General features: G+C 70.0%; 40 protein-coding genes. 21 read left to right on the top strand and 19 right to left on the bottom strand.

The window, feature by feature from the left end:
* The 16 genes from ACYVD1_RS24965 to ACYVD1_RS24890 form a co-directional block, all read left to right on the top strand.
* Nucleotides 1-224 (top strand): hypothetical protein (locus ACYVD1_RS24965; protein WP_460776931.1); only part of this gene is annotated, 224 nt, incomplete at its 5' end.
* Complete coding sequence (locus ACYVD1_RS24960) at nucleotides 224-769, top strand: NuoB/complex I 20 kDa subunit family protein (RefSeq protein WP_460757868.1); 546 nt, start codon at nucleotides 224-226, stop codon at nucleotides 767-769. The genes ACYVD1_RS24965 and ACYVD1_RS24960, both read left to right, overlap by 1 nt.
* 1 nt (nucleotide 770) lies before the next feature.
* Nucleotides 771-1517 (top strand): NADH-quinone oxidoreductase subunit C, encoded by a 747-nt coding sequence (locus ACYVD1_RS24955; protein ID WP_460776930.1) that lies wholly within the window; start codon nucleotides 771-773, stop codon nucleotides 1515-1517.
* Nucleotides 1518-1566: 49 nt separating this feature from the next.
* Nucleotides 1567-2862: an NADH-quinone oxidoreductase subunit D gene (locus tag ACYVD1_RS24950; protein ID WP_460776929.1), complete on the top strand. Its 1296-nt coding sequence runs from the start codon at nucleotides 1567-1569 to the stop codon at nucleotides 2860-2862.
* Nucleotides 2859-3623: an NADH-quinone oxidoreductase subunit NuoE gene (gene nuoE / locus ACYVD1_RS24945; protein ID WP_460776928.1), complete on the top strand. Its 765-nt coding sequence runs from the start codon at nucleotides 2859-2861 to the stop codon at nucleotides 3621-3623. The genes ACYVD1_RS24950 and nuoE overlap by 4 nt, the downstream gene beginning before the upstream one ends.
* Nucleotides 3620-4945: an NADH-quinone oxidoreductase subunit NuoF gene (nuoF, locus tag ACYVD1_RS24940; protein ID WP_460776927.1), complete on the top strand. Its 1326-nt coding sequence runs from the start codon at nucleotides 3620-3622 to the stop codon at nucleotides 4943-4945. The genes nuoE and nuoF overlap by 4 nt, the downstream gene beginning before the upstream one ends.
* Nucleotides 4942-7401, top strand: coding sequence for an NADH-quinone oxidoreductase subunit G (locus ACYVD1_RS24935; protein WP_460776926.1), 2460 nt, complete (start codon nucleotides 4942-4944; stop codon nucleotides 7399-7401). Before nuoF ends, ACYVD1_RS24935 begins: the two co-directional genes overlap by 4 nt.
* Nucleotides 7398-8771: an NADH-quinone oxidoreductase subunit NuoH gene (nuoH, locus tag ACYVD1_RS24930; protein ID WP_460776925.1), complete on the top strand. Its 1374-nt coding sequence runs from the start codon at nucleotides 7398-7400 to the stop codon at nucleotides 8769-8771. Before ACYVD1_RS24935 ends, nuoH begins: the two co-directional genes overlap by 4 nt.
* Complete coding sequence (nuoI, locus tag ACYVD1_RS24925; RefSeq protein WP_460757887.1) at nucleotides 8764-9312, top strand: NADH-quinone oxidoreductase subunit NuoI; 549 nt, start codon at nucleotides 8764-8766, stop codon at nucleotides 9310-9312. Before nuoH ends, nuoI begins: the two co-directional genes overlap by 8 nt.
* On the top strand, nucleotides 9309-10265 hold the full coding sequence (locus ACYVD1_RS24920) for an NADH-quinone oxidoreductase subunit J (RefSeq protein WP_460776924.1): 957 nt from the start codon (nucleotides 9309-9311) through the stop codon (nucleotides 10263-10265). Before nuoI ends, ACYVD1_RS24920 begins: the two co-directional genes overlap by 4 nt.
* The gene (nuoK, locus tag ACYVD1_RS24915; protein ID WP_017543069.1) at nucleotides 10265-10564 is read left to right on the top strand and encodes an NADH-quinone oxidoreductase subunit NuoK; all 300 of its coding nucleotides are present in this window, start codon (nucleotides 10265-10267) and stop codon (nucleotides 10562-10564) included. Before ACYVD1_RS24920 ends, nuoK begins: the two co-directional genes overlap by 1 nt.
* Nucleotides 10565-10578: 14 nt before the next feature.
* Complete coding sequence (gene nuoL / locus ACYVD1_RS24910) at nucleotides 10579-12525, top strand: NADH-quinone oxidoreductase subunit L (protein ID WP_460776933.1); 1947 nt, start codon at nucleotides 10579-10581, stop codon at nucleotides 12523-12525.
* A 3-nt stretch (nucleotides 12526-12528) separates the two neighbouring features.
* Entirely contained in the window at nucleotides 12529-14190 is a 1662-nt protein-coding gene (locus ACYVD1_RS24905) for an NADH-quinone oxidoreductase subunit M (protein WP_460776923.1), read from the top strand.
* A complete protein-coding gene (gene nuoN / locus ACYVD1_RS24900) occupies nucleotides 14187-15845 on the top strand; it encodes an NADH-quinone oxidoreductase subunit NuoN (protein ID WP_460776921.1) in 1659 nt (552 codons plus the stop codon). Before ACYVD1_RS24905 ends, nuoN begins: the two co-directional genes overlap by 4 nt.
* A 140-nt stretch (nucleotides 15846-15985) precedes the next feature.
* Complete coding sequence (locus ACYVD1_RS24895) at nucleotides 15986-16990, top strand: polyprenyl synthetase family protein (RefSeq protein ID WP_460776920.1); 1005 nt, start codon at nucleotides 15986-15988, stop codon at nucleotides 16988-16990.
* Between the two features lie 156 nt (nucleotides 16991-17146).
* Nucleotides 17147-18331, top strand: a complete 1185-nt coding sequence (locus tag ACYVD1_RS24890) for an FAD-dependent monooxygenase (protein ID WP_460776919.1) — start codon at nucleotides 17147-17149, stop codon at nucleotides 18329-18331.
* Between the two features lie 60 nt (nucleotides 18332-18391).
* Here ACYVD1_RS24890 and ACYVD1_RS24885 read toward each other — a convergent pair whose 3' ends face one another.
* The 3 genes from ACYVD1_RS24885 to rarD all read right to left on the bottom strand — a co-directional run bounded on the left by ACYVD1_RS24885 (nucleotide 18392) and on the right by rarD (nucleotide 21848).
* Nucleotides 18392-19609: a hypothetical protein gene (locus ACYVD1_RS24885; RefSeq protein ID WP_460776918.1), complete on the bottom strand. Its 1218-nt coding sequence runs from the start codon at nucleotides 19607-19609 to the stop codon at nucleotides 18392-18394.
* Between the two features lie 192 nt (nucleotides 19610-19801).
* On the bottom strand, nucleotides 19802-20698 hold the full coding sequence (locus tag ACYVD1_RS24880) for a hypothetical protein (RefSeq protein ID WP_460776917.1): 897 nt from the start codon (nucleotides 20696-20698) through the stop codon (nucleotides 19802-19804).
* Nucleotides 20699-20819: 121 nt separating this feature from the next.
* Nucleotides 20820-21848, bottom strand: a complete 1029-nt coding sequence (gene rarD / locus ACYVD1_RS24875; RefSeq protein WP_460776916.1) for an EamA family transporter RarD — start codon at nucleotides 21846-21848, stop codon at nucleotides 20820-20822.
* 165 nt (nucleotides 21849-22013) lie between these two features.
* Between rarD and msrA the strand changes: the two genes are divergently transcribed.
* The gene (msrA, locus tag ACYVD1_RS24870) at nucleotides 22014-22679 is read left to right on the top strand and encodes a peptide-methionine (S)-S-oxide reductase MsrA (RefSeq protein ID WP_460776915.1); all 666 of its coding nucleotides are present in this window, start codon (nucleotides 22014-22016) and stop codon (nucleotides 22677-22679) included.
* Between the two features lie 75 nt (nucleotides 22680-22754).
* On the opposite strand, the gene ACYVD1_RS24865 is transcribed toward msrA, so the two are convergent.
* The 6 genes from ACYVD1_RS24865 to ACYVD1_RS24840 all read right to left on the bottom strand — a co-directional run bounded on the left by ACYVD1_RS24865 (nucleotide 22755) and on the right by ACYVD1_RS24840 (nucleotide 30960).
* The gene (locus ACYVD1_RS24865; RefSeq protein WP_460776914.1) at nucleotides 22755-23759 is read right to left on the bottom strand and encodes a hypothetical protein; all 1005 of its coding nucleotides are present in this window, start codon (nucleotides 23757-23759) and stop codon (nucleotides 22755-22757) included.
* Nucleotides 23760-23810: 51 nt separating this feature from the next.
* A complete protein-coding gene (locus ACYVD1_RS24860; protein WP_460776913.1) occupies nucleotides 23811-25682 on the bottom strand; it encodes an ABC transporter ATP-binding protein in 1872 nt (623 codons plus the stop codon).
* Entirely contained in the window at nucleotides 25679-27526 is a 1848-nt protein-coding gene (locus tag ACYVD1_RS24855) for an ABC transporter ATP-binding protein (protein ID WP_460776912.1), read from the bottom strand. The genes ACYVD1_RS24860 and ACYVD1_RS24855 overlap by 4 nt, the downstream gene beginning before the upstream one ends.
* A 241-nt stretch (nucleotides 27527-27767) precedes the next feature.
* Nucleotides 27768-29315, bottom strand: a complete 1548-nt coding sequence (locus ACYVD1_RS24850) for a tripartite tricarboxylate transporter permease (protein WP_460776911.1) — start codon at nucleotides 29313-29315, stop codon at nucleotides 27768-27770.
* On the bottom strand, nucleotides 29315-29971 hold the full coding sequence (locus ACYVD1_RS24845) for a tripartite tricarboxylate transporter TctB family protein (RefSeq protein WP_460776910.1): 657 nt from the start codon (nucleotides 29969-29971) through the stop codon (nucleotides 29315-29317). The genes ACYVD1_RS24850 and ACYVD1_RS24845 overlap by 1 nt, the downstream gene beginning before the upstream one ends.
* Complete coding sequence (locus tag ACYVD1_RS24840; RefSeq protein ID WP_460776909.1) at nucleotides 29968-30960, bottom strand: Bug family tripartite tricarboxylate transporter substrate binding protein; 993 nt, start codon at nucleotides 30958-30960, stop codon at nucleotides 29968-29970. The genes ACYVD1_RS24845 and ACYVD1_RS24840 overlap by 4 nt, the downstream gene beginning before the upstream one ends.
* Before the next feature lie 214 nt (nucleotides 30961-31174).
* Between ACYVD1_RS24840 and ACYVD1_RS24835 the strand changes: the two genes are divergently transcribed.
* Both ACYVD1_RS24835 and ACYVD1_RS24830 read left to right on the top strand, forming a co-directional pair.
* Nucleotides 31175-32839, top strand: a complete 1665-nt coding sequence (locus ACYVD1_RS24835; RefSeq protein ID WP_460776908.1) for an ATP-binding protein — start codon at nucleotides 31175-31177, stop codon at nucleotides 32837-32839.
* Nucleotides 32836-33519, top strand: a complete 684-nt coding sequence (locus tag ACYVD1_RS24830) for a response regulator (protein ID WP_460776907.1) — start codon at nucleotides 32836-32838, stop codon at nucleotides 33517-33519. Before ACYVD1_RS24835 ends, ACYVD1_RS24830 begins: the two co-directional genes overlap by 4 nt.
* Before the next feature lie 337 nt (nucleotides 33520-33856).
* Here ACYVD1_RS24830 and ACYVD1_RS24825 read toward each other — a convergent pair whose 3' ends face one another.
* The 4 genes from ACYVD1_RS24825 to ACYVD1_RS24810 all read right to left on the bottom strand — a co-directional run bounded on the left by ACYVD1_RS24825 (nucleotide 33857) and on the right by ACYVD1_RS24810 (nucleotide 36580).
* Nucleotides 33857-35005 carry a phytoene desaturase family protein gene (locus ACYVD1_RS24825; RefSeq protein WP_460776905.1) on the bottom strand — a complete coding sequence of 383 codons (1149 nt, stop codon included), beginning with the start codon at nucleotides 35003-35005 and terminating at the stop codon, nucleotides 33857-33859.
* 5 nt (nucleotides 35006-35010) lie between these two features.
* Nucleotides 35011-35916 (bottom strand): RNA polymerase sigma factor SigJ, encoded by a 906-nt coding sequence (gene sigJ / locus ACYVD1_RS24820; protein WP_460776904.1) that lies wholly within the window; start codon nucleotides 35914-35916, stop codon nucleotides 35011-35013.
* Between the two features lie 58 nt (nucleotides 35917-35974).
* On the bottom strand, nucleotides 35975-36319 hold the full coding sequence (locus tag ACYVD1_RS24815; protein ID WP_460776903.1) for a Uma2 family endonuclease: 345 nt from the start codon (nucleotides 36317-36319) through the stop codon (nucleotides 35975-35977).
* Between the two features lie 81 nt (nucleotides 36320-36400).
* Nucleotides 36401-36580 carry a hypothetical protein gene (locus ACYVD1_RS24810; protein WP_460776902.1) on the bottom strand — a complete coding sequence of 60 codons (180 nt, stop codon included), beginning with the start codon at nucleotides 36578-36580 and terminating at the stop codon, nucleotides 36401-36403.
* A 146-nt stretch (nucleotides 36581-36726) separates the two neighbouring features.
* Between ACYVD1_RS24810 and ACYVD1_RS24805 the strand changes: the two genes are divergently transcribed.
* Entirely contained in the window at nucleotides 36727-37263 is a 537-nt protein-coding gene (locus ACYVD1_RS24805; RefSeq protein ID WP_460776901.1) for a GNAT family N-acetyltransferase, read from the top strand.
* A 150-nt stretch (nucleotides 37264-37413) separates the two neighbouring features.
* Here the strand turns inward: ACYVD1_RS24805 and ACYVD1_RS24800 are convergent, their stop codons facing one another.
* From ACYVD1_RS24800 to ACYVD1_RS24775, 6 genes are all read right to left on the bottom strand, one after another.
* A complete protein-coding gene (locus tag ACYVD1_RS24800) occupies nucleotides 37414-37629 on the bottom strand; it encodes a hypothetical protein (RefSeq protein WP_460776900.1) in 216 nt (71 codons plus the stop codon).
* A 72-nt stretch (nucleotides 37630-37701) separates the two neighbouring features.
* Nucleotides 37702-37914, bottom strand: a complete 213-nt coding sequence (locus ACYVD1_RS24795; RefSeq protein WP_460776899.1) for a hypothetical protein — start codon at nucleotides 37912-37914, stop codon at nucleotides 37702-37704.
* A gap of 352 nt (nucleotides 37915-38266) precedes the next feature.
* Nucleotides 38267-38812, bottom strand: a complete 546-nt coding sequence (locus ACYVD1_RS24790) for a hypothetical protein (protein WP_460776898.1) — start codon at nucleotides 38810-38812, stop codon at nucleotides 38267-38269.
* A 162-nt stretch (nucleotides 38813-38974) separates the two neighbouring features.
* Complete coding sequence (locus ACYVD1_RS24785) at nucleotides 38975-39637, bottom strand: NAD(P)H-binding protein (RefSeq protein WP_460776897.1); 663 nt, start codon at nucleotides 39635-39637, stop codon at nucleotides 38975-38977.
* A 119-nt stretch (nucleotides 39638-39756) separates the two neighbouring features.
* Nucleotides 39757-40743 carry a 2-oxoacid:ferredoxin oxidoreductase subunit beta gene (locus ACYVD1_RS24780; RefSeq protein WP_460776932.1) on the bottom strand — a complete coding sequence of 329 codons (987 nt, stop codon included), beginning with the start codon at nucleotides 40741-40743 and terminating at the stop codon, nucleotides 39757-39759.
* Between the two features lie 67 nt (nucleotides 40744-40810).
* Nucleotides 40811-42661, bottom strand: coding sequence for a 2-oxoacid:acceptor oxidoreductase subunit alpha (locus tag ACYVD1_RS24775; protein WP_460776896.1), 1851 nt, complete (start codon nucleotides 42659-42661; stop codon nucleotides 40811-40813).
* A gap of 470 nt (nucleotides 42662-43131) precedes the next feature.
* On the opposite strand from ACYVD1_RS24775, the gene ACYVD1_RS24770 reads away from it, so the two are divergent.
* On the top strand, nucleotides 43132-43992 hold the full coding sequence (locus ACYVD1_RS24770; protein ID WP_460776895.1) for a M48 family metalloprotease: 861 nt from the start codon (nucleotides 43132-43134) through the stop codon (nucleotides 43990-43992).
* Nucleotides 43993-44200 lie beyond the last annotated feature (208 nt).

Below are 44200 nucleotides of genomic sequence, written 5' to 3'. Positions count from 1 at the left end.
CGGACGCCTACGGCGCAGCACCCCCGTTCGTCGCCCGCCACCAACCCTCAACGGACGCCTACGGCGCAGCACCCCCGTTCGTCGCCCGCCACCAACCCTCAACGGACGCCTACGGCGCAGCACCCCCTTCCCGACGGGCAGCATCCACCGAACGCGTTCTGACCCCGACCCCCACCCCCTGCCCCAAGACCCAGCCGCCCAGCCCGGAGGAGGTCCGCAGCTGATGGGACTCGAAGAGAAACTGCCCGCCGGAGTCGCGCTCACCTCGGTCGAACAGGTCGTCGGCCTGGCCCGCAAGAGCTCGATGTGGCCCGCGACGTTCGGTCTGGCCTGCTGCGCCATCGAGATGATGTCCGTCGGCGGCCCGGACTACGACCTCGCCCGGTTCGGCATGGAGAAGTTCGGAGCGACCCCGCGCCAGGCCGACCTGATGGTGGTCGCCGGCCGGGTCAGCCAGAAGATGGCCCCGGTCCTGCGCCAGATCTACGACCAGATGCCCGAGCCCAAGTGGGTGATCGCGATGGGTGTCTGCGCCTCCAGCGGCGGCATGTTCAACAACTACGCGATCGTCCAGGGCGTGGACCACATCGTCCCCGTCGACATGTACCTGCCGGGCTGTCCGCCGCGGCCGGAGATGTTCTTGGACGCCGTGCTCAAGCTCCACGACAAGGTGCAGAACACCAAGCTCGGCGCCCACCGGGAGCAGGAGATCACCGAGACCGAGGAGCGGATGCTCCGCCGTTCGCTGCCCGTGGTGACCAAGGACTGACATGAGTAACGAGTACGAGCGCGATCGCGACGAGCCCGCGGAGAACCTCCCCGACCAGCGGGGGCGCGAGCGCTTGGCCGCACCGGTCAAGCGCACCGGCATGTTCGGGGCGAACACTACCGGCGACACCTCCGGGTTCGGCGGTCTGCAAGTGCGGGGGAGCGCTCCCGCCCACAGCCAGCGCCCCTTCACCGACCCCGAGGACCCGCGCACCGCGGACTTCGACCGGGTCGCGGACGACCTGGAAGCGGCACTCACCGAGATCGACAAGGAGGCCGACGTGGAGCGGGTGGAGGTCGCCTACGGCGAACTCACCTTCCACGTGCGCCGCGAAGGGCTCCTGGACCTGGTCCGCGTCCTGCGCGACGACCCGGCGCTGCGCTACGAGCTCTGCACGGGAGTGGCCGGGGTGCACTTCCCCGATGACGCCGGACGCGAGCTGCACGCCGTCTACCACTTCCGTTCGATCACCCACAACAGCGAGATCCGCGTCCAGACCACCTGTCCCGACGCCGATCCGCACATCCCCTCGATCGTGTCGGTCTACCCGACCAACGACTGGCACGAGCGCGAGGCCTGGGACTTCTTCGGGATGGTCTTCGACGGCCACCCGGCGCTGACCCGTATCCAGATGCCAGACGACTGGCACGGCCACCCCCAGCGCAAGGACTACCCGCTGGGCGGCATCCCGGTCGAGTACCGGGGCGCCACGGTGCCCCCGCCGGACGAACGGCGGTCCTACCAGTGAACCGCCAGACCAGGACCACGACACCGTTCATCCAGAAGGGAGGCACGGCATGACCGTCACCGAGGACTACATCGACGCCTCCGGTGGGGATTGGGACGACGTCATCGCGAAGGCCCAGGGCACCAGCGCCGAACGCCTCGTCGTCAACATGGGACCCCAGCACCCGTCCACGCACGGGGTGCTCCGGCTGATCCTCACACTGGACGGCGAAACGTGCACCGAGGCCCGTGTCGGTATCGGCTACCTGCACACCGGTATCGAGAAGAACCTCGAGTACCGGACCTGGACGCAGGGCACCACGTTCGTGACCCGCATGGACTACCTGACGCCCCTCTTCAACGAGACGGCGTACTGCCTCGCGACCGAGAAGCTGCTCGGCATCACCGACCGGGTCCCAGAGCGCGCCAACGTCATCCGGGTGATGCTCATGGAGCTCAACCGGATGGCCTCGCACTTCGTGGCCATGGCGACGTTCGGCATGGAGCTGGGCGCCACCACGATCATGACCAGCGGCTTCCGTGAGCGCGAGATGATCCTGGACATCTTCGAGCTCGTCACGGGCCTGCGGATGAACCACGCCTACGTCCGCCCCGGCGGCGTGGCGCAGGACCTGCCGCCCGGCACGGTCGGCAAGGTCCGGGAGCTTCTCAAGGAGATGCCGAAACGCATCAAGAGCATGCGCAAGCTCCTGGACGAGAACCCCGTATACCTGGCCCGGACCAAGGACGTGGCCTACCTCAACCTGCCCGGCTGCATGGCGCTCGGCGTGACCGGCCCGCTGGTGCGCGCTTCCGGCCTGGCCTGGGACCTGCGCAAGGCCAAGCCGTACTGCGGATACGAGGACTACGAATTCGACGTCCCGGTCTCCGACGGCGGCGACGTGTACGCCCGTTACCGGGTGCGCATGGCCGAGATGGAGGAGAGCCTCAAGATCGTCGAGCAGTGCCTCGACAAGCTCGAGCCCGGCCCCGTGATGATCGAGGACGCCAAGATCGGGTGGCCCGCCAAGCTGGCGCTCGGACCTGACGGCCTGGGTAACTCCCCGGACCACATCGCGCACATCATGAGCGGCTCGATGGAGGCGCTCATCCACCACTTCAAGCTGGTCACCGAGGGCTTCCGGGTCCCCGCGGGCCAGGTCTACACGGCCGTGGAGAGCGCGAAGGGCGAGCTGGGCTGCTACGCCGCCAGTGACGGGGGCACCCGCCCCTACCGCGTCCACTTCCGCGACCCCTCCTTCACCCACCTCCAGGCCGTCGCCGCCATGTGCGAGGGCGGGACGGTGGCGGACGTGATCGCGGCCGTGGCCAGTATCGACCCGGTGATGGGAGGCGTGGACAGGTGAGCGAGCACACCGTTCCGGAGAACAAGGACACCGAGGACACCGGTGCGGGCCACGGGGTCTTCACCGACACCGTAGTGGCGCGCCTGGAACAGGACGCCAAGGAGATCATCGCCCGCTACCCGAAACACCGGTCGGCGCTGCTCCCGCTCCTCCATCTGGTGCAGGCGGAGGAGGGACACGTCAGCAAGGCGGGGATGGAGTTCTGCGCCAACCAGCTGGACATCACCCTCGCAGAGGTCAACGCGGTCGCCACGTTCTACACCATGTACCGCCGCCGTCCGGGCGGGGACTACCAGGTGGGGGTGTGCACGAACACCCTGTGCGCGGTGATGGGCGGAGACGAGATCTTCTCCGCCCTCAAGGAGCACCTGGACGTCGCCAACGCGGAGACCACCGGGGACGGCAAGGTCACGCTGGAGCACGTGGAGTGCAACGCGGCCTGCGACTTCGCCCCGGTCGTGATGGTCAACTGGGAGTTCTTCGACAACCAGACCCCCGCCACCGCCATGCAGCTGGTGGACGACCTGCGCCTGGGCAAGGACGTCGCGCCCACGCGCGGACCCGACAGCCTCTGCACCTGGAAGCAGGCCTCGCGCGTGCTGGCCGGGTTCGACGACGGCCGCGCGGGCGAGGGCGTCCAAGCGGCGGCCCCGTCCCTGGCCGGACTCAAGCTGGCCCAGGAGCGCGGCTGGGAAGCGCCTGACCCGAACAACCTCCCTCGGCCCGCGGCCGACGACCAGGACGAGGAGGGCTCGAAGTGACTACCCTGACCCCGATCCTGTCCCAGAACTGGGACCGCCCCGACTCCTTCACGCTCGACGGCTACCGGGCGACCGGGGGCTACGAGGCCCTCCGCAAGACCGTCACGATGGACCCTGACGCCATCGTGGACCTGGTCAAGCAGTCCGGCCTGCGCGGCCGCGGCGGCGCGGGTTTCCCCACGGGGATGAAGTGGGGCTTCCTTCCCGCGGACAATCCCAATCCGCGCTACCTCGTGGTCAACGCGGACGAGTCCGAGCCGGGAACCTGCAAGGACATCCCGCTCATGCTCGCCAACCCGCACGTGCTGCTGGAAGGCGTGGCGATCGCCTCCTACGCGATCAAGTCCAGCCAGGCCTTCATCTACGTGCGCGGCGAGGTCGTGCACGTCATCCGCCGCCTGCGCCGAGCGGTCGACGAGGCCTACGAGGCCGGGCTCCTCGGCAAGGACATACTCGGCACCGGCTTCGACCTCGACGTGGTCGTCCACGCCGGGGCCGGTGCCTACATCTGCGGTGAGGAGACCGCCCTCCTGGACTCCCTGGAGGGCTACCGCGGCCAGCCCCGCCTCAAGCCGCCGTTCCCCGCCGTGGCCGGGCTCTACGCCTCGCCCACCGTGGTGAACAACGTCGAGTCCATCGCCAGCGTCCCCGGCATCGTCGCCAACGGCGCCGAGTGGTTCACGGCCATGGGCACCGAGAAGTCCGCCGGGTTCGGCTTCTTCTCCCTGTCCGGACACGTCGCCAACCCCGGCCAGTACGAGGCGCCGCTCGGGATCACGCTGCGCGAACTCCTCGACATGGCTGGCGGTATGCGCCCCGGGCACCAGCTCAAGTTCTGGACCCCCGGGGGATCGTCCACGCCGATCTTCACCGACGCACACCTGGACACCCCGCTCGACTTCGAGTCGGTGGGCGCCGCCGGGTCCATGCTCGGCACCCGCGCGCTCCAGCTCTTCGACGAGACCACCTGCGTGGTCCGCGCCGTCGGCCGCTGGATCGCCTTCTACGCGCACGAGTCCTGCGGCAAGTGCACGCCCTGCCGCGAGGGCAACTTCTGGATGGTCCAGGTCCTGGACCGGCTGGAGCGCGGTGAGGGCACCGAGGCCGACATCGACAAGCTCCTGCAGATCTGCGACAACCTGCTCGGCCGCTCGTTCTGCGCCCTGGGCGACGGTGCCGCGAGCCCCGTCATGTCGTCGATCCAGTACTTCCGCCAGGAGTACGTCGACCACTACGAGAAGGGCGGCTGCCCCTTCGACCACTCCAGGTCCACCCTCTGGGCGGACAAGCCGACCACTACGGAAGGGGGAGGGAACCAGTGACCGTCACCTCCAACTCCTCCGGCGGGTCCTCCCCGGCCCCGCCCCCGGAGGACCTGATCACCGTCACCATCGACGGCTTCCAGATCCGGGTGCCGAAGGGAACGCTGCTGATCCGGGCCGCCGAACTGCTCGGCATCCAGATCCCCCGGTTCTGCGACCACCCGCTCCTCGACCCGGTCGGTGCCTGCCGCCAGTGCTTGGTGGAGATCCCCGACATGGGCAACGGGCGCGGGATGCCCAAGCCGCAGGCCTCCTGCACCATCACCGTGATGGAGGGGATGGTGGTCAACACCCACCTCACCTCCGAAGTGGCGGAGAAGGCCCAGCGCGGGATCATGGAGTTCCTGCTCATCAACCACCCGCTGGACTGCCCGGTCTGCGACAAGGGCGGCGAGTGCCCCCTGCAGAACCAGGCCATGTCCACGGGGCAGGGTGAGACGGAGTTCCTCGAGGTCAAGCGGACCTTCCCCAAGCCGATCGCCCTCTCCAGCCAGGTGCTGCTCGACCGCGAGCGCTGCATCCAGTGCGCGCGCTGCACGCGGTTCGCGGCACAGATCGCGGGCGACCCGCTCATCGAGCTGATGGAGCGCGGTGCCGAGGAGCAGGTCGGTATCGCCGAAGGCGAGCCGTTCAACTCCTACTTCTCCGGCAACACGGTGCAGATCTGCCCGGTGGGGGCGCTCACCGGTTCCGCCTACCGGTTCCGTTCGCGCCCCTTCGACCTGGTCTCCACCCCCAGCGTGTGCGAGCACTGCGCGGCCGGCTGCGCCCAGCGCACCGACCACCGCAGGGGCAAGGTCACCCGCCGCCTGGCCGGGGACGACCCGCAGGTGAACGAGGAGTGGAACTGCGACAAGGGCCGGTGGGCGTTCACCTACGCCACCCAGTCCGACCGCCTCTCCCGTCCCCTGGTCCGCGACGAGGACTCCCGGGCCCTCGAGTTCGCTTCTTGGCCCGAAGCGGTCGGTATGGCCGCCGAAGGGCTCAGCGCGGCCCGCGGCAACGTGGGTGTCCTGGTGGGCGGCCGACTCACCTACGAGGACGCCTACGCCTACGCCAAGTTCGCCCGCGTGGCGCTGGCCACCAACGACGTGGACGCCCGAGCCCGGCAGCACTCCGCGGAGGAGGCCGACTTCCTGGCCGCCCGGGTCGCCGGAACCCCGGTGGACACGGACTACACAGCACTGGAGAAGGCGCCCGCGGTCATGCTCGCCGGGTTCGAGCCCGAGGACGAGTCGCCCCTGGTGTTCCTGCGCCTGCGCAAGGGCACGCGCAAGCGCGACCTGAAGGTGTACTCGGTCGCCTCCCACGCCAGCCTCGGCCTCACCAAGACCAAGGGCACCCTGGTCCAGGCGGTCCCCGGCGACGAGGCCCGCGTCCTCAACGCCCTGGACGTGAACAACCCCGAGGTCGTCGAGGCGCTGGGGGAGGAGGGGGCGGTCATCCTCGCGGGTGAACGGCTCGCCGCCGTCCCCGGAGCCCTGACCGCCGCGTCGGCACTTGCCGAGCGGACTGGCGCCAAACTGGCCTGGGTCCCCCGCCGGGCGGGTGAGCGGGGCGCGATCGACGCGGGTGCGCTGCCGGGCCTGCTTCCCGGGGGCCGGCCGGTCGCCGACGCCTCGGCCCGCGCGGAGGTCGCCCGGGCCTGGAACGTGGGCTCCCTGCCGGAGACCCCCGGACGCGACACCGACGCGATCATCGCCGCGGCCGCCTCCGGCGAACTCGACGCGCTGATCATCGCCGGGGTCGAGCTCGACGACCTGCCCGACCCCGAGGCCGCCCGCGCGGCCCTGGCCAAGGTGCCGTTCATCGTCAGCTTCGAACTGCGCGCCAGCGACGTCACCGACCGCGCCGACGTGGTGTTCCCGGTAGCCGCCGTGGCCGAGAAGTCCGGCACGTTCCTCGACTGGGAGGGCCGCCACCGGCCGTTCGGCGACGCGCTCAAGGTGCCCGGGGCCCTGTCGGACCTGCGGGTCCTGTCCGCCGTCGCCGACGCGATGGACGTCCACCTGGGCCTGCCCGACTCCGACACCGCCTACGCCGAGCTGGCCGAGCTGGGGCCCTGGTCCGGGGAGCGGGCCGCCGGGCCCGCGGTCCGGCCGGCCGCGGTCCCCGAACCCGCCGCTGGACAGGCTGTGCTGTCCACCTGGCGGCAGCTGCTCGGCACCGGCCGGATGGAGGACGGCGAGCCGTACCTCGCCGGTACCGCCCGCCAGCCGCGCGCCTACCTGTCCAAGGCCACGGCCGACGAGGTCGGCGTGCCCGACGGCGGATCGCTCCGCGTCACCGGTGACCTCGGCTCGGTGACCGTCCCGGTGGTCGTCACCGAGATCGCCGACCGGGTCGTCTGGCTCCCGGCCAACGCCCACGGCTGCGACATCCGCCTTGACCTGGGCGGTACCGCCGGCCAGACGGTCGCCCTGGCCGCGCCCACCACCAACGGGAGGCAGCAGTGACCCCCGCCGCTCTCGACCCGAGCGTGCTCCACCTGGCCTCGGAGCGCACCCTGGACGCCTTCGGGAACGATCCCTGGTGGATCATCACGATCAAGGCCGTGGGGATCTTCGTCTTCCTCATGATCTGCGTGCTCATGATGATCATGGCCGACCGCAAGGTCATGGGGCGGATGCAGCAGCGCCACGGTCCGAACCGGATGGGTCCCTTCGGCCTCCTCCAGTCCCTGTTCGACGGCATCAAGCTCTCCCTCAAGGAGGACCTGATCCCGCGCGGGGTGGACCGGTTCGTCTACATCGCGGCACCCATGATCGCCGCCATCCCCGCCTTCATCGCCTTCGCCGTCATCCCGATCGGCGGCGAGGTGAACATGTTCGGGGTGACCACCCAGCTGCAGCTCACCGACCTGCCCATCGCCGCGCTGCTGGTCCTGGCCACCGCGGCACTCGGCGTCTACGGGTTCGTGCTCGGCGGCTGGGCCTCACAGTCCCCGTACGCCCTGCTCGGCGGCCTGCGCGCCTCCGCGCAGGTGATCAGCTACGAGATCGCCATGGGCCTGTCCTTCGTCGCGGTCTTCATCATGGCGGGGACGCTGACGATGTCCGGCATCGTCGAGGCCCAGGCGAACCTCTGGTTCGCGGTCCTGCTCCTGCCCTCCTTCCTCATCTACATCGTCACGATGATCGGCGAGACCAACCGGCTCCCGTTCGACCTGGCGGAGGGCGAGGGGGAGATCGTCGGCGGCTTCATGACCGAGTACGGCTCCATGAAGTTCACGATGTTCTTCCTCGCGGAGTACGTGAACATGTGCACCGTCGCCGCGGTGTCCGTGACGCTCTTCCTCGGCGGCTGGTACGCACCGCCCGGCGTCACCGCGATCTTCCCCGGCGCCAACGAGGGCTGGTGGACGGCCCTGTGGTGGCTGCTCAAGTTCATCGCGGTGATGTTCCTGTTCATCTGGGCCCGGGGCAGCCTCCCGCGCGTCCGGTACGACCAGCTGATGAAGCTCGGTTGGAAGGTCCTCATCCCGATCCAGCTCGTGTGGATCACCGGCGTCGCCGTCGTTCGCATGCTCGTCATCGACGGCGCCTCGCCGGTGGTCATCGCCGCGGTCGTCGCGGGCTTCACCGTCGCCACCGTCGCCGCGATCGCCGTCTGGGTCCGCTTCGTGCGCCGCGAGCGCGCGGAGGAGGCCCACCAGCGCGCCGACAACGCGCGCCGTGCCCACAAGGAACCCTCCTTCGGCGGGTTCCCGGTGCCCCCGAGCACCGCACCGCACTACGGCACCAGCGTGCCCGCGGAACCGTCGCGGACGGCCCCGGCCGCCACCGCCGAACGCAACCAGAAGAAGGGGGAGGTTACCGGTGCTTGATTGGCTCAACCCCGTCAAGGGTTTCGGTGTCACCTTCCACACGATGTTCAAGAAGGTGCCGACCGTCGAATACCCGGAGGTCAAGCGCCCCACGGCGCCGCGCTTCCACGGACGGCACCAGCTGAACCGGTGGGCCGACGGCCTGGAGAAGTGCATCGGGTGCGAACTGTGCGCCTGGGCCTGCCCGGCCGACGCCATCTACGTGGAGGCCGGTGACAACACCGAGGACGACCGGTACTCGCCCGGCGAACGGTACGGGCGCGTCTACCAGATCAACTACCTGCGCTGCATCCTGTGCGGCCTGTGTGTGGAGGCCTGCCCGACACGGGCCCTCACCATGACCAACGAGTACGAGATCTCCGACGACAGCAGGCAGAGCCTGATCTGGACGAAGGAGCAGCTGCTCGCCCCGCTCAGGGAGGGCATGGAGGAGCCGCCCCACCCGATGCGGCTCGGTGAGACCGAGCAGGACTACTACGCCACCGGGCGGGGTCAGCACGGGACGCAGGACCGGCCGGGGAGCACGGAGGCAACCAGTTGAACCCGCTGACCCCCGACTCCCCCATGCTGTACCTCGCTGACGCCGAGGCCGGAACACCCATCGGTTCGGGTGAGACCGCGGTCTTCTGGGTCCTGGGCACGATCATCGTGTTCGGCGCCCTGGGCGTGGTCTTCTCCCGCAAGGCCGTCCACTCGGCCATGTCGATGGCGCTGGCCATGGTCGGCCTGGCGATCTTCTACGGCATCAACGAGGCGCCGTTCCTGATGGTCGTCCAGATCGTCGTCTACACCGGCGCCGTGCTCATGCTGTTCCTGTTCGTGCTGATGCTCGTCGGCGTCAGCTCCGCGGACTCCCTGGTGGAGACCCTGCGCGGACAGCGGCTCATGACCGCGATCGTCGCGATCAGCTTCATCGGCGCCCTGGCCACCGGGATCACCCGAATCGCCGTGGGCGACCCGGTCGGGATGGAGGCCGGGGCCGCCCAGGCCGGCGGCACCATCCCCTGGATCGGAGCCGAGCTGATCCTGCGCTACGTGGTGGCCTTCGAGGCCACCGCCGCGCTGCTCGTCACCTCGGTGCTGGGGGCCATGGTCCTCGCGCACACAGCCCGCATCGGCAAGCGCCGCACCCAGCGGGAGATGTCCGAGGAGCGGATCCGCGGCGACCACCCGACGCCGATGCCCGGACCCGGGACCTACGCCCGGCACAACGCGATCGACATGCCCGCGCTGCTGCCCGACGGCACGGTCTCCCAGCTGTCCCTCAACCCGGTCCTCACCGCCCGCGACCCCGAGTACCAGTCGGAGGTCCCGAGCGAAGTCCAGGCCGGCCGGACCGCGCTCCCCGGCGGGGCGTCCGACTCGGCCAGCTCCAAGGAGGGCGTGCCGATCGCCGAAGACGCCGACGGCGGTGACCGGGACGGCGGTGCCGACGGCGGTGACCGCGAGGAGAACGGCAACGGCAACGACAAGGGACAGGAGGGCGGTTCCTAGTGGACCCGATGAACTACATCGTCCTCGCGGCGCTTCTGTTCACCATCGGCGCGGTCGGCGTGCTCGTCCGACGCAACGCGATCATCGTCTTCATGTGCGTGGAGCTCATGCTCAACGCCTGCAACCTGGCGTTCGTCGCGTTCGCCCGGATGCACGGGGACATCGAGGGGCAGGTCGTCGCCTTCTTCGTGATGGTCGTGGCCGCCGCCGAGGTGGTCGTCGGCCTCGCGATCATCATGCAGATCTTCCGAACCCGCAGGTCGGCGTCGCTCGATGACGCGAACCTGCTCAAGCACTAGAAGGCGACGTGGCAGTGACACAACATCACGCATACCTCGCCGCCGAACCCGTGGTGGCGACCGCGGCCGACAGCGCCGTGCTGTCGAACGCCTGGCTACTGATCGCCCTGCCACTCGTGGGCGCGGCGATCCTGTTGCTGGGCGGGCGGCGCACCGACGGGTGGGGGCCCTTCCTGGCCACCGCCCTGCCGATCGGCTCCTTCGTCTGGGCCCTGCTGGCCCTGTTCGAACTCCTCGGCCGGGGCGCGGCGGACCGCAGCGTCTCCGTCCCCGTCTACGAGTGGTTCGCGGCCGGTGACTTCTCCGCCCAGGTCAACCTCCTGGTGGACCCGCTCTCGATCAGCTTCGTCCTGCTGATCACCTTCGTCGGCTCGCTCATCCACATCTACTCGCTCGGCTACATGTCCGACGACCCCGAGCGCCGACGGTTCTTCGCCTACCTCAACCTGTTCGTCGCGGCCATGCTCGTGCTGGTCCTCGCGGACAACTTCGTCCTGCTGTTCCTCGGCTGGGAGGGTGTGGGCCTGGCCTCCTACCTGCTCATCGGGTTCTGGCAGTACAAGCCCGCGGCCGCCACCGCGGCGAAGAAGGCGTTCCTGATCAACCGCGTGGGCGACATCGGACTGCTCGTGGCGATCATGATCATGTTCACCGTGCTCGGCGCGGTGAGCTTCAGCGACGTCTTCGCCGCGGTTCCCGGCGCCAGCGACGGCATCCTCCTCGCGATCGGGCTCCTCCTGCTCCTGGGCGCCTGCGGCAAGTCCGCGCAGCTCCCGCTCCAGGCGTGGCTGCTCGACGCGATGGAGGGCCCCACCCCGGTGTCGGCGCTCATCCACGCCGCCACCATGGTCACCGCCGGTGTGTACCTCATCGTGCGCGCCGGTCCGATCTTCGAGGGCGCCCCCGTCGCCCAGACCGTCGTGATGGCTGTCGGCGCCGCCACCATGCTGGCCGGCGGGATCATCGCCTCGGCCAAGGACGACATCAAGAAGTCCCTGGCCGGATCCACGATGAGCCAGATCGGCATGATGGTGCTGGCCGCCGGGCTCGGCCCGATCGGCTACGTCGCCGCCATCGCGCACCTGATCACGCACGGCTTCTTCAAGGCCGGACTGTTCCTCGGCGCCGGTTCGGTCATGCACGGCATGAACAACGACGTCGACATGCGCAAGTACGGCGGGTTGGCGTCGAAGATGCCGATCACCTTCGCCACCTTCGGCCTCGGCTACCTGGCCATCATCGGTGTCCCGTTCCTGTCCGGCTGGTGGACCAAGGAGAGCATCATCTCCGCCACCTTCGGCCTCGGCGGCACGGAAGGGATGGTCTTCGGTACCGCCGTCATCGTCGGGGCCGCGCTCACCGCCTTCTACATGTCGCGGATGGTCTTCATGACCTTCCTCGGCAAGAAGCGCTGGGACGAGGACGCGCACCCGCACGAGTCGCCCGTGAGCATGACCGCGCCCATGGTGGTGCTGTCCATCGGCTCGCTGGTCCTCGGTGCCTTCCTCGTGTTCGGCGACCGCTTCGCGGGGTTCCTCGCCCCGGCCGTCGGCGCCGAGCCGCACAGCTTCGACGTGGCGCACGCCTTCACCGCCCCCTACGGCATCGCCGCCCTGGCGGTACTGGTCCTCGGTGTGGCGCTCGCGTGGTTCATGTACCTGCGCCGACCCGTGGCCCGCACCGCCCCCAAGGGCAACCTCGTCACCAACGCGGCCCGCAACGAGCTGTACGGCAACGAGATCAACGAGGGCCTGTTCATGCGGCCCGGCCAGGTGGCCACCAAGGCCATGGTCGTGATCGAGGACAAGGTCATCGACGGCGCGGTCAACGGGATCGGTACCGGGGTCAGCGACTCCTCCACCGGGCTCGGCAGGACACAGACCGGGTTCGCCCGCACCTACGCGCTCACCATGCTCCTCGGCGCCGTCATCGTCGCCGCGACGCTGGTTGTGAGGTTCTAGACAATGATCCCCTGGCTCACTCTCGCGATCGCGCTTCCCGCGATCGGCGCGGCCGTCCTCTGGGCACTGCCGCGCGTCCAATCCGCGTCGGCAGGCGCCCCAGCGGCCGCGACCACCGGCGCGGCCCATGCGGGTTCGGGCACCGGCACCGATGCGGGTACCGGTACCGCCACCAAGGTCCGCCCCGCCACCGGCGGCGGACACGACCCCGCCCTGACCACCAAGCGCCTGGCGCTGGGCTTCTCGGTCGCGACCCTGCTCCTGGTCGTGGCCATGGCCCTGAACTTCGACACCGCCGGGGCGGGCGGCCTCCAGTTCGAGGAGGTGCACCCGTGGATCCCCTACTTCGGCATCCACTACGCCGTCGGGGTCGACGGCATCGCCCTGGTGCTGATCCTGATGTCCGCGGTCCTGGTGCCGCTGGTCATCCTGGCCGCCTGGAACGAGCACGCGGACCGGGCGGACGGCGGGCGCGGCTACTTCGCCCTCATCCTCGTCCTCGAGGCGATGATGATCGGTGTCTTCGCCGCCACCGACGTCTTCCTGTTCTACGTGTTCTTCGAGGTCATGCTGATCCCGGTCTACTTCATGATCGGGCGCTACGGACGCGGTGCCGACCGCGCCAAGGCCGCGATGAAGTTCCTGCTGTACAGCCTCGCCGGCGGCCTCATCATGCTGGTCGCGGTGATCGGCGTGTACGTCATCGGCGGTACGTTCCTGTGGACCGAGCTGACCGACCCGGGCGGCGCCCTCGCGGCGATCGACCCGGCCACGGCGCGCTGGCTCTTCCTCGGGTTCTTCATCGCCTTCGCCATCAAGGCGCCGATGTGGCCGGTGCACACCTGGCTGCCCACCTCGGCCGGGTCCTCGAGCCCTGGCACGGCGGTGCTGCTGGTCGGTGTCCTGGACAAGGTCGGCACCTACGGCATGCTCCGGTACTGCCTGGAGCTGTTCCCGTCCGCCGTGTCCTGGTTCGTGTGGCCCGTGGTGGCGCTGAGCCTGGTGAGCATCGTGTACGGGGCGGTCCTCGCGATCGGCCAGAGCGACATGATGCGCCTGATCGCCTATACCTCGGTGTCCCACTTCGGGTTCATCACGCTGGGCATCTTCGCCCTGACGGAGCAGGCCCAGGCCGGCGCGGCGCTCTACATGGTCAACCACGGCTTCGCCACCGGCGCCCTCTTCCTGGTAGTGGGCTTCCTGATCGCCCGCCGGGGGAGCGCGCGGATCGAGGACTACGGGGGCGTGCAGAAGGTCGCGCCCAGGCTCGCCGGGGTCTTCCTGATCGCGGGGCTCGCCGGTCTGGCACTGCCGGGCCTGGCACCCTTCGTCAGCGAGTTCCTGGTGTTCGTCGGCGTGTACGCCTTCAACCCGGTCCCGGCGATCATCGCGGCGTCCGGTGTGGTCCTCGCGGCGCTCTACATCCTGTGGATGTACCAGCGCACGATGACCGGCCCCACCCCGGAGAAACTCTCCAAGGTGTCGGACCTGTCCGGGCGCGAGATGTGGGCGGTCGGCCCGCTGGTCGCCCTGATCATCGCGTTCGGCGTCTACCCGCAGCCCCTGCTCAACGTGATCAACCCCGCCGTCGAACGCACCGTGGAGGCCGAGGCCGACACTGAGGTGGCGGTCGCGGAGGGCGACGAGGAAGGAGATGAGGAGTGATCCCCCTCAACCTCGCGGACGGGGCACCCGAGCTCCACGGCATCACCACCGAGGCACCGAGCCTGGACTGGTGGCTGCTGGCCCCCTTCCTCCTGCTTCTCGGCGCCGGTGTGCTGGCCGTGCTGTTCGAGGCCTTCCTGCCCAAGCGCAGCCTCCGCGCCGTGCAAGTCACCCTCGCGGCGGTCTCCCTGCTGGTCACCTTCGTCCTGCTGGTCTTCCAGGTGGAGGCCGTGGGTGACGGCGTGACGGTCGCCAACGGCGTGCTGGCGGTGGACCGCACAGTGCTCTTCTTCCAGGGCACCATCACCGTGCTGGCCCTGATCAGCCTCATGCTGATCGCTGAACGGCGGGACGGCCTGGACGCCTTCTCCGCACAGGCGGCCACGGTCCCGGGCAGCGAGGAGGAGCGCAGGCACATCCTCGCGGGTTCCCAGCACACCGAGGTCTACCCGCTGGTGCTGTTCGCGGTGCTGGGCATGCTCATGTTCCCGGCCTCGAACGACTTCCTCATCATGTTCATCGCCCTCGAGGTGATGAGCCTGCCGCTGTACCTGCTGTGCGGGCTGGCCCGCCGCCGTCGCCTCTTCTCGCAGGAGGCCGCGGTCAAGTACTTCCTCCTGGGCGCGTTCTCCTCGGCGTTCTTCCTGTTCGGTATCGCCATGGTGTACGGCTATGCCGGCTCGGTGAACTTCGGGGTGATCCGCCAGGCCGTCGAGGCGGGCGGCGCCGAGATCTTCCAGGACGGCAACGGCGAGCCGCTGCTGCTCATGGGTATCGGCCTGGTCGCCATCGGCCTGCTGTTCAAGGTGGGCTCCGTGCCCTTCCACAGCTGGAAGCCGGACGTCTACCAGGGGGCGCCGACCCCGATCACCGCGCTGATGGCCTCCTGCACCCTGGTGGCCGCGTTCGGTGCGCTGCTGCGGGTGTTCTTCGTGCCGTTCGGCACCTCGGTCGCGATCTGGGAGCCGATGCTGTGGACGGTGGCCATCCTGACGATGGTCGTCGCCGCGGTCGTGGCCGTCACCCAGCGGGACGTCAAGCGGCTGCTGGCCTACTCGTCGGTGGTGCACGCCGGGTTCATCCTCACCGCCGTGGTGGCGGGCAGCGTCGAGGGGCTCGCGGGCGCCATGTTCTACCTGGCCGCCTACGGTTTCACGACGCTGGGCGCGTTCGCCGTCGTCACCCTGGTCCGTACCAGGGACGGCGGTCAGGAACTGGGCGACATCGACCGGTGGGCGGGCCTGGGGCGCCGTTCCCCCGGTCTGGCGCTGGCCCTGTCGCTGTTCCTGCTGGCGTTCGCGGGCATCCCGCTCACGAGCGGGTTCATCGGCAAGTTCGCGGTGTTCGAGGCCGCCGTCGCGGCCGGTGCGACCCCGCTGGTCGTCATCGGTGTCCTCAGCAGCGCCGTCACCGCGTACTTCTACGTCCGGATCATCGTTGTGATGTTCTTCCGGGATGCTGAGGACGACGGTCCCACGGTCGCTCGGGCGGGCGTTCTCACCGGCGGTGTGATCACCGTGGGTGTGGCCGCGACGCTCGGGCTCGGGATCTTTCCGGGCCCCGTTCTGGACCACCTTCTGCCGTCCTCTGAGACCGGTCAGGAGCCCGCTGCGGTCATGGTTGACCAGGTCATGGCGGACAGGGGCGAGCCGTGACCATCGACCCGGGTGTGGCTTTGGACGATCATTCCGGGTCGGATACCGTGGCAAGTCGGATCATGTTCATGTGCTGAGCGTGTGGCGGCCCCCTTTCGAGGGGGCCGTCCGCACGCCCGTTCAACAGGTGGAGCTTTACGGTGAGCGGTGCTGTCCCGAGCGGGTTTCTCGCTCTGCCGAGAGTCGACCCGGCCCTCGCCCGCCAGGTCCAGGACGATCTCGACAAGGTCGAGGACCTCCTGCGTGAGGTGGTGCGGTCCAGCGACCCGATGCTGACCGAGGCCGCCTCCCACCTGCTGGAGGCAGGGGGTAAGCGCTTCCGGGCCATGCTGGTGCTGCTCGCGGCCCACTTCGGAGACCCCCGGGTCCCCGACCTCATCCCGGCGGCGGCCGTGGTCGAGCTGACCCACGTCGCCACGCTCTACCACGACGACGTCATGGACGAGGCGGACCTGCGCCGCGGAAAGCCCAGCGCCAACCAGCGCTGGGGCAACAACGTCGCCATCCTCACCGGCGACTTCGTGTTCGCCAAGGCCTCCATCCTGCTGGCCGATCTCGGTACCGAGGCGGTCCGTCTCCAGGCGGTGACCTTCGCCCGCCTGGTCCAGGGCCAGATCCTGGAGACCTCCGGTCCGCGCGACGGGATGGACGCGCTGGACCACTACCTCAACGTCATCGACGACAAGACCGCGTCGCTGATCGCCGCCTCCGCGGAGTTCGGCGGCATGTTCGGCAAGGTCGACCCGGAGACGGTGAGCACCCTGACCCGCGCCTGCGACGCGCTGGGCATGGCCTTCCAGCTCGCCGACGACATCCTGGACGTGGCCAGCGAGAGCGCCGATTCCGGCAAGGTCCCCGGCACCGACCTGCGCGAGGGCGTGCTCACCCTGCCGATGTTCTACGCGATGCGTTCGCGGGATCCGGCCGACGAGCACCTGAAGTCGCTGCTGGGCCGCCCCCTGGACGACACCGAGGCCGAAGAGGCGCTGGCGCTGCTGCGCCCGCACCCGGCCATGGCCGAGGCCGACGCCACGCTGCGGCGTTGGGCAGCCAAGTCCCGCCAGGAGCTGGAGACCCTGCCGGACGTCCCGGCCCGGACCGCCTTCCTGTCCCTGTGCGACTACGTGGTGGAACGCACCGGCTGACCCGGCCCGAGCCGGGGTTGCCCCAGAACCTCCGAAGGCCCTCGCCACCCTCTCCTCAGGGCGGCGAGGGCCTTCGCGCTCTCCGGGTGTGTCTTTGACATGGATATGAACGTACGTACAATAATTATGTACGTGCGTTCAATTTCTGGGGGAGTCATGTCCGGCAAGCGAGTCCTGATCTCGGGCGGAGGGGTAGGTGGTCCGGCCCTGGCGTACTGGCTGCACCGGTACGGCTTCCGGCCGACCATCGTGGAGAAGGCCTCAGAAGTGCGCACCGGCGGCTACCGCCTCCAGATCGAGGGCGCCGGGATCGACGCCCTGCGCCGGATGGGGATGCTGGCAGAGCTCCGGCCACGCGGCGGCTCCCCTCCGGGGGAGCTCCGCTTCGACTACGGCGGGCGCCGGGAGGTCGTGGTTCCGGGGGCTTCACTGGTCTCCGCGGAAGACGGTTTGGCGATTCGGCGGGGCGAACTCTGCGACGTGCTGTACCGGAACGTCCGCGGCCGCGTCGAGTACCTGTTCGACGACTCCGTGATCGGTCTCCAGCAGTCGGACGACGGAGTCGCCGTGCGGTTCCAGAACCGGGAACCGCGCGACTTCGACCTGGTCATCGGGGCAGACGGCATCCACTCCAACACCCGGTCCCTGGTCTTCGGCCCAAAGGAGCGGTTCCGCCGGTACCTGGGGACCAATATCGCGCTCTTCGACCTGGACAACGACCTCGGTCCGCTGAACCGCGTGATCGGCAGGATCCGGCCCGGACGCGGGTCCCTGGTCGTCCCGTTCCCCGGCGGCGACCGACTGGAGTGCACCCTCATCACCCGGGACCGGGAACCCCTGGACGACGTGGAACGCTACAAGGACTCACTCCTCGAGCGCTTCGCCGAAGACGGCCCGGAAGCGGCACGCCTGCTGGCCGCGATGGACGACAGCCGCGTCACCCATGTCTCACCCACCGTCCAGATCCACATGGACTCCTGGACCAGCGGCAGAGTGGCCCTACTCGGAGACGCCGGCTACTGCCCGGATCCGATGACGGGCCAGGGGAGCACCCTCGCCCTCGTTGGCGCGTGCGTCCTGGCCGGTGCACTCGCTCGGGCCGACGGTGACCAGAGGATCGCCTTCCCCGCCTATGAGGCCGCCATGAGGGACTTCGTCGACGCCAACCTCGCTTGGGGCGGCCAGAACACCGCGATGGTGGCACCGGACACGGGGCCCGTGGGTCTGCGCCTGCGGTCCTGGTTCTACGGCGCTCTCACCCGGGTGGCCTCCCGACTGGGAACGCCTGAGAGCACGCGGCGGGCCTACAACTTCCCGCTCGCCCAACACGTCCTCGTCTGACACGGCGACGGCGCCGCCCCGGTGCGTGGGGCGGCGCCGTGCGGAGTTGCGGGCCGGGGATCAGCTCACGACGGGCAGGGCCTCGGAGCCGGGCAGGTCCATGAAGGTCGGGTGCTCGGTCATGCCCTCGGGGGTCTCGGGCTCGGGGCCGCCGCCCTCGATGGACACGAGGTCGCTGGTGTCCACCTGGTCCAGCAGGTCGCCCTCGGTCAGCCCGGCCACCAGGTCCTCGGCGGTCTCGGTGTTCACGCCCTCGGCCACCTGGGGCAGCTGGGCCTCCGACAGCGGACCGTTCAGGGACACCGGGTCGGTGCCTTCGTCGTCGCTCACACCGGTCACCAGGGCGTCGGTCAGGTCGCCGACCCCCGGGGCCTCGGGCGCAGCGCTCTGGTGGACGGTCTCTTCGCCGTCCTCCCAGTTGCGGTTGCCGACCATGTCCAGAACCTCCTCCTCGCCGAGGTTCACGTAGTTGTCGGCGGTCAGCTCGGTGGACTCCACAACCTCCTGGAGCTGGTTGGGCGTCTCCAGGCCGAAGCCGGCGGCCAGGTCCCACATGTTGGGTGCGGTGGGCACGGCCTGGCTCATGGGCTCGGTCAGGTCCTGGCCGCCGTCCGCGTCCAGGACGTTGAGCTCTTCGAGTGCCAGTGCGTTGTCACCGGTCAGTTCGGTGACGTCGGTGAGTGAGGGCGCTTCGCTCAGCTCGGGCAGGCGCTGGCCCTCGAGGCCGGGTGCCTGAGCGGAGTCCAGCTCGGGCAGCGTGACCATCTCGTCCCGCAGCTCAGCCACGGACTCCACCGTGTGCGGCAGCAGCTCGTTGGCCGTGTCCTCCAGCGAGCCGCCCGTCTCGCGTGCGGTGTCCTCCAGCGCCACGCTGGTGTCCTCGGCCGTGGCCTCCAGTGCCTCGCCCGCGGACTGGCCGACGGTCTGGTTCGGGTTGCCGTCCAGGCCGGTGCGGCTCTGGGTCTCGGCGACGGTGTCGGCCAGCGGAGACCCGGGCAGCGGCGCGGCCAGGTCGGGCGCGGACTTCTCGGGGTCGTGCGCCGTCTCCTGGAGCTCGCTCAGGGCGTCCCCGGCCACGGGGGTGACCCCCTCAGGGGCCAGCTCGTTCATGGTCGGGGCCACGCCCTCGACGAGTGCGCGCTCGACGGTGGGGGCGACCTCGTGCACGGGGGTCTCCATGCCCTCCGCACCGGCGACACCCGCGCCGAGTGCGACGAAGCTCGCGGCGCCCGCGGCGAGGAGTACGGCTCGGGCGGAGTAACGCTTGGTCTGCGTCATGGGGTTCCTTCAGCTCTGGTTGACGGGTCGGCCGCGACGTCGTGGGCAGCGGCCGGGCGAAGCCGGGGGCGGACCACCGGCTGACGTGAATCACGTGAACGCGGGCACGGGACTCAGGTCAGCTCCCAGGCAGGCTGCGGGCTGGGAACGGTCCGGGCGCGCAAGAGGGGCGCCTGGCGGTGGGACCGTTCGCTAGTCGGGCGAGACCGTAGGGTCGTCGGCCGCGTCGGCGGGCACAGGGTGCAGGCGGTGGGCGGCCAGGGGTACCGCGTCAGAGACCGGTGCGGGCAGGAGCGCCGAGCTGAGGTAGCCGGCGACGGCGGGCGCGGGTGCCGGGCCGTTGGCGGTGGGCGCTGCGGTGCCGGAGGCCGACAGGGTGTGGTGGTGCTCGGAGGCGCGGTCCGCGGGGTTCACCGACTCGACCGGGGCTGCGGTGGCGGCGGGCATCGACCTGTGGTGCTGGGTGAGCGCGGAGGCGTGTTCGGAACCGGTCGGGCCGGTATCGGCCTCGGGCGCCTCGGTGCCCTGAGCGTCTTCGGTGTCCTCGGCGGACTCTTCCTGCTCGGGCTCGGCCTCCTCAACGGACGAGGGGGCCGGTTGGCTGGAACCGGTGACCGGTAGTGCGGGGACGAGACCCCCTTCGGCCGCGTCCTCGCGGGTACGGTCGATCTCCTGGACGACGTCGCGGACCTCGCCGCGCACCTCACCGCCGACCTCGGACAGGCTTGCCGGTGCGGGCCGGCTGGTTGCGGCCGCCGCGGTGTCCTCCAGGCCCTGGTGCACGGTGCCGAGGGTGTCGGTCACCGGTTCGGTGACCTCCTCCGGCACGATCCGTTCCAGGTCGGGCGCCTCGCCGAGGCCGGTTTCCCGGTCCTGTTCCGCGTCCCGTTCCCCGTTCTGGGGGAGGATCCCGGTGACGGCGGTCCCGTCGCCGCCGGCGTCCGTTTCGGCCTGGGCCGGAGCGGCCAGGAACAGCCACAGTACGGCGAGGAAGGCGCCGACCAGGAGTGGCAGGCCGATGAAGGCGGGGGTCACCGCGCGCGCAACCGAGACGGCACGGAGCGCGCCGGTTCGGCTGGTGCGAGGCATCAAGGGGGACCCTCCGGGACGTAAGGCCAGGTCGGGGCGGGACAGAGTCGACGCCCACAACTCGACGTTAGCACAACGTCACTAAGGGTAGCTTGGAGTGGCCGAAACTAGGTCACCCGGCTCACCCTCGTGGACCGGGGGAAGGAGAGGGGGCGGGAGCGGATTCGGGGTGCGGGGGATCCGGTGGCCGCTCGGCCTCCTCGGTTCCCTGGAGGCCTCCGGCGTCCGCGGCCTTCCGGGCGTTCGCGGCCGCAGCAGCTCTCGCAGCGGACTGGTTCCGGGAGTGCCGGATCTGGTCGAAGGCGAACACGCACACGGCCAGCCAGACGAGCACGAAACCCACCCAGCGGCTCAGCGGCATCTCCTCTCCTTGGAGCAGCCAGCCGATCAGGAACATCATGGTCGGCGCGATGAACTGGAGCATGCCGATCACGCTCAGCGGGACCTTGCGCGCGGCCAGGCCGAACAGGAGCAGGGGGAGTGCGGTGACGAAGCCGCCGCCCACCAGCAGGGCCGTGTGTCCGGGGGAGACCGAGAAGGTGGTGCCCGCGCCGGCGGCCTCGAGGTAGACCACGAACCCCAGGGCCGGCAGGAACATCACCAGGGTCTCGACGGTGAGGCTCTGCATCCCGTCCAGGTCCACGTACTTCTTCACCGCGCCGTAGGCGGCGAAGGACGCGGCCATGAGCAGGGACAGCCAGGGGGTGGAGCCGTAGGCGACCGTCATCACCCCGACCGCCGCGACCCCGAAACCGACCGCCACCCACTGGGCGGCGCGCAGCCGTTCGGCGAAGAAGACCACGCCGAGGCAGACCGTCATCAGCGGGTTGATGAAGTAGGCCAGTGAGGCCTGGAGGGTCTGGATGGTGGAGACCGAGTAGATGAACCCCCACCAGTTCACCGAGATGAGCACCGCGGCGGCGGCGACCGGGAGCAGGCGCCTGGGGCTGCGCAGCACCTGGGGCAGCCAGGACCAGCCGCGCCGGGCCACGAGCAGGACGACGCACATCGCGAGGAGTGCCCACACCATGCGGTGGGCGAGGACCTCGGTGGGTTCGGAGGCGGAGAGGAAGGGCCAGTAGAGGGCCGCGAAGCCCCACAGGAGGAAGGCGCTGGCCCCGAGGGCGACGCCGCGGTTGGAGTCCGACACAACCGTAATCGTAGGACGAATCTCTGCCCCTGTCTCCCCATATCTCCCGACCTGTGGACAACTCCACGAGGCAGGGGTGTGTACCGGGCCCGTTCCGGAGGCACGGTTGCCCACAGGCTGGGCACCTTTCCGGGAAGCCCTGGACCCGCCGGATAACCTGGAGGCATGTTCGGTAGAAAGACCACGATGGTCGACCCCGCCCGCGCACTGCCCGGCCGCGACACCGAGATGCCCGTGCCCTTCGGGCACACCGTGCTGGGGACCCAGCTCACCCCGCCCTACCCGGAGGGCAGCGAGATCGCCGACGTGGCGATGGGCTGCTTCTGGGGCGCCGAGCGCGTCTTCTGGCAGCTGGGCACGGAGCGCGGGATCATCACCACCGCCGTGGGCTATGCGGGCGGTTACACGCCCAACCCCACCTACGAAGAGGTGTGCTCCGGCCTGACCGGCCACACCGAGATGGCCCGGGTGGTCTTCGACCCGGCCAAGATCTCCTACCCCGAGATCCTCAAGGTGTTCTGGGAGGGCCACGACCCGACCCAGGGGATGCGCCAGGGCAACGACATGGGTACCCAGTACCGGTCGGCGATCTACTACCACTCCGAGGCCCAGCGGGAGGCCGCCGAGGCCACCCGCGACGCCTTCCAGCCGGTCCTGACCCGTTCGGGCCACGGCCCCATCACCACCGAGATCGCACCGCTCAAAGCCTTCTACTTCGCCGAGGACTACCACCAGCAGTACCTGTCCGACGCCAAGAACCCCAACGGCTACTGCGGCATCGGCGGAACCGGCGCCAGCTGCCCGATCGGTGTCGCCACGGCCGATGACTGAACACGGGCGCGGCCCGGCAGTCGAAGTGCGCCCCGCTCCGACAGCCCGGTTCCGCGCCCGGCCCGGGGCGGCGGGCTACTCGGGTTTTCCGGGCCGTCCGGACCGGAAACGTCGGACCAGCCAGGTCACCGCGGCGGCGAGAACGACCGATCCGGCGACCCCGGCGGCGAACGGAAGAGGTGCTCCGCCCCGGGGTTTCGGCCCTTCGTGCTCCGGCGCCCGCTCGCCACCCTCCGTGTCCGCCCGGCCGGGTACCACGGTGAGCATGGTCGCCAGGACGAGCAGCAGCAGTGACAGGCCCTGCGCGGCGATCAGCCCCGTGGCGACCTGGCCCACCGGCGTGAGCGGCCCGGGTTCGCCGCCGCCGATGAACACCATGAGCGTGTGGTAGTACACGTCCAGCCCTCTGCCGAGAGCCTGCTCGATACCTGCGACCGGGCCCGATATGTGCTGATATCCGCCGAATCGGACGCTGATCAGGTACATCGCCGTCGCGCTCGCCAGGTGAGCGAATACGGCCGCGCCGACGAAGACCCTGAACTCCTGGATCATCACTTGGGCTCGGCTCTGGCGCACCGGCAGAGCGGAGTGGAAGGACACGCCGTAGGATCCGAGCACGGCGTAGGCGACCACGGCCTCGGCAGCGAGCAGCATCGTGGTCGCCACCAGTAGAAAGCACAACCCCAGGGCGAGGGAATCGTTCCACGCCCGCAGAGCCGACTCGGGCTGTTGCGGTGCGGAAGCTATCGCCGCGACGTAGACCGCCGCGACCACCACCTGCACAGGCAGGGAGAAGAACAGGGCGCGAACGCCGGACAGTGCTCCAGCGGCCAGACGGTGGCCCCGGCGCGCGAGACGGTCCGCCCACCTTCGCAGCCGGTAGTCCTTGACCCCGAACGGAAGGAACGCGCCCCCGTTGCGGTCATAGGACCGGTGGAGCTCGGCCGTGCTGTGTGGCGGGGAGGCGACAAGATCCGCGACATATCCGGAACCGCGCGTGTACATCCACCGGATGGCACCGATAACGGCGATCAGTTTCAGCAGGGCGAAGGTCGTCAGCACCACGGTGACGACGATCATCCGCATCCCCCTCGATCGGGGCCGCCTTCCGACGCACTCTCTATACCACGGTTACTGCGCCACGTTCGGCCCGATGGAACGGCATTCCCGGGTACTCCCAAGCGGGTACCCCGGCGGGCTCAGGCAGGACTCGGTCGGTGCGTACGCGCGGGCCTGGATCCCGTACAGCTCGGCGTACCTTCCGCCCTCGGCCAGCAGCTCCCGGTGCCCCCCGGACTCCACGATCCGGCCCCGGTCCATGACCAGGATCAGGTCGGCCCCGGCCACCGTGGAGAAGCGGTGCGACACCACCAGGGTCACCGCGCCGGTACGCGCCCCGTACACGCGGGCGCGCTCCATGTACCTGCGGAAAATCGCCTCCTCGCTGTGCGCGTCCAACGAGGCGGTCGGCTCGTCCAGCACGAAGAACAGCGGATCGGTGCGCATCGAACCCCGGGCCAGCGCGGTGCGCTGCCACTGGCCCTCGGACAGGTCGGTCCCGCCCAGGTCCCGCCCCAGCTGCGTGTCCATCCCCTCTGGAAGCCGCCGGAGCACGTTCTCGCCATCGGCCGCGTGCAGCGCCCCGCGCACGGCATCGGTGTCGTCGATCCTCGGCAGGTCGCCGATCCCCACGGTCTCCCCGAACCGGATGTGGAAGCGGCCGAAGTCCTGGAAGACCGCGGCGCACCGCTGCCGCCAGGTCGGGACCGAGATCCCCGCCAGGTCGGCGCCGTCCAGCCGGATGCTTCCGGAATCCGGGTCGTACAGCGACAGCAGGAGCTTGACCAGCGTGGTCTTGCCCGAACCGTACTCGCCGACCACCGCTACCACGGAAGCTGCGGGCAGCTCCGCGGTGACACCGTCCAGGGCCTTCGCACCGGCGCCCGGATAGGTGAAGTCCACCCCGTCCAGGACGATGCCCCGCTCCAGCCGGACGGGCGGGGGATCGGCCGCGACGGCGCGCTCCTCCTGGGCCCGCACGTACGCCCGCAGCCACAGGTACGGCTCCACGACCCGGCGGGAACCGGCCGCCTCCACGGTGGCGGCCACGGTCCCCTGCACGGTCTGGCGCAGGCTGACCGCCATCATCACGGTCAGCACCAGGTCGCCGACTCCGCTGGTACCGGCGGCGGTCTGGTAGACCACCAGTGCGATCGCCCCGGCGAACGCCGCCACGAACACCGTCCAACCCCCGGCGTTCCACAGGGCGGCGCCGACCCGGGCCCGGAACCGCGTGCTGACCGCCGCATCCCATGCCTCTTCCTGGAGTTCGATGAGCCGGTCGGCGGCGCCCGCGACCCGGACCTCCTTGCCGCCGTCGGCAGAGGCCACCGTCTCGAAGAGGTGCTGTTGCAGCCGGTAGGGCTCGGCTCCGGCCACCTCGGCGCGCTGCACCAGGCGCTGGCCCCGGTGGTTGCACCAGACGGGGATCGCCGCCAGCGGGATGAGCACCAGGAGCAGCGGGTTCACGCTGCCCAGCAGAACCACGGTGATGAGGAGCTTCAGCATGTTGGACAGGCTCAACAGCGCGTTCCAGGCGCTGCGGGCGATCAGGCCGGTCGACCTGCGCACGATGCTGACCCGGTCCAGGAAATCGCTCCGTTCCAGGTGCTCCAGCCCTTCGACGGAGTTGATGTCCCGGTGCACCACCGGACTCAGGCCGAGGCGGCCGGTGCGGTCGGCGGTGGTGGTGACACAGTCGTTGGTGAGGTCCTGGATCACCAAGGTGAGCGCGTAGGCCAGGGCGACGCCGGCCGCGCCGATCAGGGCGGTGCCCAAGGAACCCTGAGAAGTGGCGTCGAGGGTGGCCCGCATGGTGAGGGCCACGGCGGCGACCGCCGCCACCGATGCCGCGATGATCCCGAGCGTGCCCGCGGTGTACCCGGGGGCGCTCCGCCAGGACAGCCGCAGGACCTCCCACCACAGGGACAGGTAACGCCTCATGCCCGGTCCTCCCTCGTGTCCGTGTCCCCGGAGTCCCTGCTCCCCGCTTCCCCGTCCGGTTCGGTACGGAAGCGCCGGGCCTGCACGGCGAACATCTCCGCGTAGACCCCGCCCCGGGCCACGAGTTCTTCGTGGGTGCCCGACTCGGTGATCCGGCCGCCGTCCAGCAGCACGATCCGGTCGGCACGGCGGACGGTCGAGAGCCGGTGCGAGATCAGCACGATCCCGTTCTCCCGGCGCCGTTCGGCGAGCCGGTTGAACAGCTCGAACTCGGTCCGCACGTCCAGGTGGGCGGTGGGTTCGTCGGCGACGATCAGGTTGGCGCCGCGCCGGACCGCGTAGAGGGCCCGGGTGAGGGTCAGTTGCTGCCACTGGCCGCCGGACAGGTCCACACCCCCGGTGCGGGAGCGGGCCAGCGGGGTACCCCAGCCGTCGGGCAGGCGCTCGAGGACGGGGACGAACCCGGCCGCCTCGGCGGAGGCCCGCAGGTCCGCCTCCGACGAGCCGCCGCCGGGACCGTGCCCATGGGATGCCGCACCGAGCAGGACGTTCTCCCGGGCTGAGAGCTGGTAGCGGTTGAAGTCCTGGAAGAGTACCGACAACCGGGCCCGCCACTCCTTGGGATCCATCGCCGCGATGTCCACGCCGTCGGCCGTGATCCTCCCGGACGTGGGCCGGTACAGCCCGCACAGGAGTTTGATCAGCGTGGACTTGCCCGCCCCGTTGAGGCCGACCACCGCGAGGAGCTCGTCGGTGCGGACCTCCAGGTCGACCCCGGACAGGACCGGCCGTTCCGTGCCGGGGTAGGTGAAGCCCACGTCCTCGAAGCGGACCACCCGGACCCGCTCCGGCACCTCGGCGGCCGAGGCCTCCTCGCCGGACGGGGCGCCCTCCGTCCCCTCCCCGGAGCCGGAGAGCAGCTCCCGGAGCCGCTGCGTGGACCGGGCGATCTTGGCCGCCCCCGCCATGTGGTGCAGTTCCACACCGGAACCAAGGGATTGGAAAACGGACCATCCCGCGGCGAGTACGGCGGTCTGCGTTGCCACCGTCGTCACCCCGCCGACCGCGTCCGCCGTGACCAGCAGATACACCGGCAGCAGGCCGATCGCCATCACCGAGAACGACACCCACTGCAACTGGACCGTGCGGTCGATGTGCGACCACAGTGGTCGGTTGGCCTCCCGGAGGTGGCCCTGCATCCGCTCGACCACCCAGTCCGTGAGCCCGAAGACGCGGATGTCCTTGCCTTCGGAGGGGGAGACGGTCGCGTTCCGCCACACGTCGGCGTGCATTTCACTCCGGATGGCGAACCGCCACAGTTGGGCGTTTCCCGCGAACCGGCGGAAGTGGAGGGTCCGATTGACGACCGCCGGCAGCAGAACCAAGGGGACCGCCCACCAGGCGTACTGGAAGAGGATCCCACAGGTCACCGCGGCCCCCATGAGTCCGCACACCCACTTGAGCACGGCGGTGGCCCCGTCGCCCGGGGTGCTCTCCACCCCGTGGTCGGGATCGGCGCGCACCTCCCTGATCAGCCCCTGCACCTCGGACGACTCCAGCGCGGCGATGCCGGGAGCCGAGGAGGCCATCCGGGCCACCCGGGACCGGTGGGCACCGTCCACGCGGGACTTCACCAGGTACTCCAGCGGCGTGGCGGCGGACTCGCCGAGGTGCCCGGCGAGCAGGACCAGGGCCAGGAGCATCAGGGGCAGGAGGGCGGCGGTGAAGAGTTCCGGTGCCACCGGAGGAGCGAGCTCGGCCACCAGCGCGGCCAGGGCCAGCGCGGTCAGCGGTGGGACCAGCCGTTCGGTCAAGCGGACGCCGAACAGGGCCAGGAGCGGCACCGGACCCGCGTCCCTCAGGGGCCTGACGGTTCGGGAGCGCTTCCAAGGGCCTTGCATAGGACTCCTCCGTGAGGGCACGGGCGCCGTACCGGGATGACCGGTGGCCCCGACGGGAGCGAGGTGGTGCACCCGTTCCGGGTGGGACGCTGCCCGCACACGGTCGGTTCTCGGTGCGGCGCCGGTACCGGACACGGGAACGGCCCCGGCGGACAGGCGCCGGGGCCGCAGGCGACCTAACCGGTCAGACCCGGCTCACGGGATCCTCCACGTCGACCACCCGCGCCGTACGGCGGCGGCGCATCCGGGCGAACAGCGGGATCAGGGCCGCCAGCAGGACCAGGGCGTACAGGGTGACGGAGATGCCGCTGTCCACCAGGATCGCCGGGTCCCCGGAAGAGGCCGCCAGCGCACGGCGGAACTCGGTCTCCGCGATCGGCCCCAGGACGACACCGATCAGCGCGGGGGCGACCGGTACCCCGAAGGTCCGCATCCCCAGCCCCAGCACGGCGATGGCCAGCAGCATCACCAGGTGTGCCACCGAGGTGTTGATGGCGTACACCGCCAGCACCGAGAACAGCGAAATACCCGCGTAAAGGTACGGCTTGGGAAGCTTCAGCAGCTTGGCCCACAGCGGGGCGAACGGCAGGTTGATCACCAGCAGCAGGACGCTGCCGATCAGTAGCGAGGCCAGCAGGGTCCACACCAGGTCGGAGTTGCGCTCGAACAGCACGGGACCCGGCTGGAGACCGTACTGCTGGAAGGCGGCGAGCATGATCGCGGCCGTCGCCGACGTGGGCAGACCGAGCCCCAGCAGCGGGACCATCGTGCCCGCGGCGCTGGAGTTGTTGGCCGATTCAGGTCCGGCCACGCCCTCGATCGCGCCCGTGCCGAACTCGTTCCGCTCACCCGAGGTCCGTGCCCGGCGCTTGGCGAGCCTGCGCTCCAGGCCCAGGGAGAGGAAGGTCGGGATCTCGGCCCCGCTGCCGGGGATCGGCCCGAAGGCGCTGCCCAGGGCGGTGCCGCGCAGCCACGGCCTCCAGGAGCGCCGCAGGTCCCTGCGCCCCAGCCACGGCCGACCGGTACGGATCGCGGAGAAGTCTGCTGAGAACTTCCCGCGCGCGGCCACGTACAGAACCTCGCCCAGGGCCAGCAGGCCCACCGTGACGATCACGATGTCGATGCCGTCCAGCATGCTGGACGAACCGAAGTCGAACCGGGCGGCCCCGCTCTGGCCGTCGATCCCGATCATGCCGATGGCCAGCCCGATGAGCAGCGAGGCGATGCCGCGCAGTACCGAACCGGACACCACGGCGGCCACGGCGACGAACGAGAACACGGTCAGCGCGAAGTACTCGCCGGGACCGAAGTTGAGCGCGAACTCCACCATGACCGGGGCGAACAGTGCCACGACGAGCGTGCCGATGATGCTCGCCACGAACGAACCGATCACGGCGGTGCCCAAGGCCTGGGCGGCTCTGCCCTTGAGCGCCATCTTGTGGCCCTCGTAGGTGGTGGCGATCGACGACGCCTGCCCCGGGGCGTTCAGGAGGATCGACGTCGTGGCGCCACCGAACATGCCGCCGTAGTACACACCGGCGAACAGGATGAACGCGCTGGTGGGGTCGAGGCGGAAGGTGACGGGCAGCAGCAGGGCCACCGCCATGGCCGAACCCATGCCCGGCAGGACGCCCACGGCGGTGCCGAGGAGCACGCCGAGGAAGGCCCAGACGAGGTTCTGGGGGGTCAGCGCGACGGCCAACCCGTCCATGAGGTTGATCAGGGTGTCCATCAGAGCATCAGCTCCAGGATGCCGCCGGGCAGGCCGAGGCCGAGGCCGAGTGAGAATCCGACCTGGACCGCCGCGGACATCGACAGCGCCACGATCGCGTCACGGAGGTAGGCGCGGGCACCGAAGGCGTAGGCCACGATCCAGAACAGGAGGGCGCCGGCGAACAGCCAGCCCAGCGGTTCGAGCAGCGCGGTGTGCACCACCAGTCCGGCCAGGACGATCAGTGTCGGGCGCGTCTCGAACCAGGCCAGCGCCGTGCCGCTTCCGGTGCCCCTGGCGCGCAGGTTGGCCACGGCCATGCCCGCGGCGGTGATCAGCAGCAGTACCCCCACCGCGCCGGGAAAGGCGCCGGGTCCGGGCCGAGTGGCGTCCGGCGGGACCTCGACGGTGAGGCCGCCCCACACGCCGAGGATGCCGAGTGCTGCGGCCAGCCCGGGCATGACCCACGCGCTGGGGCCGCTCCAGGCGGCGGTCTCCGGATCGGGTGCCCGGCCCCCGTCCGCCCCGGCGCCGTCGGTGTGCGCGGTGTCCTCCTCGGCCCGCGCGGTGTCCTCCGGCACCGCGGTGGGCTCAGGGTTCGCTGGGTGCTCCGGTGCGGCTGCGGGACCGGAGGTCTCAGCGGGCACCGTCGTCTTCTCTTCCGGCGGGGTCCTCACAGTCCCAGCTCCTTCACGGTCTCCCGGGCCAGGGCGATCTCCTCGTCGAGGAACTCCCCGAATTCGTCCCGCCCCTGGTAGGTCTCGGTCCACCGGTTGCGTTCCAGCGTGTCGGCCCAGGCGTCGGTGGCCAGGAGTTCGCGGACCAGCCCTTCCAGCTCGTCCGCGTCCTCGCCGCTCAGGCCGGGCGGGGCGATGACCCCGCGCCAGTTGGACATCTCCAGGTCATAGCCGAGCTCGGCCAAGGTGGGGACGTCCACGCCGTCCAGCCGCTCGGGCGAGGAGACGGCGAGGGCGCGCAGCGGGCCGTCGTCCTCGACCTGGTCGCTGAAGTCGCCCAGGGTTCCGAACCCGACCTCCGAGGTCCCGGAGAGCAGCGAGGTCAGGGTCTCGCCGCCGCCCGAGTAGGGGAGGTAGTTGATCTCGCCGGGGGAGACGTCCATGGCCTCGGCGGCCTGGGCGGCGAAGATCTGGTCGACGCCGCCCATGGAGCCGCCCGCGACCGGCAGCTCACCGGGGCGTTCCCGCCAGTCCTCGGCGAGGTCGTCGATGGTCTCGTAGGGGGAGTCCTCCGGCACGACCACGGCCATGTACTCCGAGGCCATTTGGGCGATGGGGGTGACGTCTTCCATCGTGTGGAGTGAACCGGTGGTCTCCACCGCCCCCACCATGCCGAGTCCGGTCATGGTAAGGACGCTGTCCTGCCCCTCGCGGCTCACGGTCTGGGCCAGACCGATGGTGCCGCCCGCACCGTCGGCGTTGCGGACCTCGACGTTGAACCGGAGGTCCTCCTCGCGCAGCCCGTTCTGCATCTCGCGGGCCAGCGTGTCCCATCCGCCGCCGGGCCCGGCCGGTGCGATGAGCAGGAGCTTCTCCTGGGCGCCGTTGCCGGCCGCGGCGCTCTCGCGTACGTCGTACAGTGCCACCCCGACCAAGAGGAAGGCACACAGCCCTCCCACCAAGCGGAGCAACACACCACGATCGCGCATCGTCCTCTCCTTCCCGAATGTCCGTGCACGTCCCCCGGTGCGCAGACGCGGGGGGAGATCCAGGCCACAGTGTGACCCGCCGCACTTCCGGGTGAGGGTTTTGTTAAATCTGGAGTCATATTGGTCGTATTGTTCGTGAAGCCTGTCCGTGGAACCTGACCGCGCAGCCCCGACCTGCGCGTTCAATGGACCGCCCCGGCCACTGGAGCGCACTATGACCTCACGCCCCGCGCGCGGGCGCCTCTCACTCACCGGTTCGCTGTTCATCGGTTACGTCTGCCTCCTCGTGGTCGCCCTCTCCGTCCTCGGCGTGCTCTGGGCCCTCCACCTGGACCGGGAGACCGACCGGCAGTACTCCGAACGGGTGCTCACCGTCGCCCGCGCGGTCGCCGTGCTGCCCGAGGTCGCGGACGGGCTCCAGAGCCCGGACCCGGCCGCCGAGCTCGACCCGCTGGCCGATCGCGTCGCTGCGTCCACGGGGGTGGACTTCCTGGTCATCGCTTCGCGGGACGGAGTACGGCACAGCCACCCGGACAAAGAACTCATCGGCCAGCCCGTGTCCACCCCGCCCGGTCCCGTGGTGGAGGGAACCGAGTGGACGGGCGTGGAGGACGGAACCCAGGGCCGGACGGTGCGCGCCAAGATCCCGGTCTTCGCCGACGGAGGATCGGTACACGGGGGCGACGCCGAGGGCGAGGTCGTGGGCTACGTGTCCCTCGGCATCCTGGACTCCAGCGCCGCCACCGAAGCCCGCGCCGCGATCCCGGCGATCCTCGCCGCCACCGCCTTAGTCCTCTCCCTGGGCGTGGCCAGGGCATGGGCCCTGTCCCGGCAGGTCCGCAACAAGACCCACGGTCTGGAACCGGCCGACATCACCGCCCTGCTCGAGAGCCGCGAGGCCCTGCTGCACGCCGTGCGCGAGGGGGTGCTCGCGGTCGACGGCGGCGACAGGGTCGTCCTGGTCAACCCGCCGGCCCGCACCATGCTCGGCCTGGCCGAGGACGCGGAGGGCCGCTGCCTGGACGAGCTCGACCTGTCGGAGAGGGTTCGGGACATCGTCTCCGGCACCGACCCCGGCGACGACCGCATCCTGCTCTCCGGCGACCGCATCCTGGTCGCCAACCGGATGCCGGTACGGATCCGCGGCGAGGCGGCCGGGGCCGTGGTGACCCTCCGGGACCGCACCGAGGTCGATCGGCTCACCGGCGAACTCGACGGTGCGCGCACCGTCACCCGGGGCCTGCGCGCGCAGACCCACGAGTTCGCCAACCGGGTGCACACCGTCGCAGGGATGCTGGAGCTGGGCGCCCACGAGGAGGCCAGGGCCTACCTGGCCGACCTGTCCGCCACGCACACCCGGACCTCGAGCGGGGTGGCCGAGTACGTCCAAGACCCTGCCCTCGCCGCGCTTGTCCTGGCCAAGTCCGCCCAGGCCTCCGAACTCGGTGTGGATCTGCGCCTGTCCCCGATGACCAGCGTTCCCGTGGTTCTCCCGGGGGCCCTGCGGTCAGACGCGCTGCTCCTTCTTGGGAACCTGGTGGACAATGCCCTGGACGCCGCCACCCCGAACGGTTGGGTGGAGCTGTTGGTGCGCCTGCACTCCGCGGCCGACACGGACCTGCCGCACGACCTGCTGGAGGTCCGGGTGACCGATTCAGGGCACGGGGTGTCGGACGACGTGGCCGAGGAGATCTTCCGTTACGGCTTCACCACCAAGGCGTCCCGTGACGGGGGCACCCGGGGCCTGGGCCTGGCCCTGGTCAAGCAGGCCTGCGAGAGCAGAGGGGGAAGCATCGAGATGGAGGCAGCCGACGCCGAGGAGGGCGCGGTGTTCACCGCCTGCCTGCCCGCCACGGCGACGACGGGGGTGTCCCGGTGATCCGCGTGCTGGTCGTCGACGACGACGTCCGGGTGGCCCGCAACCACCAGGAACTCGTGGAGTCCGTACCCGAGTTCACCGTGGTCGGCGTCGCGCACACCGCGGCCGCGGCCCTCACCCAGGTGCGCGGGCACCGGCCCGATCTCGTGCTGCTCGACCTGCACCTCCCCGACGCTTCGGGGATCTCGGTCATGCGCACCCTGCGGTCGGCCCCGGAACAGGGCACACCCCAACCCGACTTCTTGATGATCACCGCCGTCCGCGACCTCGCCCAGGTCCGTTCCGCGCTGCACGGCGGCGCCGTCCACTACCTCCTCAAGCCGTTTCCGCTCAGTGCGCTGCGCGACCAGCTCGAAAGGTACGCCGTGGCCCGCCGCCAGATGGAGGGGGAAGGGGAGACCACCCAGCACGAGGTGGACAAGCTGTTCGGGCTGCTGCGCCCGCCCGCCGCCCGATCGCTGCCCAAGGGCCTGACCTCGGCAACGGTCGACCTGGTCACGGGGGTCCTCCGGGATGCCGAAGGCGAGGTGTCAGCCTCCGATGTCGCCGAACGCTCCGGGGTCTCCCGGGTCACCGCCCGCCGCTACCTGGAGCACCTCTGTGCCGACGGCCGCGCCGAACTGCGCATGCGCTACGGATCGGCGGGCCGCCCCGAACACCTGTACCGCTGGGTCGCCTGAGACAACCTGCGGATTCAGTCCTCGTCTGGGGCACCGATGTTCTGCATCGGTGTGTTGGGCGTGGAAACCCGGTCCTTCAGGGCCGGGACCCCTCTGCCCATGGGCCGCACCGCCTGCGCGCCAGGGCTACAGCCTCCCAGGGCCGTCCGCTCGGGGCAGGGGGTTCCGGGCTCGGGTGCCAGGCCGAGCAGCTACCGGACCACCCCGTGCAGGAGCAGGCCGACACCCGGGATGAAGCGGCTGCCGTGGTGGTAGCCGAGGTCCATCGCGCTGACGGCGACGACCCCGGTCGTGCTGTTCCGGCCCACCGTCGGCCACCTCCCGGCCTAAGCCGGGGTCAGCCCGGTGAGACCACGGCCCGTCCCGTCGCCAGCTCGGCGGCGCGGACGGCGCTGACCACGGAGACCTCACCCAGCAGGCCGGGCGCGGCTACCGAATCTCCGGCCAGGTGGACGCCCCCGCCGCGATCGATGGCAGGGCGGTCCCGCCAGGTACTGCCTGGCATATCCAGGGCGCCGGTGCGGCCCCGGGCCACCTGGTCGCGTCGCCAGGTCTCCCGTTCCCGCCAGTCGGGCAGCGCTGAGTCGAGGAAGGTCTCCAACCGGGCGGTGGCCGCGGCCCGGGATTCTCCGGGGCGCACGGGGAGCTGGGCTTGCACCAGGTCCTCCCCGGCCGGCGCGAGAGAGGGGTCGATGACGCTGTAGCGCTCCACGAACCCGCACTCGTCGGCGTCGAAGACCAGGAACGGGTCCCGTCCGCCACGCACCAGACCCAGATCGACCATGAGGGTGTGGCCGCTCTCCCACGTCAGGGAGGCGTCATCGAGCAGGGCGCGCGCCGAATCCAGGGACGTCGCCACGATGGTCGGGCCCTCAGGAAGGGTGTGTACCCGGGAACCCGTCTCGATCCGGACCCCCATCTCCCGGGCCCGCGCAGCCAGGTGGTCCACCAGGGAGGACCAGCCGCCGAGCAGGTACCGGGGCGCGGGCCACCCCGGACGGGTCACCCGCAGGAACCGGTTCCAGACGAAGGCGGCCGACAGCCGCGAGGGCTCGGCGTGGAAGAGGACCACGCCCATCATGCTGCCGACCGCGCGGGCGGACTCCGCACCCAGCTGCTCCTCTGCCCACGAGCCGAAGTCCCTGCCGTGCGGCGCACGCAGACCCCGGCGGGTGGCCGCCCGGAGCACGGGGGAAGGAGGACCGCCGACCCGTCCCCGGTACCGCCAGCGTGTCCCGGCCGCGGCCCGCGCGGTCAGGCGCCTCGAAGGCGGGATCAGACCGCGCCGATCCAACCAGGTGTACGCGGGACCGTCGGAGTAGAGGACGTGGGGCCCGTCGTTGGCCACGTAGGGCGGCTCAGTCGAGCGGGCCCGTCCGCCGAGGGTGAGATGGGATTCCAGCAGGGTGACGTCGGCGCCGCGTTCGGCGCCGGCGATGGCCGCGGTCAGTCCGGCGAGGCCACCGCCCACAACGGTGATGTCCATGCCCCCTAGGACGGATCGGGCCCGCGCATCCGTGACATCTTGTCCGGGTTCACCACCAGGTACACGTGCTGGACCCGGTCCCCGAAGATGTCCAGGAGGATCACGCCCAGCTGGTTACCGCCCGACGTCAGGGATACCGCTGGCCCCCCGTTGACCTCGGTGACCTCGACCTGGAACCCCTCCGACGGGTCCGCGCCCGCGGCCGCGAGGAACCGCTCGGTATTGCGGGGGCTCGACACCGCCGCCAGGAACCGGCCCGTCTTGACCGCGCCTTCCAGGGTCCGAAGCGGCGCCCGCGCCTTGCCGCCGCTATCGGCGACGAGGGTGGCGTCTGCCGCCAGCATCCCGGTGAGCCCGTCGAGGTCTCCTTCCAAGCAGGCCCGGAGGAAGCGTTCGGTGATCCGCCGCCGTTTGGCCCGGTCGGCCTCGAACCGCGGGCGGCGCTCCCGGACGTGGTCCCTGGCGCGCCGGGCCAGCTGCCTGGTGGCGGCCTCCTCACGGCCGATGGCCTCGGCGATCTCGGCGTAGGGGAGCTGGAAGGCCTCGCGGAGGACGAAGACGGCCCGCTCCAGCGGGCTGAGGGTCTCCAACACGACCATCAGCGCGAACTCCACGGAGTCGGCGAGCTCGGCCTGCTCGGCGGCGTCCGGCTCACCGCTCACCGGTTCGGGCAGCCACTCACCCACGTAGGACTCGCGCTGGGAACGGGCCTGGCGCAACCGGTCGATGGCCAGCCGGGAGGCCACGGTGACCAGGTAGGCGCGGGGATCGTCGATCCCGCCCGCGTCCACGCGGGACCAGCGCAGCCAAGCTTCCTGCACCACGTCCTCGGCGTCGGCCGACGTTCCCAGGATCCGGTAGGCGACACCGTTCAGCAGGGAGCGGTGCTCCTCGAAGAGCTCTGTCGTCATGTCAGGGAAGACGTATCACGAAACCCCGTCCGTGACACGCCTGCGCCGCAGATCCGGATCAGCCCCCGATGTACTTCCTCCACTCGTCGTCGGCCTCTCCGTCTGCGGCGAGCCAGTACGGCACGAACTTGATGGGAAATGGAAAATCGGTCTCGAAGGCGTCTTCGCCGTAGACCTGGGTCACGTCCCTGTACTGACCGTTCTCCAACCTCATCTCACTGATGCCTGTCTCACCTTGGAGCGGGTTGATGAGCCAGTATGACTCGACACCGAACTTCGCGTATTCGACGCGTTTGGTGTTGGCGTCGCGCAGCACGCTCTCAGGCGACACGATCTCCACCGCCAGGACTGGAGGGCGGTTCAGGTGGGTTCCCGCGGTGGAGGCATCGTCCGTTCGGATCACCGCGAGGTCGGGTATGCGGTGGTGGGTTCGGCCCGCCTTGAAGTTGATGCCCGGCCCCGTGTAGGGGCGGAACCCTTGGGGTCACAGGCTGATCAGCAGGTAGGTCAGCCGTGTGTCGACCGTCGAATGAATGGGGGAGGGTGCGGGGGACACGTCAAGCCTCCCGTCGACCAGCTCGTACCGCCGCCCGTCGTCCGGGATGCGCGCCAGGTCGTCGACGGTCAGGGGCCGTTCGGATACTTCCGATCGCCGAGTGGTCATGACGGACATACTGCCTCCTCAGGTGCATGAGAGCCAGCATCCCGAGCTAACACCGGGTTACCGGCGGGTTCTCGAAAAGTGCTTGCCCGCGGTCCTGAGCGGTTCTAGGTTGGCGCGACCTGGAGTGTCGAGGAGAGGGGATTCGGGTGTACCGACTTCGGGAGTGGCACCGGGGTGACGCGGACCGGCTGGTGGCGGCCTACGCCTGGGAGGAGCTTGCCTGGCAGGAGGCCGATGTGCCGCACACGCGGGACGAGGCCCTGGAGTGGATCGAGTACCGCGCGGTCCTGGCCAAGGAGCAGGACGTCCACGGGTTCGCGGTGGTGGACGGGACGGACAGGGCGCTCGGGCACGTGCAGCTCGCGGTGACCAGCCGCGTGCACGACCTCGGCTGGCTTTCCTTCTGGACACACCCAGCGGAGCAGGGGCGGGGCGTGGCCTCGGGCGGGGCGCGCCTGGCCACGGAGTTCGCCTTCGACCAGCTGGACCTGTTCCGGGTGGAGATGGGCCACCGGCTGAACAACCCGGGTTCGTGTGTGGCCGGGCAGCGGGCCGGCTTCCGGCCTGAGGGGATCGAGCGGGCCAAACTCCGGTACGGGACTTCGCGCTACGACACGGGCAGCCACGCCCGCCTGGTCTCGGATCCGGCGGACGGTGTCGCGGAAGGGGTCTGTGGCGGCTGAACACGGGGGCTGACCGCGATCCATGGGCACCGGCCCCGGATCCGAGGGCTGAGGACCCGGTCTCCTGGGACGAGGTCCCTTGAACACGGAAGCGGGGCACGGTGTGTGAACGCCGTGCCCCGCGGTGCCCGTGCTCTGGGGTGCCGCTGGCTACCAGCCGATGACCGAGGTGCCGGAGGTGATGCTCTTGGACACCACGTTGCAGCCCTCGGAGCTGAGGCCGGAGAAGGAGATCACGTCGGCGCAGACCGGCACCGTGACGTTCTGGATGTCGGCGTTGTTGTCCGCGGCGGCGGTACCGGACATGGCGCCCAGGGCGAGGCCGGTGGCGAGGATGAGACCGGAGACTGCGGTGATGCGCTTCATGGTGTGCTTCCTTTTCGGATCGCGGTGTGCGGTTGGTTCTGGCAGGTCTAGCGGGGGAGTTCGCCGGGACGACTACTCGTGGACGGCGATGCCGGAGTGGGCGTCCCAGTCGACGACGTTGCAGCCGCTGGCGCTGACGCCGGAGGCCTTGAGGACGTCCACGCAGACGGGGATGGTGATGTTCTGGATGTCGGCGTTGTTGTCGGCCGCGGCGGTGCCGGAAAGGGCACCGAAGGCGAGGCCGGTCGCCAGGACGAATCCGGAAACCTTGGCGATACGGGACATGATGGTTACCTTTCGGAAGTGCAAAACGGGGTGGCTGCAGCCGCCGTAATTAACCTAGCGTAGTCACTCGCATGCTCGAAGTAGTTTCAGGGAAGAATCCAGAGTTTCCCTAGACTTTTCTCGGCTTCGCGGGGTGCATGTCGGACAAATCTCTGCTTGGCTCTCCGTCGTGTTACACAACCGAAAGTTGCGCTCGCGGTAGATTCTCGTGAATGCATCGGAAGTACGCACAGTCCACGAAGTACGCACAGTCCACAATGGGATGACCTAGGCAGACAGAAGGCCTGCCCCAGACACGCAAAAAGGGCCCGCACGTCGCCGTGCGGGCCCTGTGGTCTGGCTGCGGGTGCGGCTACCAGCCCTGCTGTCCGTAACCCGGGTACTGCTGGCCGTAGCCGGGCTGCTGGCCGTAGCCGGGCTGCTGCCCGTACCCCGGCTGCTGCCCGTAACCCGGGTACTGCTGCTGGTCGTAGCCGGGGTAGGGCTGCTGCTGCCCGTAGCCCTGGCCGTAACCCCCGTACGGGTCGTGCTGCGGCTGCGCACCCGTGGGATGCTGAGAGTAGGGCTGCTGCTGGCCGGACTGGTCCTGCGGCGGGGCCTGCTGTTGCTGCTGAGCCTCGGCCTGCCCCGTGTCCTTCTTGGCGGTGTCCGGACGGAAGATGAACAGACGCGCGGGAGCGGACTCGCCGCCAGCCTCACTCGGCGTGATCAGGTCCAGGTGCCACCCCGCCTCCTCGATGCCCTCGAGAATGCGGGTCAGGCCGGGGCGCAACTTGCTGGAAGGCTCGTCGTAGGCGTTGACCTCCAGCTGGATGATGAACATCCGGCGCTTCTGCTGCGCGGCGACCTTGGCGTGCTCGACGACCGTGCTGTCCCTCACGACCTGTGTGACGCTCATGAAAAACCGTACCCATCTGCTCTGCGGAGCTGCTTCACCCGTCTGGCTTTTTCCCGGTCGTCCGCGTCCACCGTGGCGGGATTCCGCCGGGCTCCGCCCCCATCATGCCTTCTATGGGTTCATCTGGCCACAGAAGGCCGGAGTCACCACGGGCACGGAGGGTCAGACCGCGGTGGCGCGGACGGCCTCGACGACGGGTGTCTCACCGTTCACGAGGTTGAGAACCCTCTTCGTCGTGCCTGGTTCGTCCAACAGCGCGACAATCACGGCGGCCACGTCGTTCCGCGTCACCGAGTCGCGCTCCACGTCCTCACCCAGCGACACCTGGCCGGTTCCGGCCTCGTCGGTCAGCCGCCCGGGCCGCAGGATGGTCCAGTCCAGGTCGAGGTCGTGCTCACGGAGCTCGTCGTCCGCGGCCTTCTTCGCCGCCACATAGGCGGCCCACACCTCGTCGGTACCCTCCGGCACCGGCTTGTCCACGTTGATCGCGGAGACCTGCACCAGACGGCGCACCCCCACGAGGGCGGAGGCGTCCGCGGTCAGGGTCGCGGCCTTGTGGTCCACGGTGGTCTTGCGGGCCGCGCCGCTGCCCGGGCCGGCGCCCGCGGCGAACACGACCGCGTCGGCGCCCATGATCTTCTCTCCGAGTTCGGTGACCGTGGCTTCCTCAAGGTCGATGAGGACCGGCTCGGCTCCGGCGTCGACGACGTCCTGGATGTGGTCGGGATTCCTGATGAGGGCGACGGGCTGGTCACCGCGGTCGGCCAGAAGCCTGGCGAGCCGCAGTGCGATCTTCCCGTGTCCCCCGGCGATGACGATACGCATGGGGGCAGCGTATTGCCTCTGGGCCGGCGAACCCGGGGAGGACTCCCGGGCGGCGCCTGTGAAGTTCTCGGCGCCGCCCGGAGGAATACCGTTGGGCCCGCCCTTCGGACGGGCCCGGCTCAGTCGACCGTCCAGGTGTCGCCGCTGGCCAGCAGGGCCGCGAGCTCACCGTCGCCGCGCTCGGCACGCGCGTCGGCCACCTGTTCGTTGACCAGGTCGTCGTAGGTGGGCCGCCGCACGTCCCGGAACACACCGACCGGAACGTGTTCGAAGGCCGGGTAGTCCAGGCGGGACAGCGCGAACGCGTATCCCGGGTCCTGGCGGTGCGCGTCGTGCCGGATCAGCCGGTCCTCACCGACCGAGTCCACGTCCACGACCTCGAGCCCGCCGAACTCACCCGTGACCACACCCCGGTCCGGCCCCAACCTCAGCGGTTCACCGTGCTCCATCCGCAGCAGGCGCAGGTCCCGGGCGGTCGGGTCCTTCAACGGTTCGAAGGCGTCGTCGTTGAAGATCGGGCAGTTCTGGTAGATCTCGACGAACGACGCCCCCGGGTGGTCCGCCGCCGCCCGCAGCACCGACGTCAGGTGCTTGCGGTCGGAGTCCACGGTCCGCGCCACGAAGCCCGCCTCCGCGCCCAAGGCCAACGAGACCGGGTTGAAGGGATGGTCCAGCGAGCCCACCGGCGAGGACTTGGTGATCTTCCCGGCCTCGGACGTGGGGGAGTACTGGCCCTTCGTCAACCCGTAGATCCGGTTGTTGAACAGCAGGATGTTGATGTTGACGTTGCGGCGCAGCGCGTGGATGAGGTGGTTTCCGCCGATGGACAGGCCGTCGCCGTCACCGGTGACCACCCACACGGACAGGTCGGGACGGCTGGTCGCCAGCCCCGTGGCGATCGCCGGGGCACGCCCGTGGATCGAGTGCATGCCGTAGGTGCTCAGGTAGTACGGGAAGCGCGAGGAGCAGCCGATCCCGGACACCATCACGATGTTCTCGCGTGGTACGCCCAGCTGGGGCAGGAAGGACTGGAAGGCGGCGAGGACCGCGTAGTCACCGCACCCCGGGCACCAACGCACGTCCTGGTCGGACTTGAAGTCCTTCATCTTGTACGCGGTGTCCGTCTTCGGGACCAGCCGAAGGCCGGCCAGTTCGCCCTCGTGGCTCAAGTTCTCAGTCACGGTCGATGACCTCCTGCAGCACATCCGCGAGTTCTTCGGCCTTGAACGGTAGGCCGCGGACCTTGTTGTAGCCGATGACGTCCACCAGGTACCGGCCCCGCAGCAGCAGCGACAGCTGACCCAGGTTGATCTCCGGGACCACGACCCGGTCGTAGCCCCGCAGGACTTCGCCCAGGTTGGCCGGGAACGGGTTGAGGTGGCGCAGGTGGGCCTGGGCCACCCGGCCGCCCGCGCGCCGCACCCGGCGCACGCCCGCGGTGATCGACCCGTAGGTGCCGCCCCAGCCCAATACGAGGACCTTGGCGTCCCCGGTCGGGTCGGACACCTCCAGCTCGGGGATGTCCCGGGCGATCGCGTCGACCTTGCCCTGGCGGGTGCGCACCATGAGGTCGTGGTTGGTCGGCGTGTACGAGATGTCGCCGCTCTCCGCGTGCTTCTCGATCCCGCCGATGCGGTGTTCCAGCCCCGCCGTGCCCGGTACCGCCCATGGGCGGGCCAGCGTCTCCTCCTCGCGGAGGTACGGCAGGTACCCACCGTCCGGGCCGTTGGGTTCGGTGGCGAAGGAGGGGTCGATGACCGGCAGCTCCGACACCTGGGGCAGCCGCCACGGCTCCGAACCGTTGGCCAGGTACCCGTCGGAGAGCATCACCACCGGGGTCCGGTACTTCACCGCCAACCGGGTCGCCTCCAGTGCCGCGTCGAAGCAGTCCGCGGGGGAGGAGGGGGACACCACCGGCAGCGGTGACTCGCCGTTGCGCCCGTACATGGCCATCAGCAGGTCCGTCTGCTCGGTCTTGGTGGGCATGCCGGTACTCGGGCCGGCCCGCTGCACGTCGATGATGAGCAGCGGGAGTTCGGTCATCACGGCGAGGCCGACGGCCTCCTGCTTGAGCACCATGCCCGGGCCCGAGGTGGTCGTGACACCCAGGGAACCGCCGAACGCCGCGCCGAGGGCCGCGCCGACCCCCGCGATCTCGTCCTCGGCCTGGAAGGTGCGCACACCGAACCGCTTGTGCTTGGACAGCTCGTGCAGGATGTCCGAGGCCGGAGTGATCGGGTAGGAGCCCAGGAACAGCGGTAGGCCCGACTGCTTGGACCCCGCGATCAGCCCGTAGGCGGTGGCCAGGTTCCCGGTGATGTTCCGGTAGGTGCCCGCAGGGAGCTTCGCGGGTTTGACCTCGTAGGAGACCGCGAAGTCCTCGGTGGTCTCGCCGAAGTTCCAGCCGGCCTGGAACGCCGTGAGGTTGGCCGCCAGGATGTCCGGCTTGCTCGCGAACTTCGACTTCAGGAACGAGGTGGTCCCCTCCGTCGGCCGGTTGTACATCCAGGACAGCAGCCCCAGCGCGAACATGTTCTTCGCGCGCTGGGCGTCCTTCTTGGAGAGGTCGGTGTCAGCCAGGGCCGCCACCGTCATGGAGGTCAGGCCCACGGCGCTCACGTGGAACGCGTCCAGGGTCCCGTCCGTGAGCGGGTCGACCGAGTATCCGACCTTGGTCAGGCTGCGCTTGGTGAACTCGTCGGTGTTGACGATGACCGTGGCTCCCCGCGGCAGGTCGCCGAGGTTCGCCTTGAGCGCGGCGGGGTTCATCGCGACCAGAACGTCTGGGGCGTCCCCGGGCGTCATGATGTCGTGGTCGGCGAAGTGCAACTGGAAACTGGAGACCCCGGGAAGGGTGCCGGCGGGGGCCCGGATCTCCGCGGGGAAGTTCGGCAGGGTCGATAGGTCGTTGCCGAACGACGCGGTGTCCTGCGTGAAGCGGTCACCGGTCAACTGCATGCCGTCGCCGGAGTCTCCGGCGAAGCGGATGATGACCCGGTCGAGCTGTTCGATCTGTTTGGCCACTGAGATCGACGACCTCCTTGGTGAGCCGCCGGTCGTGACGGGCGGCGGCGCTCGGGTGTCTGCCCCCGGTCGGACCGCACCGTCGCGGGCCGGGAGTCTGGATCGGGGGCAAAGGGACAGCGTGGGCCCTCACGCGCGCTGAGTGCGCCAACCCAGCGCGGCGTTCTGCGGCTGTTGGACCGCGACCGGGTCGTCAGGCTGCGGACCATCAACGACACGGCCATCCGCACGCCTCGACGAGGAATCGTCCCGTCTTTTCGGTGCGCGGAGTGATAAGGGCCACGGTCGCACTATAGGTCGTCGACCCCACCCCAGGGCGAACCGGGTGGCCATAATCACAACCCGACCCGGTCCGTGGGAGGGATGTGACCGACAGCTGGTCACATGGGGAACGCAAGACGCCGACCCGCACGTTTGTCACCATGTACGCATCCAAAGCCGGGCAGCGGTGAACAGCGGAAGGAGAGGGCGTGCACGTCAACGCGATCCGCGCGGTCGGACTGTTCGTCGGCGCTTCGGTGTTCGTCGTCGTGGTCGGCTGGCTGTGCGGTGCGGAGAAGGGCGCCCAGATCTCGATCGCCCTCGTGGCCTGCGCCGCGATCCTCGTCTACCTGTTCGGGGACTCCCTTGCTCTGCGGGCCATGCGTGCCCGGCCGGTCAGCGAGATCGAACGCCCCGACCTCTACCGGATGGTCCGGGAACTGGCCACGACCGCCAAGCAGCCGATGCCGAAGCTGTACCTGTCGCCGGTCCGGTCACCCAATGCGTTCGCGGCCGGGAGCACCCCGCGCCGCGCCGCCCTGTGCTGCACCACGGGCCTCTTGCGGACCCTCAACGAACGTGAGCTGCGCGGGGTCCTGGCCCACGAACTGGCCCACATCCGTTCGCACGACACCTTGATCAGCTCGGTGGCGGCGACACTCACCGGACTCATCACCGCGCTCACGGTGGTCTCCTTCCTGCTCCCGCTGGGGGATTCGGAGGAGACGGACATGCCGAACCTGCTGGGCGGTCTGATGGTCGCCGTGCTGGCGCCGTTGGCGGCGATGGTCGTCTACTTCGGTGTGGGGCGCGCGCGGGAGTTCCGGGCCGACGAACGGGCGGCGGAGGTCACCGGGGACCCGTTGGGTCTGGCCGACGCGCTGCGCAAGCTGGAGTCCGGGAACCGGGCCTATCCGCTGCCCAGGGAACGCGCTCTGCTGGCCACCTCGCACCTGATGACCACGAACCCGTTCCCGGGTGCCGTAGGCCGCCTGTTCGCGGCGCACCCGCCGGTCCAGGAGCGCATTCGCCGGCTGCGGGAACTGCGCCGCAAGTGGGACCTGAACTGAAGGGACCACGGTAGGACAACGGACGGCGGCCGCCTGCCCCAAGAGGGGAGGGCGGCCGCCGTCCTTCCGCGAGGACCGGCCCTAGATCGTTGATGGGAAATCCCTGAAACGCCTGCGCCCAAGGCGAAGGGCGTCGAGGATCAGAGTGTGACCAATGACCTTGACGCCCTTCTGACAGCACTCTACGTCCATCTGGACGACGACGTGA

It is taken from the genome of Nocardiopsis nanhaiensis (genome assembly GCF_054778635.1).
This window is presented reverse-complemented; position numbering and strand designations above follow the sequence as displayed.

Excerpts from the sequence above, each read along its gene's own strand:
- ACYVD1_RS24960 (WP_460757868.1), top strand. The coding sequence starts at position 224 with ATGGGACTCGAAGAGAAACTGCCCGCCGGAGTCGCGCTCACCTCGGTC.
- ACYVD1_RS24955 (WP_460776930.1), top strand. The coding sequence starts at position 771 with ATGAGTAACGAGTACGAGCGCGATCGCGACGAGCCCGCGGAGAACCTC.
- ACYVD1_RS24950 (WP_460776929.1), top strand. The coding sequence starts at position 1,567 with ATGACCGTCACCGAGGACTACATCGACGCCTCCGGTGGGGATTGGGAC.
- ACYVD1_RS24905 (WP_460776923.1), top strand. The coding sequence starts at position 12,529 with ATGATCCCCTGGCTCACTCTCGCGATCGCGCTTCCCGCGATCGGCGCG.
- ACYVD1_RS24890 (WP_460776919.1), top strand. The coding sequence starts at position 17,147 with ATGTCCGGCAAGCGAGTCCTGATCTCGGGCGGAGGGGTAGGTGGTCCG.
- ACYVD1_RS24885 (WP_460776918.1), bottom strand. The coding sequence starts at position 19,609 with ATGACGCAGACCAAGCGTTACTCCGCCCGAGCCGTACTCCTCGCCGCG.
- ACYVD1_RS24880 (WP_460776917.1), bottom strand. The coding sequence starts at position 20,698 with ATGCCTCGCACCAGCCGAACCGGCGCGCTCCGTGCCGTCTCGGTTGCG.
- msrA (WP_460776915.1), top strand. The coding sequence starts at position 22,014 with ATGTTCGGTAGAAAGACCACGATGGTCGACCCCGCCCGCGCACTGCCC.
- ACYVD1_RS24865 (WP_460776914.1), bottom strand. The coding sequence starts at position 23,759 with ATGATCGTCGTCACCGTGGTGCTGACGACCTTCGCCCTGCTGAAACTG.
- ACYVD1_RS24860 (WP_460776913.1), bottom strand. The coding sequence starts at position 25,682 with ATGAGGCGTTACCTGTCCCTGTGGTGGGAGGTCCTGCGGCTGTCCTGG.
- ACYVD1_RS24850 (WP_460776911.1), bottom strand. The coding sequence starts at position 29,315 with ATGGACACCCTGATCAACCTCATGGACGGGTTGGCCGTCGCGCTGACC.
- ACYVD1_RS24840 (WP_460776909.1), bottom strand. The coding sequence starts at position 30,960 with ATGCGCGATCGTGGTGTGTTGCTCCGCTTGGTGGGAGGGCTGTGTGCC.
- ACYVD1_RS24835 (WP_460776908.1), top strand. The coding sequence starts at position 31,175 with ATGACCTCACGCCCCGCGCGCGGGCGCCTCTCACTCACCGGTTCGCTG.
- ACYVD1_RS24825 (WP_460776905.1), bottom strand. The coding sequence starts at position 35,005 with ATGGACATCACCGTTGTGGGCGGTGGCCTCGCCGGACTGACCGCGGCC.
- sigJ (WP_460776904.1), bottom strand. The coding sequence starts at position 35,916 with ATGACGACAGAGCTCTTCGAGGAGCACCGCTCCCTGCTGAACGGTGTC.
- ACYVD1_RS24810 (WP_460776902.1), bottom strand. The coding sequence starts at position 36,580 with ATGACCACTCGGCGATCGGAAGTATCCGAACGGCCCCTGACCGTCGAC.
- ACYVD1_RS24800 (WP_460776900.1), bottom strand. The coding sequence starts at position 37,629 with ATGAAGCGCATCACCGCAGTCTCCGGTCTCATCCTCGCCACCGGCCTC.
- ACYVD1_RS24795 (WP_460776899.1), bottom strand. The coding sequence starts at position 37,914 with ATGTCCCGTATCGCCAAGGTTTCCGGATTCGTCCTGGCGACCGGCCTC.
- ACYVD1_RS24790 (WP_460776898.1), bottom strand. The coding sequence starts at position 38,812 with ATGAGCGTCACACAGGTCGTGAGGGACAGCACGGTCGTCGAGCACGCC.
- ACYVD1_RS24785 (WP_460776897.1), bottom strand. The coding sequence starts at position 39,637 with ATGCGTATCGTCATCGCCGGGGGACACGGGAAGATCGCACTGCGGCTC.
- ACYVD1_RS24780 (WP_460776932.1), bottom strand. The coding sequence starts at position 40,743 with ATGAAGGACTTCAAGTCCGACCAGGACGTGCGTTGGTGCCCGGGGTGC.